The 55691-nt window shown below is 70.6% G+C and carries 58 protein-coding genes, 1 pseudogene and 1 riboswitch (1 of these 60 running past the window's edge); of the genes and pseudogenes, 42 read left to right on the forward strand and 17 right to left on the reverse strand.

The features are described from left to right. Nucleotides 1-109: 109 nt before the first annotated feature. Nucleotides 110-937 (reverse strand): class I SAM-dependent methyltransferase, encoded by an 828-nt coding sequence (locus ACFVWD_RS24585; protein ID WP_389598984.1) that lies wholly within the window; start codon nt 935-937, stop codon nt 110-112. 199 nt (nt 938-1136) lie between these two features. On the opposite strand from ACFVWD_RS24585, the gene proS reads away from it, so the two are divergent. The 18 genes from proS to ACFVWD_RS24675 all read left to right on the forward strand — a co-directional run bounded on the left by proS (nt 1137) and on the right by ACFVWD_RS24675 (nt 15868). Further along, a complete protein-coding gene (gene proS / locus ACFVWD_RS24590) occupies nt 1137-2552 on the forward strand; it encodes a proline--tRNA ligase (RefSeq protein ID WP_389598986.1) in 1416 nt (471 codons plus the stop codon). A gap of 251 nt (nt 2553-2803) precedes the next feature. Beyond that, the gene (locus ACFVWD_RS24595) at nt 2804-3400 is read left to right on the forward strand and encodes a hypothetical protein (protein WP_168530431.1); all 597 of its coding nucleotides are present in this window, start codon (nt 2804-2806) and stop codon (nt 3398-3400) included. Nucleotides 3401-3708: 308 nt separating this feature from the next. Further along, the gene (gene rpsP, locus ACFVWD_RS24600) at nt 3709-4137 is read left to right on the forward strand and encodes a 30S ribosomal protein S16 (protein WP_060901212.1); all 429 of its coding nucleotides are present in this window, start codon (nt 3709-3711) and stop codon (nt 4135-4137) included. A gap of 2 nt (nt 4138-4139) precedes the next feature. Beyond that, nucleotides 4140-4379, forward strand: coding sequence for an RNA-binding protein (locus ACFVWD_RS24605; RefSeq protein WP_005479813.1), 240 nt, complete (start codon nt 4140-4142; stop codon nt 4377-4379). Between the two features lie 107 nt (nt 4380-4486). Continuing rightward, on the forward strand, nt 4487-5074 hold the full coding sequence (gene rimM / locus ACFVWD_RS24610) for a ribosome maturation factor RimM (protein WP_389598988.1): 588 nt from the start codon (nt 4487-4489) through the stop codon (nt 5072-5074). Then, the gene (trmD, locus tag ACFVWD_RS24615; RefSeq protein WP_101400909.1) at nt 5074-5895 is read left to right on the forward strand and encodes a tRNA (guanosine(37)-N1)-methyltransferase TrmD; all 822 of its coding nucleotides are present in this window, start codon (nt 5074-5076) and stop codon (nt 5893-5895) included. The genes rimM and trmD overlap by 1 nt, the downstream gene beginning before the upstream one ends. 131 nt (nt 5896-6026) lie before the next feature. Further along, nucleotides 6027-6377 carry a 50S ribosomal protein L19 gene (gene rplS / locus ACFVWD_RS24620; protein WP_054235359.1) on the forward strand — a complete coding sequence of 117 codons (351 nt, stop codon included), beginning with the start codon at nt 6027-6029 and terminating at the stop codon, nt 6375-6377. 45 nt (nt 6378-6422) lie between these two features. Continuing rightward, on the forward strand, nt 6423-7139 hold the full coding sequence (gene lepB, locus ACFVWD_RS24625; RefSeq protein ID WP_389598989.1) for a signal peptidase I: 717 nt from the start codon (nt 6423-6425) through the stop codon (nt 7137-7139). Further along, complete coding sequence (gene lepB, locus ACFVWD_RS24630) at nt 7132-8214, forward strand: signal peptidase I (RefSeq protein ID WP_389598990.1); 1083 nt, start codon at nt 7132-7134, stop codon at nt 8212-8214. The genes lepB (ACFVWD_RS24625) and lepB (ACFVWD_RS24630) overlap by 8 nt, the downstream gene beginning before the upstream one ends. Beyond that, the gene (lepB, locus tag ACFVWD_RS24635; RefSeq protein ID WP_389598991.1) at nt 8099-9049 is read left to right on the forward strand and encodes a signal peptidase I; all 951 of its coding nucleotides are present in this window, start codon (nt 8099-8101) and stop codon (nt 9047-9049) included. Before lepB (ACFVWD_RS24630) ends, lepB (ACFVWD_RS24635) begins: the two co-directional genes overlap by 116 nt. Nucleotides 9050-9129: 80 nt before the next feature. Further along, nucleotides 9130-9873: a signal peptidase I gene (gene lepB, locus ACFVWD_RS24640; RefSeq protein WP_389598993.1), complete on the forward strand. Its 744-nt coding sequence runs from the start codon at nt 9130-9132 to the stop codon at nt 9871-9873. After that, nucleotides 9863-10393, forward strand: coding sequence for an NUDIX hydrolase (locus ACFVWD_RS24645; protein WP_389598994.1), 531 nt, complete (start codon nt 9863-9865; stop codon nt 10391-10393). Before lepB (ACFVWD_RS24640) ends, ACFVWD_RS24645 begins: the two co-directional genes overlap by 11 nt. A gap of 55 nt (nt 10394-10448) precedes the next feature. After that, nucleotides 10449-10757: a DUF2469 domain-containing protein gene (locus ACFVWD_RS24650; RefSeq protein WP_003965949.1), complete on the forward strand. Its 309-nt coding sequence runs from the start codon at nt 10449-10451 to the stop codon at nt 10755-10757. 159 nt (nt 10758-10916) lie between these two features. Next, nucleotides 10917-11288, forward strand: a complete 372-nt coding sequence (locus ACFVWD_RS24655) for a YraN family protein (protein ID WP_168495969.1) — start codon at nt 10917-10919, stop codon at nt 11286-11288. After that, nucleotides 11288-12907, forward strand: a complete 1620-nt coding sequence (locus tag ACFVWD_RS24660; RefSeq protein ID WP_389598995.1) for a YifB family Mg chelatase-like AAA ATPase — start codon at nt 11288-11290, stop codon at nt 12905-12907. Before ACFVWD_RS24655 ends, ACFVWD_RS24660 begins: the two co-directional genes overlap by 1 nt. Further along, nucleotides 12904-14052, forward strand: a complete 1149-nt coding sequence (gene dprA / locus ACFVWD_RS24665; protein ID WP_389598997.1) for a DNA-processing protein DprA — start codon at nt 12904-12906, stop codon at nt 14050-14052. The genes ACFVWD_RS24660 and dprA overlap by 4 nt, the downstream gene beginning before the upstream one ends. A gap of 272 nt (nt 14053-14324) precedes the next feature. After that, nucleotides 14325-15167 (forward strand): RNA polymerase sigma factor WhiG, encoded by an 843-nt coding sequence (gene whiG / locus ACFVWD_RS24670; protein WP_067371119.1) that lies wholly within the window; start codon nt 14325-14327, stop codon nt 15165-15167. Nucleotides 15168-15310: 143 nt separating this feature from the next. Further along, nucleotides 15311-15868: a TetR/AcrR family transcriptional regulator gene (locus tag ACFVWD_RS24675; protein ID WP_389599088.1), complete on the forward strand. Its 558-nt coding sequence runs from the start codon at nt 15311-15313 to the stop codon at nt 15866-15868. A 223-nt stretch (nt 15869-16091) separates the two neighbouring features. On the opposite strand, the gene ACFVWD_RS24680 is transcribed toward ACFVWD_RS24675, so the two are convergent. Beyond that, nucleotides 16092-16727, reverse strand: a complete 636-nt coding sequence (locus ACFVWD_RS24680) for a murein hydrolase activator EnvC family protein (protein ID WP_389598999.1) — start codon at nt 16725-16727, stop codon at nt 16092-16094. A gap of 270 nt (nt 16728-16997) precedes the next feature. On the opposite strand from ACFVWD_RS24680, the gene rpsB reads away from it, so the two are divergent. From rpsB to ACFVWD_RS24705, 5 genes are all read left to right on the forward strand, one after another. Continuing rightward, on the forward strand, nt 16998-17933 hold the full coding sequence (rpsB, locus tag ACFVWD_RS24685) for a 30S ribosomal protein S2 (protein WP_054235348.1): 936 nt from the start codon (nt 16998-17000) through the stop codon (nt 17931-17933). Nucleotides 17934-18028: 95 nt separating this feature from the next. Then, nucleotides 18029-18865, forward strand: a complete 837-nt coding sequence (gene tsf, locus ACFVWD_RS24690; RefSeq protein ID WP_389599001.1) for a translation elongation factor Ts — start codon at nt 18029-18031, stop codon at nt 18863-18865. Nucleotides 18866-19044: 179 nt separating this feature from the next. Continuing rightward, nucleotides 19045-19815: a UMP kinase gene (gene pyrH / locus ACFVWD_RS24695; protein ID WP_054235346.1), complete on the forward strand. Its 771-nt coding sequence runs from the start codon at nt 19045-19047 to the stop codon at nt 19813-19815. Nucleotides 19816-19985: 170 nt separating this feature from the next. Continuing rightward, a complete protein-coding gene (frr, locus tag ACFVWD_RS24700) occupies nt 19986-20543 on the forward strand; it encodes a ribosome recycling factor (RefSeq protein WP_054235439.1) in 558 nt (185 codons plus the stop codon). Next, entirely contained in the window at nt 20543-21673 is a 1131-nt protein-coding gene (locus tag ACFVWD_RS24705; RefSeq protein ID WP_168496069.1) for a phosphatidate cytidylyltransferase, read from the forward strand. The genes frr and ACFVWD_RS24705 overlap by 1 nt, the downstream gene beginning before the upstream one ends. Before the next feature lie 99 nt (nt 21674-21772). On the opposite strand, the gene ACFVWD_RS24710 is transcribed toward ACFVWD_RS24705, so the two are convergent. Beyond that, nucleotides 21773-22138 carry a DUF6479 family protein gene (locus tag ACFVWD_RS24710; RefSeq protein WP_389599002.1) on the reverse strand — a complete coding sequence of 122 codons (366 nt, stop codon included), beginning with the start codon at nt 22136-22138 and terminating at the stop codon, nt 21773-21775. Nucleotides 22139-22272: 134 nt separating this feature from the next. On the opposite strand from ACFVWD_RS24710, the gene rlmN reads away from it, so the two are divergent. The 5 genes from rlmN (at nt 22273) to ACFVWD_RS24735 (ending at nt 28372) form a co-directional block, all read left to right on the forward strand. Beyond that, a complete protein-coding gene (gene rlmN / locus ACFVWD_RS24715; protein WP_168496075.1) occupies nt 22273-23379 on the forward strand; it encodes a 23S rRNA (adenine(2503)-C(2))-methyltransferase RlmN in 1107 nt (368 codons plus the stop codon). Between the two features lie 95 nt (nt 23380-23474). Next, a riboswitch (TPP riboswitch) is annotated at nt 23475-23593 on the forward strand. A gap of 79 nt (nt 23594-23672) precedes the next feature. Further along, nucleotides 23673-24749 carry a thiamine ABC transporter substrate binding subunit gene (locus ACFVWD_RS24720; RefSeq protein ID WP_389599003.1) on the forward strand — a complete coding sequence of 359 codons (1077 nt, stop codon included), beginning with the start codon at nt 23673-23675 and terminating at the stop codon, nt 24747-24749. Then, nucleotides 24725-26437 (forward strand): ABC transporter permease, encoded by a 1713-nt coding sequence (locus ACFVWD_RS24725; RefSeq protein ID WP_389599005.1) that lies wholly within the window; start codon nt 24725-24727, stop codon nt 26435-26437. The genes ACFVWD_RS24720 and ACFVWD_RS24725 overlap by 25 nt, the downstream gene beginning before the upstream one ends. Further along, nucleotides 26437-27561, forward strand: a complete 1125-nt coding sequence (locus ACFVWD_RS24730; RefSeq protein WP_389599006.1) for an ABC transporter ATP-binding protein — start codon at nt 26437-26439, stop codon at nt 27559-27561. Before ACFVWD_RS24725 ends, ACFVWD_RS24730 begins: the two co-directional genes overlap by 1 nt. Nucleotides 27562-27571: 10 nt before the next feature. Beyond that, on the forward strand, nt 27572-28372 hold the full coding sequence (locus ACFVWD_RS24735) for a maleylpyruvate isomerase family mycothiol-dependent enzyme (RefSeq protein WP_389599008.1): 801 nt from the start codon (nt 27572-27574) through the stop codon (nt 28370-28372). An 82-nt stretch (nt 28373-28454) separates the two neighbouring features. Here the strand turns inward: ACFVWD_RS24735 and ACFVWD_RS24740 are convergent, their stop codons facing one another. The 7 genes from ACFVWD_RS24740 to ACFVWD_RS24770 form a co-directional block, all read right to left on the reverse strand. Further along, the gene (locus ACFVWD_RS24740; protein ID WP_389599009.1) at nt 28455-29120 is read right to left on the reverse strand and encodes an LAETG motif-containing sortase-dependent surface protein; all 666 of its coding nucleotides are present in this window, start codon (nt 29118-29120) and stop codon (nt 28455-28457) included. A 179-nt stretch (nt 29121-29299) separates the two neighbouring features. Then, nucleotides 29300-30415: an LOG family protein gene (locus ACFVWD_RS24745; RefSeq protein ID WP_389599010.1), complete on the reverse strand. Its 1116-nt coding sequence runs from the start codon at nt 30413-30415 to the stop codon at nt 29300-29302. Between the two features lie 95 nt (nt 30416-30510). Further along, nucleotides 30511-30918, reverse strand: coding sequence for a VOC family protein (locus ACFVWD_RS24750; RefSeq protein WP_075031245.1), 408 nt, complete (start codon nt 30916-30918; stop codon nt 30511-30513). Between the two features lie 217 nt (nt 30919-31135). Further along, on the reverse strand, nt 31136-32383 hold the full coding sequence (locus ACFVWD_RS24755; protein ID WP_389599011.1) for a hypothetical protein: 1248 nt from the start codon (nt 32381-32383) through the stop codon (nt 31136-31138). Beyond that, entirely contained in the window at nt 32365-33102 is a 738-nt protein-coding gene (locus ACFVWD_RS24760) for an ABC transporter ATP-binding protein (RefSeq protein WP_389599012.1), read from the reverse strand. The genes ACFVWD_RS24755 and ACFVWD_RS24760 overlap by 19 nt, the downstream gene beginning before the upstream one ends. Before the next feature lie 189 nt (nt 33103-33291). Then, a complete protein-coding gene (locus ACFVWD_RS24765; RefSeq protein ID WP_389599013.1) occupies nt 33292-34674 on the reverse strand; it encodes an aspartate aminotransferase family protein in 1383 nt (460 codons plus the stop codon). Then, nucleotides 34659-35177 (reverse strand): Lrp/AsnC family transcriptional regulator, encoded by a 519-nt coding sequence (locus ACFVWD_RS24770; protein WP_054235338.1) that lies wholly within the window; start codon nt 35175-35177, stop codon nt 34659-34661. The genes ACFVWD_RS24765 and ACFVWD_RS24770 overlap by 16 nt, the downstream gene beginning before the upstream one ends. Before the next feature lie 165 nt (nt 35178-35342). Between ACFVWD_RS24770 and ACFVWD_RS24775 the strand changes: the two genes are divergently transcribed. Together ACFVWD_RS24775 and ACFVWD_RS24780 are read left to right on the forward strand one after the other, a co-directional pair. Next, entirely contained in the window at nt 35343-36782 is a 1440-nt protein-coding gene (locus tag ACFVWD_RS24775) for a gamma-aminobutyraldehyde dehydrogenase (RefSeq protein WP_389599015.1), read from the forward strand. Between the two features lie 376 nt (nt 36783-37158). Further along, nucleotides 37159-38349, forward strand: a complete 1191-nt coding sequence (locus ACFVWD_RS24780) for a spermidine/putrescine ABC transporter substrate-binding protein (RefSeq protein ID WP_389599017.1) — start codon at nt 37159-37161, stop codon at nt 38347-38349. A gap of 117 nt (nt 38350-38466) precedes the next feature. Here ACFVWD_RS24780 and ACFVWD_RS24785 read toward each other — a convergent pair whose 3' ends face one another. Beyond that, nucleotides 38467-39351 carry a helix-turn-helix transcriptional regulator gene (locus ACFVWD_RS24785; RefSeq protein WP_389599018.1) on the reverse strand — a complete coding sequence of 295 codons (885 nt, stop codon included), beginning with the start codon at nt 39349-39351 and terminating at the stop codon, nt 38467-38469. A 275-nt stretch (nt 39352-39626) separates the two neighbouring features. Here ACFVWD_RS24785 and ACFVWD_RS24790 point away from each other — a divergent pair, with 275 nt between their 5' ends. The 8 genes from ACFVWD_RS24790 (at nt 39627) to ACFVWD_RS24825 (ending at nt 44866) form a co-directional block, all read left to right on the forward strand. Next, a complete protein-coding gene (locus ACFVWD_RS24790) occupies nt 39627-39950 on the forward strand; it encodes a carboxymuconolactone decarboxylase family protein (protein WP_389599020.1) in 324 nt (107 codons plus the stop codon). A gap of 78 nt (nt 39951-40028) precedes the next feature. Then, entirely contained in the window at nt 40029-40436 is a 408-nt protein-coding gene (locus tag ACFVWD_RS24795; protein WP_389599021.1) for a cupin domain-containing protein, read from the forward strand. A 286-nt stretch (nt 40437-40722) separates the two neighbouring features. Next, nucleotides 40723-41739: a zinc-dependent alcohol dehydrogenase family protein gene (locus ACFVWD_RS24800; RefSeq protein WP_389599022.1), complete on the forward strand. Its 1017-nt coding sequence runs from the start codon at nt 40723-40725 to the stop codon at nt 41737-41739. 328 nt (nt 41740-42067) lie between these two features. After that, on the forward strand, nt 42068-42487 hold the full coding sequence (locus ACFVWD_RS24805) for a sortase-dependent protein (RefSeq protein WP_389599024.1): 420 nt from the start codon (nt 42068-42070) through the stop codon (nt 42485-42487). Beyond that, entirely contained in the window at nt 42484-43095 is a 612-nt protein-coding gene (locus ACFVWD_RS24810; protein ID WP_389599026.1) for a class F sortase, read from the forward strand. The genes ACFVWD_RS24805 and ACFVWD_RS24810 overlap by 4 nt, the downstream gene beginning before the upstream one ends. A 112-nt stretch (nt 43096-43207) precedes the next feature. Then, nucleotides 43208-43699, forward strand: a complete 492-nt coding sequence (locus ACFVWD_RS24815) for an RNA polymerase sigma factor (protein ID WP_054235333.1) — start codon at nt 43208-43210, stop codon at nt 43697-43699. Beyond that, nucleotides 43683-44195, forward strand: a complete 513-nt coding sequence (locus ACFVWD_RS24820; RefSeq protein ID WP_389599027.1) for a hypothetical protein — start codon at nt 43683-43685, stop codon at nt 44193-44195. The genes ACFVWD_RS24815 and ACFVWD_RS24820 overlap by 17 nt, the downstream gene beginning before the upstream one ends. An 89-nt stretch (nt 44196-44284) precedes the next feature. Beyond that, nucleotides 44285-44866, forward strand: coding sequence for a PadR family transcriptional regulator (locus tag ACFVWD_RS24825; RefSeq protein WP_389599029.1), 582 nt, complete (start codon nt 44285-44287; stop codon nt 44864-44866). Between the two features lie 34 nt (nt 44867-44900). Here the strand turns inward: ACFVWD_RS24825 and ACFVWD_RS24830 are convergent, their stop codons facing one another. Together ACFVWD_RS24830 and ACFVWD_RS24835 are read right to left on the reverse strand one after the other, a co-directional pair. After that, nucleotides 44901-45899, reverse strand: coding sequence for an Lrp/AsnC family transcriptional regulator (locus tag ACFVWD_RS24830; RefSeq protein ID WP_389599031.1), 999 nt, complete (start codon nt 45897-45899; stop codon nt 44901-44903). Nucleotides 45900-46051: 152 nt separating this feature from the next. Next, complete coding sequence (locus ACFVWD_RS24835; protein ID WP_389599032.1) at nt 46052-47671, reverse strand: MFS transporter; 1620 nt, start codon at nt 47669-47671, stop codon at nt 46052-46054. A 204-nt stretch (nt 47672-47875) separates the two neighbouring features. On the opposite strand from ACFVWD_RS24835, the gene ACFVWD_RS24840 reads away from it, so the two are divergent. Beyond that, a complete protein-coding gene (locus ACFVWD_RS24840) occupies nt 47876-48700 on the forward strand; it encodes a class I SAM-dependent methyltransferase (protein WP_389599034.1) in 825 nt (274 codons plus the stop codon). Here the strand turns inward: ACFVWD_RS24840 and ACFVWD_RS24845 are convergent. Then, nucleotides 48693-49862, reverse strand: coding sequence for a serine hydrolase domain-containing protein (locus ACFVWD_RS24845; RefSeq protein WP_389599036.1), 1170 nt, complete (start codon nt 49860-49862; stop codon nt 48693-48695). The genes ACFVWD_RS24840 and ACFVWD_RS24845 overlap by 8 nt on opposite strands. Before the next feature lie 336 nt (nt 49863-50198). Here ACFVWD_RS24845 and ACFVWD_RS24850 point away from each other — a divergent pair, with 336 nt between their 5' ends. Then, entirely contained in the window at nt 50199-51929 is a 1731-nt protein-coding gene (locus tag ACFVWD_RS24850) for an RNA polymerase sigma factor (RefSeq protein WP_389599038.1), read from the forward strand. A 31-nt stretch (nt 51930-51960) separates the two neighbouring features. Here the strand turns inward: ACFVWD_RS24850 and ACFVWD_RS24855 are convergent, their stop codons facing one another. Continuing rightward, nucleotides 51961-52644, reverse strand: a complete 684-nt coding sequence (locus ACFVWD_RS24855) for a glycerophosphodiester phosphodiesterase (RefSeq protein WP_389599040.1) — start codon at nt 52642-52644, stop codon at nt 51961-51963. 20 nt (nt 52645-52664) lie between these two features. Beyond that, nucleotides 52665-53818 (reverse strand): annotated as a pseudogene (locus ACFVWD_RS24860) (adenosine deaminase). A gap of 63 nt (nt 53819-53881) precedes the next feature. Between ACFVWD_RS24860 and ACFVWD_RS24865 the strand changes: the two are divergent. Next, nucleotides 53882-54757 carry a DUF4190 domain-containing protein gene (locus ACFVWD_RS24865; protein ID WP_389599042.1) on the forward strand — a complete coding sequence of 292 codons (876 nt, stop codon included), beginning with the start codon at nt 53882-53884 and terminating at the stop codon, nt 54755-54757. Between the two features lie 25 nt (nt 54758-54782). Here the strand turns inward: ACFVWD_RS24865 and ACFVWD_RS24870 are convergent, their stop codons facing one another. Continuing rightward, entirely contained in the window at nt 54783-55373 is a 591-nt protein-coding gene (locus ACFVWD_RS24870; protein WP_168511649.1) for an NADAR family protein, read from the reverse strand. Nucleotides 55374-55551: 178 nt separating this feature from the next. Here ACFVWD_RS24870 and ACFVWD_RS24875 point away from each other — a divergent pair, with 178 nt between their 5' ends. Further along, nucleotides 55552-55691: the 5' end (the start) of a gamma-aminobutyraldehyde dehydrogenase gene (locus ACFVWD_RS24875; protein WP_389599043.1), read on the forward strand. 1384 nt of this gene lie beyond the right edge of the window; 140 of the gene's 1524 nt are visible here — the first part of the coding sequence; its start codon is at nt 55552-55554; its stop codon lies off the right edge, out of view.

Here is a 55691-nt window from a genome sequence, read left to right on the forward strand (position 1 = left end):
GGGCTGCGGGAATCGGCGAGACGGGTCTTCAGAGTCTGGGCGCCGAGGGCGAGGCAGACCCCGAGCAGCAGGGACCGGTAGGGGCGGCGGGGGCGAAGACCCGGCGACCTCAGCCCGTGCGTGCGATCAGGTACCGGAACACATTCGGCATCCACACCGTGCCGTCCGCGCGCTGATACGGATGCAGCGCCTCCGTCAGCTCCTTGCCGACCTGCACCACATCCGTCGCACCGACCGCCGCGTCGAACAGCCCGGTCGACAACAACCCCCGCACCGCGCTCTCCACGTCCGCGTACCCGAAGGGACACGCCACCCGCCCGGACCCGTCCGGCCGGAGCCCGGCCCGCTCGGCGACCTCCTCCAGGTCGTCCCGGCGAGGAGCCTGCCCGCACCCCTCGCCCGGCAGCACCGCGGACGTGGCACACCGCTCCGGCGGCCCCCATCCGACCAGCACCACGGCCGCCCCCCGCTCGGCGAGCGGAGTGGCCGCCGACAGCAGCTCCCCGAGTTCCTCGGCGTCCCCCGGCGCGCACCCGATCGGCTCGAACGCGGTCACCAGCGTGTACGCGGCCGCCGCCGGGTCGGCGAGGTCCGAGGGAGACCCCTCCACGATCCGGGCGTCGGCACGCGCGCGTGTGCCCCACCCGTCCGGCAGTAACCGTTCCCGCGCGAGTGCCACGCGTTCGGGCGAAGAGGAGTCGACGCCGGTCACCGCCGCTCCCCGGGACGCCGCCATCAGAAGGGCCAGCCCCGTACCGCAGCGCAGGCCGAGGACCCGTGCCCCGGCGCCCACTTCGAGCCGCTCGTAGACGGCTTCGTAGAGCGGCACCAGCATCCGCTCCTGGATCTCGGCCCAGTCACGCGCGCGTGCACACGGATCCACCCGGGGCGGCGCGGCCGCGTGAGGTAGGTGATGCCGCACGAGCGTAGGTGTCATCGAAAGCGCCCCAATCCGCCGAGAGTTGCCGCTGCGCCCCGTTTCCCTTGCCCCCGTGCAGTGCGCTCGCTCTTCCCCCGTATGTCAGGTAACTCCGCACTCGTCGCGCCGTCCAGGGGTTGTGGCGCGCTGCTTGCGCGCTGTCCGCGCGCGGCACAAGAATTCACATGCCGGCAACGTGTGCCCGTACGATCGCGCCATGGCAAAGGCACCCGTTCTCACGCCCCAGGCGGACGACTTCCCGCGCTGGTACCAGGATCTGATCGCCAAGGCCGAGCTGGCCGACAACGGACCGGTGCGCGGCTCCATGGTCATCCGACCGTACGGGTACGGGCTGTGGGAGCGGATGCAGGCGGAGATGGACGCCCGCATCAAGGAGACGGGTACCCAGAACGCGTACTTCCCGTTGCTGATCCCGCAGTCGTACCTCACCAAGGAGGCCGACCACGTCGAGGGCTTCGCACCGGAGCTCGCGGTGGTCACGCACGGCGGCGGCAAGGAGCTCGAGGAGCCCGCGGTCGTCCGCCCCACCTCCGAGATGATCATCAACGACTACTTCTCGAAGTGGGTGCAGAGCTACCGCGACCTGCCGCTGCTGATCAACCAGTGGGCGAACGTGGTCCGTTGGGAGCTGCGGCCCCGCCTCTTCCTGCGCACGTCCGAGTTCCTCTGGCAGGAGGGCCACACCGCGCACGCCACGTACGAGGACGCCCGCGACTTCGCCGCGCACATCCACCGCCAGGTGTACGAGGACTTCATGCTGAACGTTCTCGGCATGGATGTCGTCCCCGGCCGCAAGACCGCCAAGGAGCGCTTCGCGGGTGCCATCAACACCCTCACGCTCGAAGGCATGATGGGCGACGGCAAGGCCCTCCAGATGGCCACCAGCCACGAGCTGGGCCAGAACTTCGCCAAGGCCTTCAACACCCAGTACCTGTCGAAGGAAGGCAAGCAGGAGCTGGTCTGGCAGACCTCCTGGGGCTCGACGACCCGCATGATCGGCGCCCTGGTGATGATGCACGGCGACGACAACGGACTGCGCGTCCCGCCGCGGCTCGCCCAGATCCAGGCCGTCGTCCTCGCGATCAAGGGCGACGAGGCGGTTCTGGCCAAGGTCCGCGAAATCGGCGACCGGTTGAAGGCGGCGGGTGTACGCGTCCACGTGGACGACCGCACCGACGTCCCGTTCGGGCGGCGCGCCGTCGACTGGGAGCTCAAGGGCGTCCCCGTCCGCGTCGAGGTCGGGCCCCGTGACCTGGAGAACGGCACCGCGATGCTGGTGCGCCGTATCCCCGGCGGCAAGGAGCCGGTTGTCATCGACGCTCTGGCGGAACTGCTCCCCACCGTCCTCGAAGAGGACCAGGCGCTGCTTCTGAAGCAGTCGCGTGAGCGTCGGGAGTCCCGCACTTCGGAGGTGTCGACGATCCAGGAGGCCGTCGAGACGGCCGCCGCCGGCGGCTGGGCGCGCATTCCGTGGGCCGACCTCGGGGAAGAGGGCGAGGCCGAGCTCGCCGAGCACTCCGTGACCGTACGGTGTCTGGTCGCCGAGGACGGGTCGGTGCCCGACACCGACGACGCACCCGGTAACGTCGCGGTCGTCGCGCGCGCTTACTGAGTAGGCCGCCAGCGAGGCCGAAACGCCTCTTGCGCATCTGATGACCACAGGGGCCCCGGCGCGCGGACACCGTCTACGCGCCGGGGCGTACGCGTTACTACGTACCAGCTTGGTGTGAGCTGTGAGGCTTCTCCGCAGATCAGCGCACCCGCCCTCGTCCGGACGCATCAGCGGCAACTGACGGGTACGTGCAAATTATTTGGGATGCCCCGGAATAGGAACACAGAGGCCCCCCGGCTCGTTGTCATTACGTGAGCACGACACCACCTGTTCTCGCCGCAGAGCTGGCAGGGGCGTGGGCCGACATTCAGCGGCACCACCCCGAACTGCCCGATCTTGCCGCGCCAGAGTCCCTGATCGGAGAGTCGTCGTCCGCCTGCGGGCACGAACTCTCCTTCGAACGACTGCTGCATGAGGCAGTCCATGGCATCGCAGCCGCCCGCGGAGTCCGCGACACTTCGCGCGCCGGCCGGTACCACAACCGCAGATTCCTCGCCATCGCCGAAGAGCTGGGCCTCGACCACCCGGAGGAGCCGCACCCCAGCAGTGGCTTCTCCCTGGTCACGCTCAACCCCGAGGCGAAGCGGCGCTACCGCCCGACGATCGAGCGGCTGCAGCGCGCCCTGAAGGCACATACCGCCGCGACCGCCGCGGACACGGCCCGCTCGTTCCGGGGCCCGGCCGCCCGGCACGGCTCCTCCGGGGGAGGTGTCCGCGTCAAGGCGGTCTGCGACTGCGGCCGCAACGTACGGGTCGTCCCGTCCGTGCTGGCGCAGGCGCCGATCGTGTGCGGAGGATGCGGGAAGCCGTTCCGCATCCCTGAAGCCGTGGGCGCCGCGGCGAGCTGAGCGGACGGCTGCTCGTGGCAGCCGTACTCACTCGGAGTCAGCCCCGCGCGGCGGCACCCGGTCCGAGCCGGGCGCGCTGCCGACCTCGGCGGTGACCCCCGGTGCCGTGCATCCGGCGCCGGGGGTCACCGCACGCTGCCCCGTGAAGGCGACCCGCCAGGGTGTGGCACAATGGCTAGCTGTACTCGACAGCCGCACAGGACCCCTCTCTCCTCCGGCTGACGCGTCCATCGGGCACTCGGGTACCGCAACCCCACGCGGCCATCTCGCCGTGCCCAACCACGTCAAGACCAGGAGACACCACTTCCGTGGCAGTCAAGATCAAGCTGAAGCGTCTGGGCAAGATCCGTTCGCCTCACTACCGCATCGTCGTCGCCGACTCCCGTACCCGCCGTGATGGTCGGGCCATCGAGGAGATCGGTCTGTACCACCCGGTGCAGAACCCCTCGCGCATCGAGGTCGACTCGGACCGTGCGCAGTACTGGCTGGGTGTCGGCGCGCAGCCGACCGAGCCCGTTCTCGCCATCCTGAAGCTGACCGGCGACTGGCAGAAGTTCAAGGGCGAGCCCGCCCCTGCTCCGCTGCTCGTGGCCGAGCCGAAGGCGACGCGCCCGTCGTTCGACGCCCTGGGCGGCGACGACGAGGGCAAGGGTGAGGCCATCACCCAGAAGAAGAAGGCTGAGAAGAAGGACGAGGCCCCGGCCGCGTCTTCTTCGTCTGAGTCGACCGAGGCCTGAGCATGCTCGAGGAGGCTCTCGAGCACCTCGTCAAGGGCATTGTCGACAACCCCGACGATGTGCAGGTCGCTTCGCGCGACCTGCGCCGTGGGCGCGTTCTCGAGGTCCGGGTGCACCCCGACGACCTCGGCAAGGTGATCGGCCGCAACGGCCGTACCGCCCGCGCTCTGCGGACCGTCGTGGGTGCCATCGGCGGCCGAGGTGTCCGCGTCGACCTCGTCGACGTGGACCACGTCCGCTGACGTAACAGGCAGCACCGGCTCGGGCCGGGGAGGGCTTTCGAGCCGTCCCCGGCCCGTAGTCGTCTACGAACCCATGCCGTAGGCACATCGACAGGAGATCAAGCACAGTGCAGCTGGTAGTCGCTCGCGTCGGCCGCGCCCACGGCATCAAGGGCGAGGTCACCGTGGAGGTCCGTACGGACGAGCCGGAACTCAGGCTCGGGCCCGGCGCCGTCCTGCTCACCGATCCGGCCTCCGCCGGACCGCTGACCATCGAGACCGGCCGGGTGCACAGCGGCCGTCTGCTGCTGCGCTTCGCAGGCGTACGCGACCGGAACGCCGCCGAGGCGCTGCGTAACATCCTCCTGATCGCCGAGGTGGACCCGGACCAGCAGCCCGAGGACCCGGACGAGTACTACGACCACCAGCTGATGGACCTGGACGTGGTCACCAAGGACGGGGTGGAGGTCGGACGGATCACGGAGATCTCCCATCTGCCCTCGCAGGACCTGTTCGTGGTCGAGCGGCCCGACGGGAGTGAGGTCATGATCCCGTTCGTCGAGGAGATCGTCACCGAGATCGACCTGGAGGAGCAGCGGGCCGTCATCGACCCGCCGCCGGGCCTGATCGACGAGCGGGCGGAAATCGTCTCCTCCAGGGACACGGAGAACGCCTCCGCCAAGGACGACGAGGACTCCTCGGGGGCCGACGCCTGATGCGGCTCGACGTCGTCACGATCTTCCCCGAGTACCTGGAACCCCTCAACGTCTCGCTCGTCGGCAAGGCACGCGCGCGTGGGCAGCTGAATGTGCACGTGCATGATCTTCGGGAGTGGACGTACGACCGTCACAACACGGTCGACGACACCCCGTACGGCGGCGGCCCCGGCATGGTGATGAAGACCGAGCCCTGGGGCGACGCCCTGGACTCCGTCCTGGCCGACGGCTACGAGACCGGCTCCCACGGGCCCGTCCTGGTCGTGCCCACGCCGAGTGGGCGCCCCTTCACCCAGGAACTCGCCGTCGAGCTCTCCGAGCGCCCCTGGCTGGTCTTCACTCCCGCCCGCTACGAGGGCATCGACCGTAGGGTCATCGACGAATACGCGACCCGGATGCCCGTCTACGAGGTGTCCATCGGCGACTATGTACTCGCCGGCGGAGAGGCCGCCGTACTCGTCGTCACGGAGGCCGTGGCGCGACTGCTGCCGGGTGTTCTCGGCAACGCCGAGTCCCACCGGGACGACTCGTTCGCCCCCGGCGCCATGGCCAACCTCCTGGAGGGGCCCGTTTACACCAAGCCCCCGGCGTGGCGCGGCCGTGAGATCCCCGGAGTGCTGGTCAGCGGCCACCACGGGAAGATCGCCCGCTGGCGCCGCGACGAGGCCCTGCGCCGTACGGCGGCGAACCGGCCCGACCTCATCGAGCGTTGCGACCCTTCCGTCTTCGACAAGAAGGACCGCGAAATGCTCTCGATCCTGGGCTGGCAGCCGGAACCCGGCGGTCGATTTTGGCGCAGACCAGAGGCCGTGGAAGAATAGGCCGCTGTTGTCTGCGTAGACCGGGCGCCCCTGCCACAGGGGGACACGACGTCCGCCCCGACGCGGCAGCACCCTCTTGGAAAACTAGCTCCCGTTGATGACCTGTGGCATCAGCGAAGAAAGCAGACGAAATGTCTCACCTGCTCGACTCCGTCGACAGCGCGTCGCTGCGCAGCGACATCCCGGCCTTCCGCCCGGGTGACACCGTCAACGTCCACGTCCGCGTCATCGAGGGCAACCGCTCCCGTGTGCAGCAGTTCAAGGGCGTAGTCATCCGCCGTCAGGGCGCCGGTGTCCGCGAGACCTTCACGGTCCGCAAGGTCTCCTTCTCGGTCGGCGTCGAGCGTACCTTCCCGGTGCACACCCCGATCGTCGAGAAGATCGAGCTCGTCACCCGTGGTGACGTGCGTCGCGCGAAGCTGTACTACCTGCGTGACCTGCGCGGCAAGGCCGCGAAGATCAAGGAGAAGCGCGACAACTGAGCTCGCGAAGGGGTTCACATGGACGCCGGATAACATCTGGCTCCGATGGACACCGAAGCACAGCACACGGAGCGCGACCGCTCCTCCCGCCCCACTGAGTCCGAGGACATCTCGGACGCCGAGGGGCCGGAGGGACGGTCGCGTTTCGCGTTGGTGGCCCGGGCCGCGGACTGGATCCCAGGTGGGCGGATCACTCTGACCGCGCTGGTCTGTCTGCTGTTCCTGGTGCTGTTCAGCAACTTCGTGATGCAGCCGTTCGAGATTCCCAGCAGCTCGATGGAGCGCGGATTGAGGATCGGGGACCGCGTTCTCGTAAATAAGTTGGCGTACCGTTTTGGTGCTGAGCCGCGGCGGGGCGATGTCGTCGTGTTCGACGGCACCGGGTATTTCGGGAACGCCGACTACGTCAAACGCGTCGTCGGTGTGGGGGGAGACCACGTGGTCTGCTGCGACAAGGAGGGGAGACTCGAGGTGAACGGCCGGTCGGTCGACGAGTCGACGTTTCTGTACCCGGGGGACAGCCCGTCCGACGTCTCCTTCGACGTCGTGGTGCCCACCGGCAGCCTGTTCCTCCTCGGTGACCACCGCAGCGACTCGAGCGACTCCCGCGACCACCTGGGGTCTCCCGGCGGCGGCATGGTCCCCGTCGGTGACGTGATCGGCCGGGCCGACTGGATCGCCTGGCCCGCGGGCCACTGGACCCGGCTGGAGCGTGCCGCCGCCTACGCGCGTGTGCCCACCGCGGACGGCGCCCATGGGTAACCGTGGCAGGCCGCGTGGGGTCTCCGACCATGCTGCCGACAACCTGCTGCCCACCGGTACCCGGCGCGCCGCCGGCGGCGCCGTCCGGCCCGGCCGTGCCGAGCGCCGCAAGCTCCAGCGCAAGGTCAAGCGGCGCCGACGGCGCTCCGCGATCAAGGAGATACCCCTCCTTGTGGGCGTCGCGGTGCTCATAGCCCTGGTCCTCAAGACGTTCCTCGTCCAGGCCTTCGTGATCCCGTCGGGCTCCATGGAGAACACGATCCAGATCGGCGACCGTGTGCTCGTCGACAAGTTCACGCCATGGTTCGGCTCCAAGCCCCAGCGCGGCGACGTCGTCGTCTTCAAGGACCCCGGCAACTGGCTGGCCGGGGAGAAGACCACCAAGAAGAACGACCCCGTCGTCGTCAAGCAGGTCAAAGAGGGCCTGACGGCCATCGGTCTGCTGCCCTCCGACAACGACAAGGACCTCATCAAGCGGGTCGTCGCGGTCGGAGGCGACACCGTGAAGTGCTGCGACACCCAAGGGCGCGTGACCGTCAACGGCATGCCGCTCAACGAGCCGTACATCCAGGCCGGGAACAAGCCGTCGGACTTCTCCTTCGAAGAGACCGTGCCCAAGGGCCGTCTCTGGGTGATGGGCGACCACCGGGCCAACTCCGCCGACTCCCGCTACCACCGCACCGAGAAATACGGCGGTACCGTCTCCGAGAGCTCGGTCGTCGGCAGAGCCATGGTCATCGCCTGGCCCTTCGGGCACTGGGCCCGTCTGAAGGAACCGGACACGTTCGCGTCCGTACCGAGCGGGTCGGCAACCGCTCTCGGCGCGTCGCATAGGGTGGCGTCCGCGGATCTCAATCGATTGATCCCGCTCCCGAGCCCTGCGGAACTCCCGCTCGTTATGGGAGTGGTGGGCCTGCGCCGGATCCGGCGCAGGCGGCGGCACGGAGTGAGGAGTGGATGTGGGGGATTTGGCGGTCGGCGCACGATCCGGACACGATGGCCCCGAGGAGCAGCCGGAGCGACCCGACGGATCGGCCACCCCGGCCACGAACGACGTCGCTGGTTCCGGGAGTGACTCCGGGGACGGTGGCGGCGGTACGAAGGAGCAGGGCGAGCAGGAGCCGAAGCCCAAGAAGCCGCGTTCCTTCTGGAAGGAGCTTCCGCTCCTCATCGGTATCGCGCTCGTTCTCGCGCTGCTGATCAAGACTTTCCTGGTCCAGGCGTTCTCGATTCCCTCGGACTCGATGCAGAACACCCTTCAGCAGGGCGACCGGGTCCTGGTCGACAAGCTCACCCCGTGGTTCGGTTCGGAGCCCTCGCGCGGCGAGGTGGTCGTCTTCCACGACCCCGACAACTGGCTGGCGGGTGAGCCCACACCGAACCCGAACGCCGTGCAGACGTTCCTCAGCAAGATCGGCCTGATGCCGTCCGCCAACGAGAAGGACCTCATCAAGCGGGTCATCGGTGTCGCCGGTGACACGATCGAGTGCAAGGGCAGCGGCCCGGTGACGGTCAACGGCAAGGCACTGAACGAGGAGTCGTACGTCTACGCCGGGAACACCCCCTGCAGTGTCGACGACCAGGGCGGCCAGTTCAAGGTGACGGTACCCAAGGGCAAAATCTGGGTCATGGGTGACCACCGGCAGAATTCGCTGGACTCGCGCTATCACCAGCAGGACGATCACCAGGGCTTCGTGCCGGTGGGCAATGTCGTCGGCCGCGCCATCGTGATCGCCTGGCCGCCCACCCGCTGGGACACGCTGCCGATTCCCGACACCTTCGACCAGAACCTCAGCGCGGCCGCTCCGGGCGCGCTCGGACTGGCCGGCGCGGTGCCGCTGGTGCTGTGGCGCAGGCGTCGCCTTACCGCCGGAAACCCGAGGGTTTCTGGTCGGGGTACCGCCGGGTAGGGTGCCGTCCCAGATCGCCGATCTTCCGCGGCCCACAGGTCGGGCCGTGGGATCGATTCTCCGAGTTGGGGAGCACTGGGATGAGCAGGACATCAGGTCGTACGGACGAGGGCCGCGGGCGGCTCGGCAGCGTGCTGTCGGGGCTGGCCGTGGCCCTCGGCTGTGTGCTCTTTCTCGGCGGCTTCGCCTGGGGTGCGATCGAATACCAGCCGTACACCGTGCCGACCGAGTCGATGGTGCCGACCATCAAGGCGGGCGATCGCATTCTGGCCCAGCGGATCGATGGCAGTGACATCAAGCGCGGCGATGTCATCGTCTTCAAGCAGAAGAGCTGGGGCGACATGCTCCTCGTCAAGCGGGTCGTCGCGGTCGGCGGTGACACGGTCGCGTGCTGCACGAACGGCAAGCTGACCGTCAACGGCAAGCAGATCGACGAGCCGTATCTCGCCAAGGGCCAGGCCGCAGAGTCGACCCAGATCCCGACCGTCGAGGTACCCAAGGACCGGCTCTTCCTGCTCGGCGACGAGCGCAGTGGCTCACTGGACTCCACGGCCCACCTCACCGAGGCCTTCAACGGCACCGTCGCGCGCAGTGCGGTGAAGGGCCGTGTGGACGCCATCGCCTGGCCGATGAACGGCATGCTGGCGCGCCCCACGGGCTTCGAGAAGCTGGGCGGGATCTCGTCACCAGGGCCGTTGCGGCTGGTCCTGACCGCCATCGTGGTCGGCGCGGTGCTGGTGCTGGGCGGGGCGGCGTACGGGCCGATCGCCAAGCGGCTGAGCCGGCGCGGCCGGACGCGGAGGGAGCTCGCCGGTGCCGCCTGAGGCATCGGACGGGGGTTCGGTCGAGAACTCCAACGGCGGCGGGCCCCGGAAGGTGGCCCGGGTCGTGCTGCTCGACGCGGAGGACCGCATTCTGCTGCTGCACGGTCACGAGCCGGACGATCCGGCGGACGACTGGTGGTTCACGCCCGGCGGGGGCCTCGAGGGCGACGAGACGCGCGAGGAGGCCGCGCTGCGGGAACTCGTGGAGGAGACCGGCATCACCGAGGTCGAGCTCGGCCCGGTGCTGTGGCAGCGGAGCTGCTCGTTCCCGTTCGCGGGGCGGCGCTGGGACCAGGACGAGTGGTACTTCCTGGCCCGTACGACCCAGAAGGGAACCGTCGCCGCCGGGCTGACGGAGCTGGAACGGCGCAGTGTCGCCGGAGCACGCTGGTGGACGTGCCGGGAACTGACCGAGGCACATGAGACGGTGTATCCGACCAGGCTCGCCGGGCTGCTGCGCAGGCTGCTCGACGAGGGTCCTCCGGCCAGGCCCGAGATCCTCGACACCGAAATCGTCTAGAGGCTCGCGGGGCTGGCGCACAATAGGGGGACGCACGGCTGAAGGGGAACATGCCATGAGCGCCGAGGACCTCGAGAAGTACGAGACCGAGATGGAGCTGAAGCTCTATCGGGAGTACCGCGATGTCGTCGGTCTGTTCAAATATGTGATCGAGACCGAACGGCGCTTCTACCTCACCAACGACTACGAGATGCAGGTGCACTCGGTCCAGGGCGAGGTGTTCTTCGAGGTGTCCATGGCGGATGCCTGGGTGTGGGACATGTATCGACCTGCTCGCTTCGTGAAGCAGGTGCGTGTCCTCACGTTCAAGGACGTGAATATCGAGGAGCTGAACAAGAGCGATCTGGAGCTGCCGGGCGGCTGATGACGGGTGGCCGATGGCGGGCGGCTGACGACGGGCGGCTGACGACGGGCCAGGAACCCTCGTGTGGGTGAGGGAGTTGTCCACAGTCGGCCGCTTGTCCACCAAGATCCAATAGTCGGACGAAGTGGCCTCAGTGTTGGCGCCGGAGGTGGTGCCGGCATGAATACACCCGAGGCACGCAACGCACTGGGCAAGTACGGCGAGGATCTGGCCGCACGGCGGTTGACCGAGACCGGGATGACGGTCCTGGCGCGCAACTGGCGCGGCGGCAGGACCGGCGAGATCGACATCGTGGCCCGGGACGGCGACGCGCTCGTCGTCTGCGAGGTCAAGACGCGCAAATCGGGAGCCTTCGAGCACCCGATGGCGGCCGTCACCCCGGCCAAGGCACAGCGCCTGCGCGGCCTGGCCGAACGCTGGCTCCAGGAACACGGCGGGGCCCCACCCGGCGGCGTCCGCATCGATCTGATCGGCGTCGTCCTCCCCGAACGCGGCGCCCCCGTGGTCGAGCACGCGCGGGGGGTGGCCTGATGGGATTCGCGCGTACCTGTGCGGTGGCTCTCGTGGGCGTCGAGGGCGTGGTCGTCGAGGTCCAGGCGGACCTGGAGCCGGGCGTCGCGGCCTTCACCCTGGTCGGCCTGCCCGACAAGAGCCTGACCGAGAGCAAGGACCGGGTCCGGGCGGCGGTGGTGAACTCCGGTTCGGCGTGGCCGCAGAAGAAACTCACCGTCGGCCTGAGCCCGGCATCCGTACCCAAGGGCGGCAGCGGTTTCGACCTGGCCGTCGCCTGCGCGGTGCTGGGAGCCGCCGAGCGCATCGATCCCCGGGCGCTCTCCGACATCGTGATGATCGGCGAGCTGGGCCTCGACGGACGCGTACGGCCGGTGCGGGGAGTGCTGCCTGCGGTCCTGGCCGCCGCGGACGCCGGGTACGAGCAGGTGGTGGTGCCCGAGTGCGCGGCGGCCGAGGCCTCGCTCGTACCGGGGATCTCGGTGCTCGGGGTACGCAGTCTGCGCCAGCTGATCGCGGTGCTCACGGACGAGCCGGTGCCCGAGGAGGATCCGGACGAGCAGGGGCGACCGGATCCGCTGATGGCGGGACTACGGATGCCGGGCACGGGCGCCGCCACCGGCATGTTGGGCGCCGCCCAGCACGACCACGGTCACGACCTCGCCGACGTCGTGGGCCAGCACTCGGCACGGACCGCCGTGGAGGTCGCGGCGGCGGGCGGCCACCACCTTTTCCTGGAAGGTCCCCCGGGAGCGGGCAAGACGATGCTCGCCGAGCGCCTGCCGGCCATCCTGCCGCGCCTCACCAAGGGCGAATCCCTGGAGGTCACCGCCGTCCACTCGGTCGCCGGCCTGCTGCCACCGGGCAAACCCCTGGTCGACATCGCCCCCTACTGCGCTCCGCACCACTCGGCGACCATGCAGGCCCTCGTCGGCGGCGGCCAGGGGATCGCACGGCCGGGCGCGGTGTCCCTGGCTCACCGCGGAGTGCTCTTTCTGGACGAAACGCCCGAATTCAGCAGTCAGGCCCTCGACGCGCTGCGCCAGCCTCTGGAGGCGGGGCATGTGGTGATCGCGCGCAGCGCGGGGGTGGTGCGGTTTCCGGCGCGGTTCCTGATGGTGCTGGCGGCGAACCCCTGTCCCTGCGGCCGTTTCTCGCAGCGGGACGACCTGTGCGAGTGCCCGCCCTCGATGATCCGCCGTTACCAGGCCAGGCTCTCCGGACCGCTGCTCGACCGCGTCGACCTGCGGGTCGAGGTGGACCGCGTCACCCGCTCCGAGCTGACCGGGCGCGGTGCGCGGGGTGAATCCACCGAGACGGTCGCCGACCGGGTGCGGGCGGCCAGGGAGCGAGCCGCCGCGCGGCTGGCGGGCACGCCCTGGCGGACGAACAGCGAAGTGCCGGGACGGGAGCTGCGCAGCCGCTGGTACGCGTCCCTGGGCGCGATGGACGAGGCGGAGCGGAGCCTGGAGCGAGGTGCCGTGACCGCCCGCGGCCTCGACCGGGTGCTGCGTGTCGCCTGGACCGTCGCGGACCTGGTGGGACACGACCGGCCCGGCGCGACGGACGTCGCCCTCGCCCTGCAACTGCGCACCGGCGTCCCCCGTGGGGTGCCGATGGCGATCGGCGCGCTGTCGTGAGCCAGGAGGACGAGAGGCTTCAGCGGGCCTTCCTCGCGCGGGTGATCGAACCGGGTGACGAGGTCTGCGGGCGCTGGCTCCGTGCGGTCGGTGCCGCGGAGGCGGTCCGGCGGCTCGTCTCGGGCGGGGAGCAACCGCGGGGAGTGACGGACAAGCGTTGGGCGGGACTGCGGGCCAGGGCGGAGCGGGCGGATCCGGAGCGGGACCTCGCGGTGGCGCGGGAGGCCGGGACCCGGTTCGTGTGCCCTGGAGACCCCGAGTGGCCGGCGCAACTCGACGACCTCGGCGACACGCGTCCCACCGGCCTGTGGGTACGGGGGCGGCCCAGCCTGCGGATATGGGCGCTGCGCTCGGTCGCCGTGGTCGGCGCGCGGGCCTGTACCGAGTACGGCGCCCACATGGCGGCCATGCTCGGCGCCGGGCTCGCCGAGCGGGGCTGGGTGGTGGTGTCGGGCGGTGCCTACGGGGTGGACGGCGCCACGCATCGGGGCGCCCTCGGGGCGGGCGGCGCCACTGTCGCCGTACTGGCCTGCGGAGTCGACCGGCCCTATCCGCGCGGACACACCGAGTTGATCACCAGGATCGCCGAACAGGGGCTGGTCGTGGGGGAGTTGCCGCCCGGCGACCATCCCACGCCGAGCAGATTCATCCTCAGGAACCGGGTCATCGCCGCGCTCACCCGGGGGACCGTGGTCGTCGAGGCCGCGTACCGCAGTGGCGCGCTGGTCACGGCACGGGCGGCGCAGCGGCTGGGGCGGTTCGCGATGGGGGTTCCGGGCCCCGTCACCAGCGGGCTGTCGGCCGGGGTGCACGAGCTGCTGCGCGGGGAAGCGGTCCTGGTCACGGACGCCGCGGACGTCGCCGAACTGGTGGGCGACATCGGTGAGCTGGCCCCGGACCGGCGCGGGCCCGTGCTGCCGCGCGACCTGCTGGATCCGGGCGCCGGGCGTGTGCTGGCCGCGCTGCCGGCGCGCGGTCTGGCGGGGGCGGAGGACATCGCCCGCGGGGCGGGGACCACCACGGACGACGCGGTCGGGAGGCTGTACGAACTCCGATCACTTGGCTTCGTCGAACGACACGGCGACGGCTGGAAGTTGACACGCCAGGCAATGATCTCGGTCCGCGGCGATCGTCGCGGGTGCTGACCGAGCGTGTTCGGCCGTCCGGGCGAACGCCGACAGCCTTGGCAATTCCCGCAGTTGATGTCTCCCAATGATCACGGAGGGCGACGAACATGCCCCCGAGGGACGCACAGCGGAACGTATCTGCGCACGGTTGATCCGCTCCCCTTCGCGCACTGCGACGCTCCAGTCACGCTACGCTCACGTGAATTCCGACGCAGGACAGGCAACTCGACATCAGCGCGACAGCTCACCCAGGTACCCCCAGTTCACGGCAGAACGGCACAAGGCGACGAATGCCCCAGCACACCTCCGGGTCCGATCGGGCGGCGATCCCCCCAGCCGCCCGCGACGGCGGTAGCGTGCGGCCGCCCGCTCCCTCGACGCTCGACGAGCTGTGGCGGTCGTACAAGGCGACGGGGGACGAGCGGCTGCGTGAGCAGTTGATCCTGCACTACTCGCCGCTGGTGAAGTACGTCGCGGGGCGGGTGAGCGTGGGTCTGCCGGCCAATGTGGAGCAGGCCGACTTCGTCTCGTCGGGGGTGTTCGGGCTGATCGACGCGATCGAGAAGTTCGACATCGAGCGGGAGATCAAGTTCGAGACGTACGCGATCACGCGCATCCGGGGCGCGATGATCGACGAGTTGCGGGCGCTGGACTGGATCCCCCGGTCCGTGCGGCAGAAGGCGCGCAATGTGGAGCGGGCGTACGCGACGCTCGAGGCGCGGCTGCGGCGGACGCCGTCGGAGGGAGAGGTGGCCTCCGAGATGGGGATCGGGGTGGAGGAACTCCACGCGGTCTTCAGCCAGTTGTCGCTGGCCAATGTGGTGGCGTTGGAGGAGCTGCTGCACGTCGGCGGTGAGGGCGGTGGCCGGCTGAGTCTGATGGACACGCTGGAGGACACCGCGGCGGACAATCCGGTGGAGGTCGCCGAGGACCGGGAGCTGCGGAGGTTTCTGGCACGGGCGATCAACACGCTGCCGGAGCGGGAGAAGACCGTGGTCACGCTCTACTACTACGAGGGCCTGACGCTCGCGGAGATCGGGAACGTGCTGGGAGTCACGGAGAGCCGGGTGAGCCAGATCCACACCAAGTCGGTGCTGCAGTTGCGCGCCAAGCTGGCGAGTTTCGGGCGCTGACTTCGAGCGGGGCAAGCTGCTGAATCGTCCCTGCCTGGTCGCTCGCCCTCGCTGGCGCGTTCCTTTCGGGTGGTGGGAGTGACTGCCGTCCCGGGCGGTCCGTCCGTAAAGTGGAGGGCGTGCCAAGGATTCGAGCGGCCTCCGTGGCCGAGCACCGGTCGATGCAGCGAGCCGCCCTGCTGGACGCGGCCCGGTCCCTGCTGTCCGAGGGTGGGACGGAGGCGCTGACCTTCCCGGCCCTCGCCGAACGCACGGGGCTCGCGCGGTCCTCCGTGTACGAGTACTTCCGGTCCAGGGCGGCCGTGGTCGAAGAGCTGTGCGAGGTGGACTTTCCGGTCTGGGCCGCGGAGGTCTCGGCGGCGATGGCCGCGGCGGACGGGCCCGAGGACAAGGTCGAGGCGTATGTCCGGCAGCAGTTGGCGCTGGTCGGGGACCGGCGGCACCGGGCTGTCGTGGCCATCTCCGCGAGTGAGCTCGATGCCGGGGCCCGGGAGAAGATCCGCGCGGCGCACGGCGGGCTGGTAGCGATGATCGGCGACGCGCTGCGGGAGATGGGCCACGCCGAGCCTCGGCTGGCCGCGATGCTCCTGCAGGGCGTGGTCGACGCGGCGGTCCGGAGGATCGAGTTGGGAGCCGCGGAAGAGCCCGGCGCGATCACGGACGCCGCGGTGGGCATGGCACTACGGGGCGTACGGGGCTGAGCCCCTGCACGCCGGGTGCCCGGCGACGGGGCGGACGGCACGGCCCGGCCGTGTGCGAAGCGCCGCTCCCTCTTGCGGAGGGAGACGCCTCTCCTGGCCCGGCCCATGTCGACCGGCGGGCAGCGCTTCGGGCGCTCCTCGCCCATGCCCACGCCGGGCTGACTCTGCGCGAGCCGGGCGCCCGGGCCTGAAGCGTGGCCGCGGGAGGTGGTTTCCTCGATTCTCACGGCAGGAGGGTCAGGGACCCGGACGGCTGTCGCTGCGCGCTCGTCACCGGGAGCAGGCGGGACGGGCCCCTGTGCAGGAGCCAGGGCGGGAGCAGGGACAGGGGGTTCAAGTAGGTTCTGTCTCTTCGCAGGCCCCAGTGCAGACATGACGTTCCGCAGTGGGCGTCGCCCGGTTCGAGCGTGCCCAGTACCTCGCCCGCGGCCACCTCGTCGCCCTGGTGCACCGTCGCCCGTACGGGGGTGAAGGTCGTGCGCAGGGGCGGAGCGCCCGTGCCCGTCAGTTCGACGGCGACCACTCCACGGCCCGCGACCCGCCCCGCGAAGGAGACGCGGCCCGGCGCGACGGAGCGCACCGAGGCGCCCGGGGGCGCCGCGAGGTCCACCCCGCGATGGCCGCGGGCGTACGGCGTCGCAGGCGGGTCCCAGCCCCGCAGGACCGAGGGGTGCAGACCCACCGGCCAGAGGCGGGCAAGCTGCGGAACCGTCGCGTCGGGGGCCGGTGGACTGGCGGGAGGCGGCGGCGCCGGACCGTTCGCCCGGGCCAGGGCTGAGGGGGCCAGCGCACCCAGCACGGTCACCGTCATTCCCAACAGCAACCCCAGCCACGTGCACACACATCGTTTCGCTCGCATGCGAGAACGGTCCCGCATCTGACGGATCATGGCCGGGATCTGTGGACCACCGGCCGGTTGTGGACAGCGGCGTCACCCTGCACCTTCCGGGTCCCGTACACTTCTCGTGGCGATCCGGGTCACCGGGTCGACTTCGCACGCCCCGACACCCGGCCATCAAAAGCCGGTGTCAGCGCCCCTCGGTCCCTCGTGGCAAGGCGCATCGCGGGCGTCAGGCGCGAGTGCCGTCCGGCACACGCGGCACAACCGAGAACACCAAGGAGAACGGCCATGGCCGTCGTCACGATGCGGGAGCTGCTGGAAAGCGGCGTCCACTTCGGTCACCAGACCCGCCGCTGGAACCCGAAGATGAAGCGCTTCATCTTCACGGAGCGCAACGGCATCTACATCATCGACCTGCTCCAGTCGCTGTCGTACATCGACCGCGCCTACGAGTTCGTCAAGGAGACCGTCGCCCACGGCGGCACGGTCATGTTCGTCGGCACGAAGAAGCAGGCGCAGGAGGCCATCGCCGAGCAGGCCACCCGCGTCGGCATGCCCTACGTCAACCAGCGCTGGCTGGGCGGCATGCTCACCAACTTCTCCACCGTCTACAAGCGTCTGCAGCGCCTCAAGGAGCTCGAGCAGATCGACTTCGAGGACGTCGCCGCTTCCGGTCTCACCAAGAAGGAGCTTCTCGTGCTCTCGCGCGAGAAGGCCAAGCTGGAGAAGACCCTCGGTGGTATCCGCGAGATGCAGAAGGTGCCCAGCGCCGTCTGGATCGTGGACACCAAGAAGGAGCACATCGCGGTCGGTGAGGCCCGGAAGCTCAACATTCCGGTCGTCGCCATCCTCGACACCAACTGCGACCCCGACGAGGTCGACTACAAGATCCCGGGCAACGACGACGCGATCCGCTCCGTCACCCTGCTCACCCGCGTGATCGCCGACGCCGTCGCCGAGGGCCTCATCTCCCGCTCCGGTGCCGGCAAGGCCGAGGGTGACAAGGCCGCGGGCGAGCCGCTCGCCGCGTGGGAGCGCGACCTGCTCGAGGGCGAGAAGAAGGCCGACGACGCCGAGGTCCAGACCTCCGCCGAGACGGAGAAGGTTGCCGACGCCGAGCAGGCCGAGGTTGTCGCCGAGGCCGAGGCCGAGGCTGTTGTCGAGGCCCCGGCCGCCGAGGCCCCCGTCGCCGAGGCCCCGGCCGCGGACGCCGAGCAGGCCTGACCCCTCACCCCTTCGGGTCACGAACGGCGGGGGCACACCGAGCCCCCGCCGTTCGGCCCGTAGATCTTCAGACTTCGAGAGAGATTCCAGGAATCATGGCGAACTACACCGCCGCCGACGTCAAGAAGCTCCGTGAGCTCACCGGCGCAGGCATGATGGACTGCAAGAAGGCGCTGGACGAGGCCGACGGCAACGTCGACAAGGCCGTCGAGGAACTGCGCATCAAGGGCCAGAAGGGCGTCGCCAAGCGCGAAGGCCGCTCCGCCGAGAACGGCGCCGTGGTCTCCATCATCGCTGACGACAACACCTCCGGTGTCCTGGTCGAGCTGAAGTGCGAGACGGACTTCGTCGCCAAGGGCGAGAAGTTCCAGACCGTCGCCAACGAGATCGCCCAGCACGTCGTCAAGACGTCGCCGGCCGACATCGAGGCGCTGCTCGGCTCCGAGATCGAGCCCGGCAAGACGGTTCAGGCGTTCGTCGACGAGGCCAACGCCAACCTGGGCGAGAAGATCGTCCTGGACCGCTTCGCCCAGTTCTCCGGTGCCTACGTGGCCGCGTACATGCACCGCACCATGCCCGACCTGCCCCCGCAGATCGGTGTCCTGGTCGAGCTGGACAAGGCCGATGCCGACCTCGCCAAGGGTGTCGCGCAGCACATCGCCGCCTTCGCGCCGAAGTACCTCTCCAAGGAGGACGTCCCGGCCGAGGTCGTCGAGTCCGAGCGCCGCGTCGCCGAGGAGACCACCCGCGCCGAGGGCAAGCCCGAGGCCGCCCTCCCGAAGATCGTCGAGGGTCGCGTCAACGGCTTCTTCAAGGAGGCCACCCTCCTTGGTCAGCCGTACGCGCTCGACAACAAGAAGTCCGTCCAGAAGGTCCTGGACGAGGCCGGTGTCACCCTGAAGCGCTTCGTGCGCATCAAGGTCGGCATCTGAGTCCGTACCGCGATCGACGCGCGACCCCTATAGGGTCGGCAGCAGTCGTCCGCGTACGCCGACACGCGCGCGTGCGTGACGGACGACAGCAGATCTGACGAGGAGGCCATTGCCGCGTATGGGAGACAACACCCCACCGGCAATGGCCTTCTTCGTATGTGCACCATGAGGAGATCTCCATGACCACCACCCAGGCCGACAAGGGCGAGAAGACCGACGACGGCAAAGGCGCGGGCCGCTTTCTGCTGAAGCTTTCCGGCGAGGCGTTCGCCGGAGGCGGCGGACTGGGCGTCGACCCCGACGTGGTGCACAAGATCGCCCGCGAGATCGCGGCCGTCGTGCGCGGCGGCGCCCAGATCGCCGTCGTCATCGGCGGCGGCAACTTCTTCCGCGGCGCCGAGCTCCAGCAGCGTGGCATGGACCGGGCCCGCTCCGACTACATGGGGATGCTCGGCACGGTCATGAACTGCCTCGCCCTCCAGGACTTCCTGGAGAAGGAGGGCATCGACAGCCGCGTGCAGACCGCCATCACCATGGGGCAGGTCGCCGAGCCGTACATCCCGCTGCGCGCCGTACGGCACCTGGAGAAGGGCCGTGTGGTCATCTTCGGCGCCGGTATGGGCATGCCGTACTTCTCCACCGACACCACCGCCGCCCAGCGTGCCCTGGAGATCGACGCCGAGGCCCTTCTGATGGGCAAGAACGGCGTGGACGGGGTCTACGACTCCGACCCCAAGACCAACCCCGAGGCCGTCAAGTTCGACTCGCTCGGCTACGGCGAGGTCATCACGCGCGACCTCAAGGTCGCCGACATGACCGCCATCACGCTGTGCCGCGACAACAAGCTGCCGATCCTGGTCTTCGAGCTCCTGGCGGAGGGCAATATCGCGCGGGCCGTCAAGGGTGAGAAGATCGGCACACTCGTGGGTGACCAAAGCGGCCGGGCCTGACCGGGACCGACCTCGGCCGGGGACAAGCCCGGGCCGAGGATGGACCCTGACCGGGGGATGGACAATGTCCTGCCGGTCCGGAACCGTGCAGGAATAAGACGCGACGCAGCCGGCCGCCACCCCGACGAGGAGCAGCTGCCGGGCCTACTCAAGACACGCAGGAGCAAGTGGTGATCGAAGAGACCCTCCTCGAGGCCGAGGAGAAGATGGAGAAGGCCGTCGTGGTCGCCAAGGAGGACTTCGCCGCGATCCGCACCGGCCGTGCGCACCCGGCGATGTTCAACAAGATCGTGGCCGACTACTACGGCGCGCTGACGCCGATCAACCAGCTGGCCTCGTTCTCGGTGCCGGAGCCGCGCATGGCCGTGGTGACCCCGTTCGACAAGAGCGCGATGCGCAACATCGAGCAGGCGATCCGCGACTCCGACCTGGGCGTCAACCCGAGCAACGACGGCAACATCATCCGGGTGGTGTTCCCCGAGCTGACCGAGGAGCGCCGCAAGGACTACATCAAGGTCGCCAAGACCAAGGGCGAGGACGCCAAGGTGTCCATCCGCTCGGTCCGTCGCAAGGCCAAGGACGCCATCGACAAGCTGATCAAGGACGGCGAGGTCGGCGAGGACGAGGGCCGCCGCGCGGAGAAGGAGCTCGACGACACCACCGCGAAGTACGTCGCACAGGTGGACGAGCTCCTGAAGCACAAGGAAGCGGAGCTGCTCGAGGTCTGATGAACGACTCTTCCTGGGGGGCGCCGCCACAAGCCGGGTACTGGGGGCCGTCCGAGCAGGGGCCTGTCCAGGGGGCAGCCCCGGCGGGTCCCGCATACGATGCGCATAACGCGCAGCAGACTCGCCCCATGCCCATCGTGCCCGACGTACCCGCACACGGCGGAGACCAGGATGACGACCGGGGGGCCGCTCGGCTGAGTGGCCCCCTGTTCCGCGACGACACCCCGTCGGCGGGATCCCTCGGGACCCCGTCGCAGAAGCCGCAGGAGCCCATGCCCAGCCCCGTCCCACAGCCCGCCCCCGCGCCGCAGAAGAAGAGTGCGGGACGCGATCTGGGTGCCGCGATAGGGGTCGGCGTCGGGCTCGGTGCGGTGATCGTCGCGTCGTTGTTCGTCGTCAAGGCCGTGTTCGTCGGGGTCATAGCGGTCGCCGTGGTGGTGGGCCTGTGGGAGCTCACGTCACGGCTCGAGGAACGCAAGGGCATCAAGGCGCCGCTCGTCCCGCTGGCGGTGGGCGGTGCGGCGATGGTCGTCTCCGGCTACGTCCGGGGTGCCGAGGGCGCGTGGGTGGCGATGGCGCTCACCGCGCTGGCGGTCCTGGTCTGGCGGATGACGGAACCGCCCGAGGGCTATCTCAAGGACGTCACGGCGGGCGTCTTCGCGGCCTTCTACGTGCCGTTCCTGGCGACGTTCGTGGCCATGATGCTGACCGCCGACGACGGTCCGCGCCGCGTCCTGACGTTCCTGCTGCTGACGGTCGTCAGCGACACGGGCGCGTACGCGATCGGCTGGCGCTTCGGCAAGCACAAGCTGGCGCCGCGCATCAGCCCCGGCAAGACCCGCGAGGGCCTGTTCGGAGCGGTCACCTTCGCGATGGTCGGGGGCGCGCTGTGCATGCAGTACCTGATCGAGGACGGCACGTGGTGGCAGGGGCTGATCCTGGGCTTCGCGGTCGCGGCCACCGCCACGCTCGGCGACCTCGGCGAGTCCATGATCAAGCGGGACCTGGGCATCAAGGACATGGGCACCCTGCTGCCGGGTCACGGCGGCATCATGGACCGGCTGGACTCGCTGCTGCCGACCGCGCCGGTGGTCTGGCTGCTGCTGGTGCTCTTCGTGGGATCCGCCTGACCTGTCATGGGATCCGGCTGACCTGCGCACATGTCGGTGAGGGGCTCGTCGTCCACAGGGCGGCGGGCCCCTTTTCGCAGCGTGGTCGACGGATCGGCGTCAGTGGTGGCCCAGTCCACCGCTGCCGAACGAGCCGCTCCCGCCGTCGTGCCAGCGCTCTCGCTTCTGCGACGGGCTCGTGCGGGTCGACATGTGGGTCAGCTCGTACGGGGTGAGAGCGTGCTGACCCTTGGTCACCTTGGGTATCTCGGCGGGCTCCCGGATCTCCCGCATCTCGCGGACCGGGCCACCCTGCGGCACGTGCGGCTGTTCCTCGGCGCGCGGCAGACGCGGTGCGCGGGTCCGCATACGGCAGCTCAGCCAGAAGCTGCCGGCCAGGAGCGTGATGAGTGCCACGGCGATCAGGAACAGCGCGAGGCTGATCAGACCGCTGGGCTCCGCCAAATACATCGATGCAGTACTCATATCATGCAAATACCCGCAAATTACCCATCGAACCGGCCGCTCCGACCGCACCGAACGCCGGCGGCACCATCGACGATCACCCCGGAAACTCGGGCCGCGGGTCACTCCGATCCATCTGCGACACTGGTATGGCCATGCCTAAGCCCGGAGAACTCACATTCGTCGCCCCCCGCGGAGCCAAGAAGCCGCCGCGGCACCTCGCCGACCTCACGCCCGCCGAGCGCAAAGAGGCGGTTGCCGCGATCGGTGAGAAGCCGTTTCGCGCCAAGCAGCTCTCGCAGCACTACTTCGCGCGGTTCGCGCACGACCCCGCGGAGTGGACGGACATCCCGGCCGCCGCGCGCGGAAAGCTCCAGGAGGCGCTGCTTCCCGAGCTGATGACGGTCGTGCGGCATCTGTCGACCGACCAGGACACCACCCGCAAGACCCTGTGGCGCCTGTTCGACGGCACGCTCGTCGAGTCCGTCCTGATGCGCTACCCGGACCGGGTGACCATGTGCATCAGTTCGCAGGCGGGCTGCGGGATGAACTGCCCGTTCTGCGCCACCGGACAGGCCGGGCTGGACCGGAACCTGTCCACGGGCGAGATCGTGCACCAGATCGTGGACGGGATGCGGGCCCTGCGAGACGGTGAGATCCCGGGCGGCCCGGCGCGGCTGAGCAACATCGTCTTCATGGGCATGGGCGAGCCGCTCGCCAACTACAAGCGGGTCGTGGGCGCCATCCGCGCGCTCACCGACCCCGAGCCGGACGGGCTCGGGCTCTCGCAGCGCGGGATCACCGTGTCGACGGTCGGGCTGGTGCCCGCCATCCACCGGTTCTCCGACGAGGGCTTCAAGTGCCGTCTCGCCATCTCGCTGCACGCCCCTGACGACGAGCTGCGCGACACCCTCGTCCCCGTCAACACGCGGTGGAAGGTGCGCGAGGTGCTCGACGCAGGCTGGGAGTACGCGGCCAAGTCCGGGCGCCGGCTGTCCATCGAGTACGCCCTCATCCGGGACATCAACGACCAGGCATGGCGTGGTGACCGGCTCGGGCGGCTGCTCAAGGGCAAGCCCGTGCACGTCAACCTCATCCCGCTGAACCCGACGCCGGGTTCGAAGTGGACCGCCTCGCGGCCCGAGGACGAGAAGGCGTTCGTCGAGGCGATCGCGGCTCACGGGGTGCCGGTGACCGTCCGGGACACCCGGGGCCAGGAGATCGACGGGGCATGCGGACAGCTGGCCGCGACCGAGCGATAGTCTGATCGGCGGCAGTGCCCGGCAGCGCCTTTTCAGTCGATGGCGGCTGGTGCCGGCCACTGTCAGTCAGTGCAATTTCAATTTCCGACATCTTCATATTCCGACAGGGGAGCGCCACAGCGCTGAGAGTGCGGTAGCCGGAGCACCGGTGGGCCGCAGACCCTCTGAACCTTGCCCAGGTCATTCTGGGTAGGAAGTTCGGGCATCACTCAAGCTGTTGCGCCCTGCCCGGGAACCTTCCGAGGATCCCGGGCAGGGCCGCGTCTCTTCCTGGTCATCCCAGGAGGAATTCAGTGAGCATCAAGAGGACGACCACGGCCGCGGCCATCGGGCTGGGCCTCGTCACGCTGTCCGCGTGCGGGTCCTCCGACAGCGGCGGCGCCGGGGACTCCAAGACCGTCACGCTCGTCAGCCACGACTCATGGGCTGTGTCGAAGAGCGTGCTGCAGGACTTCGAGAAGCAGTCCGGGTACAAGGTCAAGGTCCTCAAGGACGGCGACGCCGGGCAGGCCGTCAACAAGGCCATCCTCACCAAGGACAACCCGCAGGGCGACGTCTTCTTCGGCGTCGACAACACCCTGCTGTCCCGTGCGCTCGACAACGGGCTGTTCCAGCCGTACGAGGCCAAGGGCTCCGACCAGATCGTCCAGCAGTACCGGATCGACCAGGACAAGCACCGGGTCACGCCCATCGACTCCGGTGACATCTGCGTCAACTACGACAAGGCCTACTTCAGCAAGCACAAGCTGGCCCCGCCCGCCTCGTTCGACGACCTGATCAAGCCCGCGTACAAGAACCTCCTCGTCACCGAGAACGCGGCCACGTCCTCGCCCGGCCTCGGCTTCCTGCTCGGGACCGCGGCGAAGTACGGCGACGACGGGTGGCAGGACTACTGGAAGAAGCTCAGGGCCAACGGCGTGAAGGTGGTCGACGGCTGGGAGCAGGCCTACAACGACGAGTTCTCCGGGTCCGCGGGAGGCAAGAAGGCCAAGGCCGACCGGCCGCTGGTCGTCTCGTACGCCTCCTCCCCGCCCGCCGAGGTGATCTACGCCGACCCGAAGCCGAAGACCGCGCCGACCGGGGTCGCGAGCGGCACCTGCTTCCGCCAGGTCGAGTACGCGGGGCTGCTGAGCAACGCGAAGAACACCAAGGGCGGCAAGGCGCTTCTCGACTTCCTCATCAGCGTCGAGTTCCAGGACGACATGCCGCTGAACATGTTCGTGTACCCGGTCCGCGAGACCGCCCAGGTGCCCGAGGAGTTCGTGAAGTTCGGCCCGCAGGCCAAGGATCCCGAGACCCTGGCGCCCGCCAAGATCGCCGACAACCGTGACCAGTGGGTCAAGTCGTGGACCTCGCTCGTACTGAAGTAGCGCCTCGGAGGAGACGCAAGGAGAGCGCGACGCGGATCGGGCTGATGGCCCTGCCCGTCGCGTTCTTCGCCGTCTTCTTCGCCTACCCCGTCGCCGCGATCGTCGCCCGCGGCCTCAAGATCGACGGGGTCTGGCGGTTCGGGCGGATCGGTGAGGTGCTCGCGCAGTCCGACATCCGGCACGTCCTGTGGTTCACCACCTGGCAGGCGCTCGCCTCCACGGCGCTCACGCTGCTGATCGCGCTCCCCGGCGCGTATGTATTCGCGCGCTTCGACTTCAGGGGCAAGCAGGTGCTGCGAGCGGTGGTGACGGTCCCGTTCGTGCTGCCGACGGTCGTGGTCGGTACGGCGTTCCTGGCCCTGGTGGGCCGGGGCGGACTCCTCGATCAGCTGTGGGGCGTACGGCTGGACACCACCGTCTGGGCGATTCTGCTCGCGCACGTCTTCTTCAACTACGCGGTGGTCGTACGGACCGTCGGCGGGCTCTGGTCGCAGCTCGACCCGCGTCAGGAGGAGGCCGCGCGGATGCTGGGTGCCTCCCGGTTCGCGGCCTGGCGCAAGGTGACGCTGCCGGCGCTGAGCCCGGCCGTGGCCGCCGCCGCGCTGATGGTCTTCCTCTTCACCTTCACCTCGTTCGGTGTGGTGCAGATCCTCGGCGGGCCGACCTTCTCCACCCTGGAGGTCGAGATCTACCGGCAGACCTCGGAGATCTTCGACCTCGCGACCGCGGCGGTGCTGACGATCGTCCAGTTCGTGGCGGTCGGCGCGATCCTCGCCGTGCACGCCTGGACCGTACGCCGCCGGGAGACCGCACTGCGTCTGGTGGCTCCGGAGGTGACCGTGCGCCGACCCCGCGGGGCCGGTCAGTGGGCGCTGCTGGGCGGGGTCCTGGCGAGCATCCTCGTTCTCCTCGTCCTGCCGCTCGGGGTACTGGTCCAGCGGTCCCTGGACGCACCCGGCGGCTACGGATTCGCGTACTACAAGGCGTTGACCTCGGCCGACAGCGGCATCTTCCTGGTGGCACCGATCGCGGCGATCGGCAACTCGCTGGAGTACGCGCTCGCCGCCACCGCCGTCGCCGTCGTGATCGGCGGTATGGCGGCCGCGGCGCTCACCCTCCCCCAGTCTCGGCTTCGCTCGACCGGGGGGACTCCCATGACCGGGCGTCTCGTACGGGGCTTCGACGCGCTGCTGATGCTGCCGCTCGGCGTGTCCGCCGTAACCGTCGGGTTCGGCTTCCTGATCGCGCTCGACGAACCGCCGCTGGATCTGCGTTCCTCCTGGATCCTGGTGCCGCTCGCGCAGGCACTGGTGGGCGTCCCCTTCGTCGTACGCACCATGTTGCCGGTGCTGCGGGCGGTGGACGGAAGGCTCCGGGAGGCCGCCGCCGTCCTCGGAGCGTCGCCCTGGCGGGTGTGGCGGGAGGTCGACCTGCCGATGGTGCGGCGGGCGCTGCTGATCGCGGCGGGGTTCGCCTTCGCCGTGTCGCTGGGCGAGTTCGGGGCGACGGTCTTCATCGCGCGGCCCGACAACCCCACCCTGCCGGTTGCCGTGGCCCGGCTGCTGGGGCGTGCGGGTGACCTCAACTACGGCCAGGCGATGGCCCTTTCGACGATCTTGATGGTGGTGTGCGCGGTGGCCCTGTTGCTGTTGGAGCGCATCCGCACCGACCGGACGGGGGAGTTCTGATGGCGCGACTGGCGAAGCAAGCGACGGAGGAGGCGCAGGAGGGAACGACGGAGCATCCCCGGACCCGGACCTGGACCCGGACGGGCGACGCCCTGCTGAGGGTCGAGGCCGCGTCCGTACGCTTCGGCGGTCGGCCGGTACTCGACGCCGTCGGCCTCGACGTCGCCGAGCACGAGATCGTGTGTGTGCTCGGACCGAGCGGCAGCGGCAAGTCCACGCTGCTGCGGGCGGTGGCCGGACTGCAGCCGCTCGACGCGGGCCGCGTGCTCCTGGCGGGGCGCGACCAGGCCGGGGTGTCCGCGCACAAGCGGGGTGTCGGGCTGATGTTCCAGGATCACCAGCTCTTCCCGCAGCGGGACGTGGGCGGCAATGTCGCCTTCGGGCTGCGCATGCACGGCGCGTCGAAGGACCAACAGGCCGCACGGGTCCAGGAGCTGCTGGAGCTGGTCGGGCTGCCCGGGGCCCAGGCGCGCGCTGTCGCCGCCCTCTCCGGTGGTGAGCAGCAGCGGGTCGCGCTGGCCCGTGCGCTCGCCCCGCGCCCCCGGCTGCTGATGCTCGACGAGCCGCTCGGCCAGCTGGACCGCTCGCTGCGGGAACGGCTCGTCGTGGAACTCCGGCAGCTCTTCGGCGAGTTGGGCACGACCGTGCTCGCCGTCACCCACGACCAGGGCGAGGCCTTCGCGCTCGCCGACCGGGTCGTGGTGATGCGCGAGGGACGGATCGCCCAGTCCGGCACGCCACTTGAGGTCTGGCAGTACCCGGCGGACGAGTTCGTGGCCCGTTTCCTCGGCTTCGACAACGTGGTCGCGGCGACGGTGCGCGATCGGCTCGCGGACACCCCGTGGGGGAAGGTCCCGGTGCCGGAGGGCACCGCGCAGGGTCCCGGCACGCTCCTCGTACGGCCCGCGGGCGTGCGGCTGGTCGACCCCGCGGACGGGCTGCGCTGCACCGTGGCCGCACGCACCTTCCGGGGCAACCACGTCGCCGTACAGCTGAAGCCGGAAGACGCGCCGCCCATCGAAGCGGCGTGCGCGCTGCGGGAGGCGCCCGCGCCCGGTGACGAGGTCGGCGTGGTGTTCGAGGCAGCCGAAATCGTCGTGCTCGGGGAGCCGTCGGCGCCGTAGGGTGCGGATCATGACGCCACTCGCACATGACCGCTACTGCGACGCGATCGAGCTGGAGGTGCGGCTGCTGAGGGACGTGGTGACGTCCGGGGCCGACCTGTCCGCGACCGTGCCGACCTGCCCGGACTGGTCGCTGGAGCGGCTCGTGCGGCACACGGGCGGCGCGCTGCGCTGGGTCGAGCTCATCGTCCGCACGAGGGCGCGGGAGAACGTCCACGACGAGCAGGTGCCGCTCCTTGAGGGACCCGCCGCCGAGGGCGACCCCGCCGCGCTGGACGCCTGGCTCGCCGAGACCGGCGAGATGCTCGTGGCCGCGCTGCGCGAGGCGGGGCCCGACACCGAGGTGTGGGCCTGGGCAGGGGACCTCAGCTCCGGCTTCTGGGCCCGCCGGATGACGCACGAGCTGGTGATCCACCGAGCCGACGCGACGCTGGCGGCCGGGCTGCCGTACGAGGTGGCGTCCGATGTGGCCGCGGACGCGATCGACGAGTGGCTGGGGATCATCGAGTTCGTGCAGCGGACGCGACCGCACGACGCCGCCGCGGCCGAACTGCGCGGCCCGGGCCGCAGCATCCATCTGCACGCCACCGACACCCCGCCCGAACTCGACGCCGAGTGGGTCGTCGAGCTCACCGAGGAGGGCGTCACCTGGCGCCGGGACCACGAGAAGGCAACCGTCGCGCTGCGCGGCCCGCTCACCGACGTCCTGCTCGCCTTCTACCGCCGACTGCCGCTGGACGACGGACGGTTGGAGGTGCTGGGGGAGCGGGAGCTGCTGGACTTCTGGCTGGAGCGGGCGACCTTCGGCTAGCCGGCGGACCCGGACAGGCGTGTGGCCCGCCCCCTTCGAGAGGGACGGGCCACACGTTTCACGCGGACGTACGGTGTGCGGTTCAGCTCGACTTCGAGGCGCCGCGGCGACGCATGCCGAAGAACACCGCTCCGCCGCCGACCAGCACGAGGGCACCGGCGATACCGGCGATCATCGGCGTGTTGGAGTTCGCACCGGTCTCGGCGAGGTTGGAGCTACCGGCCGCGGGGGACGGGGCGTTGTCGCCCGGCGTCGCGGGCGCGGCGCTGCTCTCCGACTCCGACGGGTTCTCGGAAGGCGTCCCCGAGGAGGCGGGCGAGGAGGGGGTCTCGGAGGGCTTCGGGGTCTCCGAGGCCGACGGCGAGGGCGACTCGGTGGTCTTGCACGCGTCGGACGGTGTCGTCAGCTGCGGCGAGATGTCCTCGTTGACGATCTTCCCGGCCTCGATGCGCACGCGGTACGTGGCGTTGGGGGCCCAGTCCTCGGAGAAGGTGACGACGGCACCCTTCTTGGTGCCCTTGACCGTCTCGGAGCCCACCATGCGGGCGTCCGCTCCGTTGGACTCCAGGTACACGCTGACCGTGGCCTCGACGCCCGAGGCGTCGGTGTCGGTCACGGTGATGATGCCCTTCCCGTTGTCGTCGCAGGACGCGACGGCCGAGAAGTCACGGATGTTGCAAGCAAGGGCGTTGCCGGCGACGCCGAGCGCGAGCGCGGCCGTGGCGGAGGCAACACCGAGGATTCGCACGGAACGTGCGGTACGGCGAGATATGGACACGATTGCCCTTCACAGAATGCGCAACTGCGGGGGGTTTAAGGGGGGTTCTGCTGTGTCAACAGGGCCCCCTCGGGCCTCACAGGTTTATAAGTGCCACCTAAGGGCTGTCAATGCATATGCCCTGCCGTGCCGTCGGCTTTGCCTTGTCGTTAACCGCCGAGGCGTTTGAGCGCCTCCGGTGCCTCCTCGATCCGGTCCACCAGTGCGATCCGGGACTCCATGGACCGTTCGCGGGCAAGGGACTGGAGAAGGGGCCAAGTGGGGTGTTTTTCGGTCCAATGCGCACGGTTCACGAGAACCATGGGGGTGGGCTCACCGCGTGACTCGTAGTAGTTCGGGGTCGCGTTGTCGAAGATCTCCTGTACGGTCCCGGCGGCGCCCGGCAGGAAGACGACACCCGCGTTCGAGCGGGCCAACAGCCCGTCCTCCCGGGTCGCGTTGGCGAAGTACTTGGCGATGTGGGCGGCGAAGGCGTTCGGCGGTTCGTGGCCGTAGAACCAGGTCGGGATGCCGACGGAGGGGCCGCCGTCCGGCCAGCGCTCGCGCACGGCGAAGGCGGCGCGCGCCCAGTCGCCGATGGAGGGGGTGAACGAGGGTGCCTCGGCGAGGAACCGGAGCGCCTCGGTGAGCATCTCGTCGTCGAACGGGGCGGCGTACGCGCCGAGGTTCGCTGCCTCCATCGCGCCGGGGCCGCCGCCGGTGGCGACCGTGAGCCCGGCACGCGCCAGTTCGCGCCCCAGGCGTGCGGCGCCCTCGTAGGCCTCCGTGCCGCGTGCCATCGCGTGGCCGCCCATCACGCCCACGACTCGGGTGCCGACGAGGAGTTCGTCGAGCGCGTCCGACACCGAGTCGTCGTGGATCGCGCGCAGCATCGACGCGAAGATGTCGCCGTCGGCCTTGGTCTGCTGGAACCAGGCGTACGCGCGGGCGTCCGGGGTCACCCCGTAATCCGTGTCGAGCGACGCGAAGAGCTCGTCCGGGGAGTAGAGCGACCCGCGGTAGGGGTCGAAGGGCAGTCCGGGTATGGGCGGGAAGACGAGCGCGCCGGTGGCCCGTACCCGTGCCGCCGCCGTGGGGTCCATCGGGCAGCCGAGGAAGACGGCGCCCGCGGTGTCCACGGCTAGCAGAGCGTCCGTACGGTCCGTCAGATCCACCGCCTGGACGCGGAACCGGGCGAGCGAGCCGTGCTCCGAGACGACCTTGTCGAACTCGGCGAGAGACTCGATCTCGCGGTCATGGGCGGCGTGAAGGGGGGTTGGCTGCACGCGGCCATGCTAGGGGTGGGTCCTTCGGCTGCGGGCGGCGGTCTCCCCTCTTTGAGAGGGACACGCGCGTGAGTGTCCCCCCCCCGGAGGGGTGCTCAGCTCTGGACCGCGGCCGGGTCCATCCACATGACTTCCCAGGTGTGGCCGTCCAGGTCGTCGAAGGTGCGGCCGTACATGAAGCCGTGGTCCTGGGCCTCCCGGGTCCCCGAGCCGCCCGCCGCGAGGGCCTTGTCACAGAGCTCGTCGACCTTCTCGCGGCTCTCGGCGCTCAGACACAGCAGCACCTCGCTGGTCTTCGTCGGGTCCGCGATCTCCTTCTTCGTGAAGTCCGCGTAGCGCTGCTTGCTCAGCAGCATCGCGATGATCGTGTCGCTGATGACGACACAGGCGCAGTCGTCCGTCGTGAACTGCGGGTTGATCGTGTAGCCGAGCTCGGTGAAGAACTTCTTCGAGGTGTCGACGTCGTTCACGGCGAGGTTCACGAAGATCATCTGCTGGTACATGAGGGGTCTCTCCCGGTGAGGGTGAAGTGATGCGGTGCCGTTCGCAGAGGTAGACCGTCACTCCGCGCGGAACTCATCGCCCGGCGGGAAAGTAAGGGGAAAGAAGCGGGAGGGACCCGGGACGGAAGCGGGAGGGACCCGGGACGGAAGCGGTAGGGACCCTGGAGGGAAGCGGTAGGGACCCTGGAGGGAAGCGGGCGAGAAATAGTGCGCGTGCTCAGCGCACCAGCGGCACCGCCGCCAGTTCCGCGACCACCCAGGTCAGCGGGCCGAACGCGGCGAGCAGCGCGCCCGCGCGGAGCAGCGCGGCGCCCCGCAGCACCGTGGTCGGTGCCCCCATGCGCAGCAGCGCCGCCGTGGTGTCGGCGCGCGCGTGCTTGGCTTCGACCGCAGACGTCAGCAGGGTCGCGACGGTGCACCCGGCCACGAGCAGCGCTCCGAGCGTGCTGAGGGGACCGAACGAGGGGCGCGCCCCCGAGTACACCGTCGCCATGGCGTACGCGCCGGACGCGACCGCGCACACCACGCCGAGCGGGCGCCCGATGCGCCGGGCCTCCTCCTGCAGGACGCGCCCGGCGAGCAGCCGCAGCACGCCGGGGCGTACGGCCTGGAGCAGCCGCCCGCACAGGTGCGTGACCGCGGGGGCGGCCAGCATCAGCCCGAGCGCGGTCAGGGACCAGCCGCCGAACACCCGGGCGGGGCCGCCCGTGAAACGGCCAGGCAGCGCCAGGCCGGGTCCCGAACGGCTCGCGTACGCCTCCACGGCAAGGCCCGCCGCGATGACGGCGGTGCCCCAAGGCAGTCCCCCGGGGGTGGGCAGCGGAGGGGCGGGCTGCTGCGGATCCATCGGGCGCCCCGGCTGGTCGGCGTACGGGCCGGACTTGGCGCGTGTACGGGACGGCTCACGGGGGGAGTCCCCGTCGGCGCCCGGCCGTCGGGGACGGGTCGGCCGGGGACTCCGCGGTCGCAGCGCCACCGCGCTCGCCAGGGAGGCGGCCAGCGGGACCAGCAGCAGCAGGGTCACGGCCGCGGGCAGCGGCAGCGGGTGGTCGGAGGCGAGGAAGGCCGCCGCGTCGCCGTCGAAGGGCATGCCGGGGAGGTCGCCGCGCAGGTGCAGGAAGACGAGCAGCGCGAGCACCGAGCCGAGCGTGGTCGACAGGGCGGTGGTGACCGCCGAGATCGCCATCAGCTGGCCGGGGCCGAGCCCGATCGCCGAGAGCCCCGGGCGCGGCCGGGTCCCCGGGTCCGTACGGGCGACCGCGACCGCGAGGTGCACGGTGGCGGCGGCGGGCGCGAGGCACCACAGGAGCCGGAGCAGCGCGCCGGCCGAGGGGTCCGGGTGCGCCAGCGCGTACCCCAGCGTGCACAGCAGCAGAAAGCCGGTGCCCGCCGAGGCGGCGGCGACCAGGAGTCTGCGCAGCTGGACGAGGGAGTGGGCCCCGCGGGCTAGACGGAGAGCGAGCACGCGGCCCGGCCTTCCGTCTCGACGACCGGGGGCAGGTGGAGGGTGTTCACGCGCCGTCCGTCGAGCAGCGACACTGTGCGGTCGGCGAGGGCCGCGGTGTCCGCGTAGTGCGTGGCGAGGACGACCGTGATGCCGTGGGAGCGGGCCGCCGAGGTGAGGGTGCGCAGGACGTGGGCGCCGTCCTCGCGGTGCAGCGGGGCGGACGGTTCGTCGGCGAAGAGCACCTTGGGGGAGAGGGCGAGCGCCCGGGCGATGGCGACGCGCTGCCGCTCGGTCTGGAGCAGGGCGTGCGGGCGTTTGCGAGCGCAGTCGCGGATGTCGAGGCGTTCCAGCCATTCGAGGGCGGCGGTCTTGGCGGCCCGGCGGCCGCAGCCGCGCAGCATCAGGGGCAGCGCCGCGTTCTCCCAGGCGTTCAGTTCCGGTACGAGGACGGGCGTGGGGTCGATCCAGCCGAAGCGGTCGCGGCGCAGCCGTTCGCGGGTGAGGGGGTCCATGGTGTGCACCGGCGTGCTGTTGAACCAGACCTCGCCCCGCTGGGGCAGCAGCTGCCCCGACAGACACTGGAGCAGGGTCGTCTTGCCGCTGCCGCGCGGGCCGCCGACGGCGAGGATCTCGCCGTCGCGGATGCCGAGCGAGACACCGCTGAGTGCGGGCGAGCCGTTGTGCTTGACGTGCAGGGCGCGTGCCCAGAGCACGTCGTTGTCCGGCGGGGCCACCATCGCGTACACCTCGTTCAGATCAGATTTGCGCTGCCAATCCCCCGGACGGGGGAACGAAGGCAGGGCCGATCGGTCACTGGGCACGCTAGGGAGTCGGGGGCGGGAGGCCGGACAGCACGCGGCCCCGGGGCGCCCATTCTCACTCGAACGGGCGCCACCGGGGCCGTTGTTGATCATCCCGGAGGAAGATCAGAGCTTCGTCCACGCCTCCGTCAGCACCTGACGGACGATCCCCTCGATCTCGTCGAAGGTCGACTGGTCGGAGATCAGCGGCGGCGACAGCTGGATGACCGGGTCACCGCGGTCGTCGGCGCGGCAGTAGAGGCCGTACTCGAAGAGCTTCTTGGAGACGAAGCCGTAGAGCACGCGCTCCGACTCCTCGTCCGTGAAGGTCTCCTTGGTGGCCTTGTCCTTCACCAGCTCGATGCCGTAGAAGAAGCCGTTGCCGCGGACGTCGCCGACGATCGGCAGGTCGTGCAGCTTCTGCAGGGTCTGCAGGAAGTTGGCCTCGTTGTCGAGCACGTGCTGGTTGAGGCCCTCACGCTCGAAGATGTCGAGGTTGGTGAGCGCCACGGCCGCGGAGACCGGGTGGCCGCCGAAGGTGTAGCCGTGCAGGAAGGTGTTGTCGCCCTTGTAGAACGGCTCGGCGATCCGGTCCGAGACGATGGCGGCACCGATGGGGGAGTAGCCCGAGGTCATGCCCTTGGCGCAGGTGATGATGTCCGGGATGTAGTCGAACTTGTCACAGGCGAACATCGTGCCGAGGCGGCCGAAGGCGCAGATGACCTCGTCGGAGACGAGCAGCACGTCGTACTTGTCGCAGATCTCGCGCACGCGCTGGAAGTAGCCGGGCGGCGGCGGGAAGCAGCCGCCGGCGTTCTGCACCGGCTCCAGGAAGACCGCCGCGACGGTCTCCGGGCCCTCGAAGAGGATCTCCTGCTCGATCTGGTCGGCGGCCCAGCGGCCGAAGGCCTCCGGGTCGTCGCCGTGGATCGGGGCGCGGTAGATGTTCGTGTTCGGCACCTTGTGCGCGCCCGGGACGAGCGGCTCGAAGGGGGCCTTCAGAGCCGGCAGGCCCGTGATGGACAGGGCGCCCTGCGGGGTGCCGTGGTAGGCGACCGCACGCGAGATGACCTTGTACTTCGTGTAGTTGCCGGTGAGCTTGTGGTACTGCTTGGCGAGCTTCCACGCGGTCTCGACGGCCTCGCCGCCGCCCGTGGTGAAGAAGACCTTGTTCAGGTCGCCCGGAGCGTAGTGCGCGAGGCGCTCGGCGAGCTCGACGGCCTTGGGGTGGGCGTAGGACCACACCGGGAAGAAGGCCAGCTCCTGCGCCTGCTTGAACGCCGTCTCCGCCAGCTCGGTGCGGCCGTGGCCCGCCTGGACCACGAACAGGCCCGCGAGACCGTCGAGGTAGCGCTTGCCCTTGTCGTCGTAGATGTAGGTGCCCTCACCACGGACGATGGTGGGAACGGGCGCGTTCTCGTACGAGGACATGCGGGTGAAGTGCATCCACAAGTGGTCGTACGCGGTCTTGCTCAGGTCCTGTGTGCTCACGGCTATCGGGTTCCCCACATGTAGGTCTGCTTCTTGAGCTTCAGATAGACGAAGCTCTCGGTGGAGCGCACCCCGGGCAGGGCCCGGATGCGTTTGTTGATGACGTCCAGCAGGTGGTCGTCGTCCTCGCAGACGATCTCGGCGAGGATGTCGAACGAGCCCGCGGTCATCACCACGTACTCGACTTCCGACATGGCGGTCAGCGCGTCGGCCACCGGATCGAGGTCGCCCTCGACATTGACGCCGACCATCGCCTGCCTGCGGAAGCCCACGGTGAGCGGGTCCGTGACGGCGACGATCTGCATCACGCCCTGGTCGAGCAGCTTCTGGACGCGCTGGCGCACGGCCGCCTCGGACAGGCCGACGGCCTTGCCGATCGCGGCGTACGGACGGCGTCCGTCCTGCTGGAGCTGCTCGATGATGGCGAGGGATACGGAGTCCAGCTGGGGACTGCCGTTCCTGGACTCGCGGGTGGAGTCCCTGGGGTCTGCGCTTCGACTGGCCACGAGCTCACTGTGCACGACGTCTCGACGGTTCCGCAAGGCTGTAGCGATGAAATTCGTTGTTTACAAGGTCGTAGTTTGCGGATTTCGCAGTCAAGGGGTGACTGGGGGTGTTGAAAACGTGGGCTCACGGATTAGGGTGGGTGTCTCAGCGATTGGACACCTGAACTTGGAGGGCCGGCAGTGAGCACCGAGCTGCGTCGTCTGCGCAATTACATCGACGGTGAGTTCCGGGACGCCGCCGACGGGCGGACCACCGAGGTCGTCAATCCCGCGACCGGCGAGGCGTACGCGAGCGCGCCGCTGTCCGGTCAGGCCGACGTGGACGCCGCCATGGCGGCCGCCGCCGCGGCCTTCCCGGCCTGGCGCGACCAGACCCCGGCCGAGCGCCAGAAGGCCCTCCTGAAGATCGCGGACGCGTTCGAGGAGCGGGCCGAGGAACTGATCGCCGCCGAGGTCGAGAACACCGGCAAGCCGATCGGGCTGACCCGGTCCGAGGAAATCCCGCCCATGGTCGACCAGATCCGCTTCTTCGCGGGCGCGGCGCGGATGCTCGAGGGCCGCTCGGCAGGCGAGTACATGGAGGGGATGACCTCCATCATCCGCCGCGAGCCGATCGGTGTCTGCGCGCAGGTCGCGCCGTGGAACTACCCGATGATGATGGCGGTGTGGAAGTTCGCCCCGGCGCTCGCGGCGGGTAACACGGTCGTCCTGAAGCCCTCGGACACCACCCCCGCCTCCACCGTCCTGATCGCCGACATCATCGGCGGCATCCTGCCCAGGGGCGTCTTCAACGTCATCTGCGGTGACCGCGAGACCGGCCGTGCGATGGTCGAGCACCCGACCCCGGCGATGGCCTCCATCACCGGCTCCGTACGCGCGGGCATGTCCGTCGCCGAGTCGGCGTCCAAGGACCTCAAGCGGGTCCACCTGGAGCTGGGCGGCAAGGCCCCGGTCGTGGTCTTCGAGGACACCGACATCGCCAAGGCCGTCGAGGACATCTCGGTCGCGGGCTTCTTCAACGCGGGCCAGGACTGTACGGCCGCCACCCGCGTCCTCGTCCAGGAGTCCATCCACGACGAGTTCGTCGCCGCGCTCGCCAAGGCCGCCGCCGAGACGAAGACCGGTCAGCCGGACGACGAGGACGTGCTCTACGGCCCGCTCAACAACCCGAACCAGCTCAAGCAGGTCGCCGGGTTCATCGAGCGGCTGCCCGCGCACGCCAAGGTCGAGGCGGGCGGCCAGCAGGTCGGCGACAAGGGCTACTTCTACGCCGCGACCGTCGTCTCCGGCCTCAAGCAGGACGACGAGATCATCCAGAACGAGGTCTTCGGGCCGGTCATCACCGTCCAGTCCTTCACGGACGAGGCCCAGGCCATCGAGTGGGCCAACGGCGTCGACTACGCCCTCGCCTCCTCGGTCTGGACGAAGGACCACGGCCGCGCGATGCGGCTGTCGAAGTCCCTCGACTTCGGCTGCGTGTGGATCAACACCCACATCCCGCTGGTCGCCGAGATGCCGCACGGCGGCTTCAAGAAGTCCGGCTACGGCAAGGACCTGTCGGCGTACGGCTTCGACGACTACACGCGGATCAAGCACGTGATGACGTCGCTGGACGCGTAGTTCGTACGGTGTGAACCGCGCGGCCCCGGACGGGAGTTGATCCCGTCCGGGGCCGCGGTGTTCCCCCCTCGCGGTGGTCGGGCGTGCCGGCCGCCGCTGGTCGTGAGAGACGGGAGGCCCGGGTCACCGGGGGTTCCGGGCTCGATACGCAGGGACTTGCCCGGGCCCGTGCCCGCTCCCTTGCCGGGTTCGGGCAGCGGCGGCAGGCCGGAGGGCGCCGACTCCGTACGAGGTGGCCGTGCGAGGCAGCCTTACGAGGTGACCGCACGAGGTAACCGCCCGGAAACCAGGCGATTGACAGGGTGTCGGGTCGGCGCGCGACCGCTCGACGCAGCGTCCATTGTTCGTGCGGAGTCGCAGCAGGCATGCTGCCGGGGTGCCAGAGATTCGGAAGACCTCGCCCCGCTCCCGCCGGTCCCTGCTGCGCGCCCTGGGCGGGGGTGCGGCGCTCGGGGCCCTCGCGGGCTGCGGGGTGCCCGCCGCGTACGTGTCACCCGGTGACCGCGCCGGAGCCGACCTCTCAGCCCGCGACAAGCGGCTGACCTGGGCGAACTGGCCGCTCTACATAGACACCGACGACAAGGACCACACAAAGCGGCCCACGCTGGACGCCTTCCGCAAGCGCACCGGGATCTCCGTCGACTACATCGAGGAGATCAACGACAACGACGAGTTCTTCGGCAAGATCAGCCCGTCCCTGATGAACCACCAGCAGACCGGCCGCGACCTGATCGTCATCAGCGACTGGATGTGCGCGCGCTTCGTCCGGCTCGGCTGGGTGCAGGAGATGGACCGCGCCAGGCAGCCGAACGTAGCCAAGTACCTCGACCCGCTGCTGAGCCGGCCCGCGTTCGACCCCGGCCGCAAGTCCACCGTGCCGTGGCAGTCCGGTATCACCGGCATCGCGTACAACCGCCGCAAGCTCGGCCGCGAGATCAACCACGTCTCGGACCTGTGGGCCTCCGACCTCAAGGGCAGGGTCACCCTGCTCTCCGGCCTCGACGAGGCGTTCGCGCTGCTCATGCAGGGCAACGGCGTCGACATCACCCGGTGGAAGGCCGACGACTTCCACAAGATCTGCGACCAGGTCGAGAAGTATGTGCACAGCGGCCAGATCCGCCGCTTCACGGGCAACGACTACACCAAGGACCTGGTGAGCGGTGACGTACTGGCCTGTCAGGCGTACTCGGGCGACGTGATCCAACTCCAGGCGGACAACCCGGACATCCGCTTCGTCGTCCCCGAGGAGGGCGCCGAGCTGTGGTCCGACTCGCTGATGATCCCCAACCTGGCCCGCCACAAGGCCAACGCCGAGAAGCTCGTCGATTACTACTACGAGCCCGAGGTCGCCGCCGAACTGGCGTCCTGGGTCAACTACGTCTGCCCGGTCCCGGCCGCCCAGCACGTCCTCGCCTCCTCCAAGGACGAGGACACCGCGGCCCTCGCCGAGAACCCGCTGATCTTCCCGAACGCCACCATGCGGAAGCGGCTGGCGATCGCGCGCGACATCACGTCCACGGAACGCACGGAGTTCGCCAAGCGCTGGAACACGATCGCGGGACTCTGACGGCCCCGCGACGGACGACGCTTCGATCCGGAGCCGTGCCTGGTGGAACGCCATGCGCGCCGACAGGCCGTTCACCTCGTCCGAGGTGGCGTCACGCAGCTCCGCTGTGCGCTCTGCTCACCGGCTGGTGGTTGCGGTGTCCGGCTGGTCGTCGTAGTCGAGGGTGGCGGCCCAGCTGGCGAGGAGTTTGAGGCTGTCGTGGGACGGCGTGCCGGGCTCGGCGCTGAGGGCGGTGAGGGTGAGGCCGGGGTCGGTCGGGATGGGCATGGCCTCGAAGGGGAGGGAGAGTTCGCCGACCGCGGGGTGGTGGAAGTGCTTGACGCCGGTCTGGTGCAGTCGCACGTCGTGGGCGGCCCACAGGGTGCGGAACTTCTCGCTGCGGGTGGAGAGTTCACCGACGAGGTCGGTCAGGTCCCGGTTGTACGGGTCGCGTCCCGCCTCGGTGCGCAGCAGCGCCACCGCTCCGGCCGCCTGGGCCTCCAGCTGGGGCAGGAAGTCGGCCGCGCCGGGGTTGAGGAACTCGTACCGGGCGAGGTTCACGGGCCGGGCCGGGTCGGCGAACACCGGGTCGTACAGTGCGCGGCCCAGCCGGTTGGTGGCCAGGATGTCCAGGCGGCCGTTGCGGATGAAGGCGGGTGCCTCGGTCATCGCGTCGAGCAGGTGCTGCAGGGTGGGCCGGATCGGCTGCGGGGCCCGGCGGCGGGGTGCGCGGCGGGTGGTGTTGGCGGTGCGGGCCAGGTCGTCGAGGTGGGCGCGCTCGGCTTCGTCGAGCTGGAGGGCGCGGGCGAGGGAGTCGAGGACGGTCTCGGAGACGCCGGAGAGGTTGCCGCGCTCCAGGCGGGCGTAGTACTCGGCGCTGACGCCGGCGAGCAGCGCGACTTCTTCCCTGCGCAGCCCCTTGACGCGCCGGTTGCCGCTGTAGGCGGGCAGCCCCGCCTGCTGGGGCGTGATCTTGGCGCGACGGCTGGTCAGGAACTCGCGTACCTCGCTTCGGTTGTCCATGGCTTCGAGGCTACGGCGGCTTCCTCGGCGGTGTCTGCGGCGGTGGGGTGTACTGCCAGTACACGTATCAACGAGTTCTTCCACGCGCGCGTGACCTGCGGTTCCATCGGTTGTGGCGCGATCGGCGCCAGGCCGACCGGCCCGGTCGGCCGGAGCGTCGTCCGGGTGGCGGCGGCCGTGGCCTGCGGGCGGAATGAAACCCCGGCGCGGTGTCGCCCACCCGTCTGACGGCGGGCCGATCAGCGCCGTCGCGCAACGTGGAAAGGACACGAACGATGACGGAGAAGACCTCACCGGGCCCGCGGGAGCTGTTCGGGGACGTCGCTCCCGCGCTGGCCGCCTACAGCGAGGACGTGCTGTTCGGGCAGGCGTGGAAGAGCCCGGAGCTGTCGCCGAGGGACCGCAGCCTGGTGACCGTGGCCAGCCTCATCACCAGCGGCAGCAGCGAGCAGCTCACCTTCCACCTCCCCTTGGCCAAGCGGAACGGCGTGACCGAGGCGGAACTCATCGAGACGATCACCCACATGGCGTTCTACGCCGGATGGCCCAAGGCGATGTCCGCCCTGACGGTGGCCCGGGAGCAGTTCCGCTCGGCCTGACCCCGTCCCACCAGCGGGACCTCGTTCTCGTCACCCCCTCACGGCCGCCCTGCGGCGGCCGACGCAAGGAGTACCACCATGGAGATCCTCAAGCAGCCGACGACCATGAAGCTGCCCGCCCAGATGGTCACCGGCGACGCCTGGGCGGACGTGATCCACCGGGGCGAGGAGCCCTCCCGGGCGCGGGCCAACATGGTCCGCTTCGCCCCCGGTGCCCGCACCGCCTGGCACAGTCACGGCCTCGGCCAGACCCTGCGCGTCGTGTCCGGAGTCGCCCTGATCGGCACCCGGGACGGCGTGATCATCGAGGCCCACCCGGGCGACACCATCGGTTGCCCGCCCGGCGAGGAGCACTGGCACGGCGCGACCCCGGACCACTTCATGGAGCACATCGCGCTGTGGGAGGGCGACGAGGTCAACTGGCTGGAGCACGTCACCGGCGCCGAGTACGACGGCCCGCGCACCAGCACCCGTACCTCGCACTGACCACAGCCGACAGGAGCGCAGGCGTCAGCAGCGACCGGGGACGGCACACCCCACACGGTGGCGGTGATCACGCTCGCGGGAGATCGCCGAGCGGAACCGCCACCTGGCTCCTCGACATCGCCGTGGCAGCCGAACCGATGCTGACGCCGCCGACCGGATGACCTCGACACGCCGCCGCCCGCAGAGCCGGGCGAGCGGTACGGAACGGCCGACTCCTTCCCCCTCGCACGGCCCCGGCAGCTGACGCCCCACCCCGTTCGACCTTCCCCTCACTCTGGAATGAGTCATGCGCGCAACCGTGATCCACGCCCCCGGTGACATCCGGGTGGAGAACCTCCCCGACCCGAAGATCCTCGCCCCCGCCGACGCGGTGATCCGGACGGTCGCCGCCTGTGTGTGCGGCTCCGACCTGTGGGACTACCGCGGCATCAACGAGGTCGCCCAGCCCACACCGATCGGACACGAGTACGTCGGCGTGGTCGAGGAGACCGGCTCGGAGGTGCGGGACATCAAGCCGGGGCAGTTCGTCATCGGCTCCTTCTTCGCCTCCGACAACACCTGCCCCGTGTGCCGCGCCGGCTACCAGTCCTCGTGCCCGCACAAGGAGTTCGTGGGCGGCTGCCAGGCCGAGTACATCCGTATCCCGCTCGCCGACGGCACCCTGGTCGCCCTCGACGGACAGCCCGACGACACGTTCGTCCCGAGCCTGCTCACCCTTTCCGACGTCATGGGCACCGGCTGGTACGCGGCCGCCGCCGCCGAGGTGAAGCCGGGCTCCACGGTGGTCGTGGTCGGCGACGGCGCCGTCGGCCTGTCCGGTGTCCTCGCCGCCAGGGAACTCGGCGCGGAGCGGATCATCGCCATGAGCCGCCACGCCTCCCGGCAGCGACTGGCGGCCGAGTTCGGCGCCACCGACATCGTCGCCGAGCGCGGTGACGAGGGCGTCGCCCGTATCAAGGAGCTCACCGGCGGCATCGGCGCCGACTGCGTCCTGGAGTGCGTCGGCACGCAGGAGTCGATGCGGCAGGCCGTTCAGTCCACCCGCCCCGGCGGCAACGTCGGCTTCGTCGGCGTCCCGCACGACGTGGCCATCGACGGCCAGGAACTGTTCTTCTCCCACGTCGGCCTGCGCGGCGGCCCCGCCCCGGTACGCCGCTTCCTGCCCGACCTGATCAACCGTGTCCTGTCCGGCCGTATCGACCCGGGCAAGGTCTTCGACCTGGTCCTGCCGCTGGACGAGGCCGCCGAGGGCTACCGGGCCATGGACGAGCGCCGCGCCATCAAGACGCTGCTGCGCCCCTGACACGCCGGCAGGCCGTTCGCCGTCCCCGCCCACCGCAGCGGCGAATTCCCGCCGAGCCCAGCCCTGTCGGCACCCACGCCGACCCGCGATTGGAACCACACCCCATGGACAGGGGAAGGAGATTTCCCCGGCTCTGTGAGCCCCGCTCGCGTGACGTCCGCGCACGTCGGCGGAGGCGCCTGTCAACGCCGTCGGTGGCGCCGGAACGGGCTCCGACGGCTTTGCCAGCTCTTTACAACCCACTCTCCCGCTGCCTCGTCTCTTCGCACGATCCGTAACTCAGCCCGCCGGGTCACCGGGCGGGCGGACCGACGAAAGAGAGCGATTCATGCGCCGAACTGTCCTCAGCACCATGGCACTCGCGTGCACCGCCGTGCTGGCGAGCACGGTGCCCGCGTTCGCCAGTGGGGCGAGCCCGGTCCCGACGGTCCGTCCGACCGCCACCGCCGCCCCCTCCCAGGCGCCGACCGGCAGCGCCGCCCCGAGCGCCGCCCCGAGCGCGGTGCCGACCACCCGCCCTGCCTCCGGCACCCCGTCCCCGGTTCCGAGCGTCGGCACGCCGACCCGGGCGCCGTCCCCGGGCCAGGTCGCCGTCGTGCCGAAGGGAGCGCCCGACACCGGTGTGGCGCCGACGGCGTCGAAGTCCGGAGGCCAGGGCGGGCTGATCGGCGGGGGTGCCGCCGCGGCGTTCGTCATGGGTGGCGCGGCGGTCTTCGTCGTACGTCGCCGGCGGGCGACCGGGGAATGACCTCGCTCTCCAGGCGCGCCTTCGTCACCGCGGCGGCGGCCTCGCTGCTCGTGAGCTGCGGCGGCCACGGAACCGACTCGACCGCACCCGAACAGCCCGGCAGCACGCCGGTCCCCTCGCGGACCTCCGCCAAGGCCGCGCAGGACCTCGGGCGTTCGGTCCCGGTCGGGTTGCGGATCCCGGCCATCGGGGTCGACACCCCGGTCATGCAGCTGGGGCTGGCCGCGGACGGCAGCGTCCAGGTGCCCCCGATCACGGCGCACGACCGGGCGGGCTGGTACCGGAACTCGCCGACGCCGGGGCAGACCGGTCCGTCGGTGATCCTCGGCCATGTCACGGTCGGCGCCTACGGGGACGGGGTCTTCCGCCGTCTCGCGCAGTTGCGCAAGGGCGACCGGATCGCGGCGCGTCTGGAGAACGGCACGACGGCGGCGTTCACCGTCACCACCGTACGGACGGTCGCCAAGGCCGACTTCCCGTCGGACGAGGTGTACGGGGACGTGGACCGTCCCGAGCTGCGGCTCATCACGTGCGGAGGGGCCCGTACCGGTACGGGCTACCTCGACAACGTGATCGTCTTCGCCGCGCTGAGTTCAGCGGCGCCCTGACCCGCCGGGACCCAGCCCGGGCCGATGGAACGTACGCCGCCGGCCCGGGCTCTTCCCCCACGGGTGCCCGCACGACACGGGTGCCCGCACGACGTCACGACCATGGAGAGCTTTGAAACGGTCCCGCGAGAAGGCCGCGTCCGAGCTGTTCGCCGCCCTCTATCCGCGCCTCGCCGGCTGGTGCCGCCGTCTCGTCGACGACGACGAGACGGCCCACGAGATCGCCTCGGAGGCGTTCACCCGGCTCTGGGCCCGCTGGACCTCCGTGGCGGAGCCCCGGGGCTTCCTCTACGTCACCGCGGCCAACCTCGTCCGGGACCACTGGCGCAAGCTGGAGCGCGAACGCAGGGCCGTACACCGTGCCACCGCCGAGGCCGCCGTCCGCCCGCACACCGAACAGTCCGACCCGTCCGTACGCCTGCTCGTGCAGTCGCTGCCGGAACGACTGCGCGTCCCGATCCTCCTGCACTACTACGCTGACATGCCGATCCGGGAGGTGTCCGTGCTGACCGGACGCAAGGAAGGAACCATCAAGGCCGACCTCCACGCGGCCCGCGAACTGCTCCGCGCCCACCTGAGGAGAAGCCTTGATCACACACTCTGACGAGGGTCCGGACCTCGAACCCGACGACCCGCTCGCCGTCATCCTGCGGCCCGCGTCCGACTACCTCGGCCCACCTCCCGGCCGCTACGAGGCGATCCGCCGCGGCGCGGCCCGCCGCCGGCTGCGGCGTGCCGCGGTCGGGGTCGGGTCGGTGTGCGCCGTCGCCGCCCTCGTCGCGCTGCCGGTCCGCCTGTCGACGTCCCAGGCACCCGCGTCCCCGACGGTCCCGCTCGCCCCGCCGCCCGCCGAGGGCCGTCCTTCGTCCGTGCCCCCCAGCCCGTCGGCGTCCCCCGTGCCCGTCAGCCCCAGTCGCACCCCGGAGAGCCGGACGGTCAGTCCCACCCCCGGGAGCCGGACGGCCGGCCCCACCCAGACGGCCCGGACGACCGGCCGCGTCACGACCCAACCGGCCGTCCCCACCCCGGCACCGTCGTCGACACCGACCACGCCCGTCGCCCAGCCGTCGATCGCGCCGAGCGGCTCTCCCCGCCATTGAGCCGAGCGGCTCTCCCCGCCGTTGACCGGACGCCCCTCACTCCGTTGACTAATCAATGGAGTGTCAATACAGGGTGTTAATTTGGGGAAATGGCTCTGCGCAACGCGGTGATGGCCGCGCTTCTGGAGGGCGAGGCGTCCGGATACGACCTCGCGAAGGGGTTCGAGGCCTCGGTCGCCAACTTCTGGATGGCCACCCCCCAGCAGATCTACCGCGAGCTGGAGCGGATGGAGGGCGAAGGGCTCATCTCCGCCCGCGTCGTGCAGCAGGAACGTCGGCCTAACAAGCGGCTCTTCTCGCTCACCGAGGCCGGACTCGACGCGATGCGCGCCTACACGGCCGAAGTCCCCAGCAAGCCGACGGCGATCCGGGACGAACTGATGGTCAAGGTGAGTTGCATCGACATCGGAGACGCCGAAGCCGTACGGGCCGGGGTCGTCGAGCGTGTGGAGCGGGCCGGCGCCAAGCTGGCCCGCTACCGGCGCGCGCAGGAACGCATGCTGGCCGGCCGCAGCGAGGAGGAGTACCTCGCCACCGTCGAACGCGTGGGCCCCTACCTCACCCTGCTCGGCGGCATGGCCCTGGAGCAGGCGAACCTCCAGTGGGGCGAGACGGTCCTGAGGAGACTCGACCAGCGGGCCGAGGCCCTCGGCGCCGCGGCTCGCGGCTGACGCTCCGGGTGCCCCGTGCCCGTTCTGGGCGGGGTCAGCGGCCCGGATCGTAGGCGAGTTGCTTGACCAGGCGCAGGACCAGGGCGGTCTCGACGGCCTGGACGCCGTCCAGGGCGCCGATCTTCTCGCTCAGATACGTGTACAGCTCCCCGCTGTTGCGGTAGACGGTCGAGGCGACGATGTTGGCCTGCCCCGTGGTCGCCGCGGCGAAGCGCACCTCGGGGTGCGCGGCGAGCGCCCGTCCGACATCTGCGAGTGCGGCCGGCGCCACGGTGAGCCACAGCATGGCCTCCACCTCGTGGCCGAGGGGTTCCTGGTCGAACTGGACGTCGAAGTAGAGCACCCCGGTGGCCCGCATGCGCTCCAGACGCCGCTTGACCACGGACTCCGACTGGCCGGTGGCCGCCTGGAGTTCGGTGAGCGTGGCGCGCCCGTCCCGGACGAGTACCGCCAGCAGCGCCTCGTCGGCCGCCTCCAGCGGGAGGGCATCGGTGACCGGCTCGACCGGCGGTGGGCGCAGGGCCGCCTGCTGGTCGGGGGCCAGTCCGTTGGCCTTGTTGAGCCAGTCCAGCTGTCCGCCGTAGAACGAGTGCAGCATGCAGTGGGCGCTGACCGAGACCACACGGGGAGTGCGCTGCAACCGGTCGAAGAGCAGTTCGTCCCGGGCCTGCCGGCTGCGTGGCTTCATCGCGCACATCACCTCGGTGCCGCCGGAGATCAGCGAGACGTACGAGGTGTCGGGGCGCCGGGCGAGTGCGCCCGCCAACTGTTCGGCCACGTCCGGGGTGCAGCGCAGCCGGACGATCCAGTTGGTGCGGCCGAGCCGGCTCTCGTCGATCACGCCGAGCACCCGCAGGCGTGCCGTGGTGCGCAACCGCCGCATGCGTCGGGCGACGGTCTGGTCGGAGACCCCGAGCACCTCCGCGATCCGGGAGAGCGGCGCCCGTCCGTCGATCTGGAGGCACTGGAGCAGTCTCAGGTCGAGTGCGTCGAGCGCGCGGGACGCCATCGGCTCCGCCTCCTCTCGCTCCATGCGGACTCCCGGAGTCAATGATCGAGCATGACGGTGAGGCCCGGGACCAGTGTGGTCCCGGGCCTCGTACGAGCGCCCGTTCCGTCCCCACGAAAGGGCACCCCCAGGGCCTGTTCGGCGGACCGTGCCGCGGACGCGCCCTGGCGCCGGGGTCAGCCGCGCTGCCCCAGCCGGGGCTCCGCCGCCCCGGTCTCCTGCGGCGCCGCCGGGGCGGCGCCGGATCCGGCCACCGGCCTGGTGGCCGGCTGCCGCGGGCTGCGCAGCAGGACGGCGCCGACCGCCGCGGCGACCAGGGTCAGCACCGCGGCGATGACCAGGCACAGGTGGAGGCCGTCGAGGAAGGCCTCGGACAGGGCGCCCAGGGCACGGCCCCGGTCGGCGCCCAGGTTCATGCTCGCGACCGCGCCCAGGCCGTTCGCGTCCACCGCGGAGGTGACGCTCCGTACCGTCGTCGCGGGCAGGCCGACGTCGGTGAGGTGGCCCGGCAGGGTGTGCAGGGCCTTGGTGGACAGCACGGCGCCGAGGACGGCCGGGCCGAGCGCGCCGCCGACCTGCCGGAACGCGCTGTTCCCGGCGGCCGCCATACCGGCCTGGCGCAGCGGTACGGAGGCGACGGCCGCTGCCGTCATGGGCGTGATGACGAAGCCCAGGCCGAGGCCCAGCAGGGCCAGCCGCCAGGCCAGCGAACCGAACGAGGTACCGGCGTCTATGGACGTCAGCGACAGCAGCGAGGCCGCGGTCACCAGCAGCCCGCCGGTGATCAGGACGCGGGGCGACACCTTGTGCATCAGCCGTCCGGCCGGTGCCCCGACGAGGATGCACATCAGCGTGACCATCAGCATCCGGGCCGCCGCCTCCAGGGTGCTGAGCTGCTGCACCATGCCGAAGTAGAGGCTGAGGGCGAAGAAGAAGCCGATGAGGCCCAGGAAGCTGATCATGGCGACGAGCGTCGTGGCGGTGAAGGCGGGGCTGCGGAAGAGCGTCAGGTCCAGCATCGGGCTGTCACTGCGCCGCTCCACCAGGACGAACGCGACGGCCGCGACCGCCGCCGCCACCAGGGCCACGATCACCTTCACGTCGGTGAAGGAGCCGGCGCCGCCCTCGATGACGCCGTAGACCAGCGCGGTGATCGCCACCGCGGCGGTGATCTGGCCGGGCCAGTCCAGACGTCGAGAGCCGGGGGCGCGCGAGTCGGTCACCAGCCGGGCCGCGAAGGCCATCGCGAGGAGCGAGGCGGGGACGGGCAGCAGATAGATCCAGCGCCAGGAGTAGTGCTCCAGTATCAGTCCCGCGATCACCGGGCCGACGGCCAGCGCCGCCATCAGGGCCGTGGCCCACAACCCGACGAACTTGCCGCGCTCGCGGTGGTCGGGCACCGCGTGGCTGATCAGCGCCAGCGTCGTGGGCAGCAGCGCGGCGGCGCCCAGACCGGCGAAGGCCTGGCCCACCCAGAGGACCTCGACCGACCGCGCGCACAGCGCGATCGCCGCACCCACCGCGCTGAACGCGAGACCCGCCTGGAAGACCTTCTTGCGGCCGTGGACGTCGCCGAAGACGCCGGCGGTCAGAATCAGCGCGGCCATGGGCAGCACGAACGCGTCCGAGACCCAGGACAGTTGGGCGGTCGACGTGTGCAGCGCCCGCTGGATGGTCGGCAGGCTCACCGAGACGGTGGTCACCGGAAGATACGCGACGAACACGCCCACGCAGGCCATGACGAGCGTGGCCGCCCGCCGTTCCCGCGGCTCGTTCGCCGTTGTCGTGACGTTCACGGAACTCTCTCTCCCTTGCGGCGCACCGCACCGCGATCGCTTGATACGGCGCTCACCTTCGGGGCCGCCTGCGGGCCGGGGCCAGCCACGGCAGGGGAAATCCAGGAAATTCGACATTCCGGACCCGGTTTCCCGGGATTTCCGTGATTGCCGTCAGGGGACGCCGCTGACCTGGCGCCCTGCTCGGCGGATAGGTTCGCGGGTATGACGACGACATCGCAAGAAGCGTTTCTGCGGGCCTTCCACGCCGAGCGGCCGGCGGTGACGGCGGACGCGTTCGCCGGTGGACGCGCTGCGGACGGCCGGTCCAGCTACGAGATGCTGTGCGACCGGGTCGCCGGACACGGTCGGGTGCTGGATCTCGGTTGCGGCGACGGTCTGTTGCTCGAACTGCTCGCCCGGACCGAGGGACGGCGGCCGGCCGGGGTGGACCTCTCCCCGGAAGCCCTGGCGCTGGCGCGACGCCGACCGCTGCCCGCCGGGACGACGCTGTCGGAGAGCCGGGCCCAGCACCTTCCCTTCGCCGACGACACCTTCGATGCCTGTGTCTCCCACATGGCGCTGATGCTGATGGGCGAGGTGGAACAGGTGGCCGCGGAATTGGCCCGGGTGCTGCGCCCCGGGGGCATGCTGGCGTGCGTGATCGGCGGCGGCGCCGTGGGCGGTGAGGCGTACGAGCTGTTCATCGGGCTGTTGCGGTCCGCGATCGAGACGGCTCCCGCCGGGCAGCGCATCCCCGCTCTCGGGGACCGCAGGACCCGCAGCCGTGCGGGGCTCGACAGCGTCCTCGCACCGGTCGGATTCGCCCCGGTCGACTGGGAGACCGTCCCCATCGACCTGAGCGGTCCGGTGGAACAGGTGTGGGACGCCCTGGCGGGTGTCTATGACGTCGGCCCGCTCGACGCGGCCACCGTGGAGTCCCTGCGTGCGGCCTTCCTCACCGGGGCGAAGAAGCTCACGGCGCCGAACGGGGTCGTCCCGTGCGGGATGAACGTGCATCTGGTGACGACGAACCTGACGACTACTTGAGCGCCGCCATCGCGATGCGCAGGGCGACCGGGTTCATCTCCTCGCCCTTCGCGTCCGTGGCGTTGACCGAGTAGACGAGCGTGCGGGAGAGATCGCGGGTGGCCGCCATGACCGCCGTGTATCCGTACCGCCCGCCCGACTTGAGCCAGTAGACCCGCCCGCCGTACTCGAAGCGCTCGAGTCCGGCGCTCATGGTGGCCCCGTCGATGTGCGACGGAACCGTGAACATCTCCTTCAGCTGCGGCTCCGGGACCAGGTCGCCACGGAAGAGGTGGGTGGTCAGCCGCTCCAGGTCCGCCGTCGTGGAGATCATGTCGCCCGCCGCCCAGCGGTCCGCCTGGTTCCAGTCGGTGACGTCGACGAACTCCGTCGTGCCGTCCGCCCGCTTCACTGCCTGGTAGCCGAGGTTGTGCGGCCCCCGGATGCGCGGATCGGTACCGGGGAAGTACGTGTGCGGCATCCCGGCGGGCCGCAGCACGCGCCGGGTGGCCTCGGAGGCGTACGAGTGACCCGTGACCTTCTCGATCAGCATGCCGAGGATCGTGTAGTTGATGTTCAGGTAGTGCTGCCGCTCGCCGGGGCAGAACTCCGGCCCCTTCGCCACCGCGGAGGCGACGACCTGCCTGGGCGTGAGCGTGTCGAAGCGGTGTGCGTACGCGTCCGCGAAAGAGTCGCCGAAGCCGTCACCCGCCTGGATCCCGCTGGTGTGGTTCAGCAACTGGCGTACGGAGACGGGCTTGAAGGCGGGCGACAGCAGCCCGGGGAGATAGCGCTGTACGGGCGCGCCCAGATCGACCTTGCCCTCGGCCGCGAGTTGCAGCACGACCGCCGCCGTGACCACCTTCGTCGTCGAACCGGCCCGGAAGAGCGCGTTCGGGTCCGCCGCGCGGCCGCTCGCCAGATCGTGCACTCCGCCGCTCCCGAGCCAGCGGCCGTCGGTGCCCCCGACGCGTACGAGCGCGGCCGTCGCGTCGGCGTCCGGCAGCCCCACGAGCGCGGCGCGCAGGGCGGCGGCGTCCGGTCCGGTCGTGACCGTGGCCGCCGTGGCCGTCCGTGGCGCGGCGGAGGATGCGGCCACGGCGGGCACGGCCAGCGGGCCGGCCGCCAGGCCCAGCACGAGGGTGGTGGCGACGGCGGTGACGGTTCGGGTACGGGCGGGCATCTGCGGCTCCTGGTGTGGACGGGACGGTGAGATCATCCTGCGGTCGCCCACCCGTTCCCGGATCCTCCCCGAGGACGGCCCGGCCCCGGGCGCCGACCCGGATCAACTGCCCTGCTGCATAAGGGTGTTGTGGGGGATCGCACCTAGGTGGGGCGCGGTGAAAGTTTTGTGGGCCGGGAAGGGCAAAAACTGTTATCGCGGAGGGCGGCCCTCCGTCTCCTGTGTGTCAGGACCCGACGAACGGCTGTGATCTGCGGCATAGCGCGCGGACAGGCTTGCCGGGGTGGGGGATCCTGCACTCCCGCCCGTGTGTGCCAAGTGGCAGGGGCGGTCACCGTGACACCGGAGGGGACGTACGTGGACGGGCGGCAGTGGCGCTCCATCATCGCGGCCGCGCAGGCCGGCGACCGGCGCGCACTCGACGAACTCGTCGCGGGCTGGCTCCCGCTCGTCTACAACATCGTCGGCCGCGCCCTGAACGGTCACGCGGACGTCGACGACGTCGTGCAGGAGACCATGCTGCGCGCCGTCGACAACCTCGGCTCGCTGCGCGACCCGGACAGCTTCCGGTCCTGGCTGGTCGCCATCACGATGCGGCAGATACGGGAGCGCTCGCGCCGCCGGACGGCCGAGCCGCTGGCCGACGGCGCCGGCGAACAGGCCGCCGACTTCGCCGAACTGACCGTGCTGCGGCTCCAGTTGGAGGGGCAGCGGCGCGAGGTCGCGGAGGCGGTGCGCTGGCTCGACGACGAGGACCGCCAGTTGCTCTCGCTGTGGTGGCTGGAGGTCGCGGGCGAACTCACCCGGCGCGAGCTGGCGGCGGCGGTCGGGATCAGCAGGCAGCACGCGGCGGTGCGGGTGCAGCGGATGAAGCAGCGGCTGGAGACCGCGCGGGACATCGTGCGGGCGCTCGACGGCCACCACCCCGGTGCGGGCAACTCCCCCTGCTCCGACCTGCGGTTGGTGACCGCTCGCTGGGACGGACGGCCCGACTCGGTGTGGCGCAAGCGGGTGGCCCGGCACATCCGGGGCTGCGCGTACTGCTCCGGCGCCCGCGAGGCCGTCGTACCGGCCGAACGCCTCCTCGTCGGGATCGCCCTCGTCCCGCTGCCGGTCGGCTTCACACTGTCGCTCGCGTTCGGCGGCAAGACGGCGGTCGCCGCCACCTCCGTCGGCTGGTCCGCCAAGCTCCTCGGCCTGCTCACCAAGCCCGCCGTCGCCGTCGCGGCCGGCGCCACCCTCGCGGCGGGCGGCCTGTACGTCGTCACGCGGACGCCCGACGACCCGCCCCCGGCCCTCGCCGCGCCCACGGCGGCGAGCACCGCACGCCCACCGTCGGGACGTACGGGCGAGCCGTCCGCCTCCCCGGCCCCCTCACCGTCCCCCTCCGCCTCCCCGTCACCGTCTCCGTCGCCCTCGAAGACCCGCGTCCAGCTCTACGGCACCGTCGTCGACGCCGTCGACAGCGCGCCCGCCGCGAGCGCGCTCCCGGCGGCGCTGCCCCGGCGCGCCGAGAAGGGCGTCACCGCCACCGGCGCGCCCGCCACGGGCCTCACCCACCGCGGGGAGACGGTCACCCTCAGCGGGCAGGGCTACTTCCGGGTCCGCTGGCAGGTCCTGCTCCAGCAGCGCGGCGGCGCGCTGCTCATGCCGACCTGGACCGGGCTGAGCGGCAAGCTCTTCCACGTCGCCTCGGGCGGCGGTCACCGCATGGACGACGTGCAGTCGGGCTCGACCGACGGCACGACCTGGATGGGCGGCCCGTCCGTGGGCTACGCCGTCCTGCCCTCCGGCACCCAACAGATGTGGCAGAACGAGTACTTCTGGATCGACGGCACCGTCACCCTCCACCAGAACGAGGGCCCCGCCGACTACAACCTCTTCGTCCAGACCTCGACCTGGGACAAGGTGACCGAGGACGTCCGCACCGGCCCCGCCCAGGGCGTGATCCGCTACGGCCTCGTCCGCGACAACGGCAAGGACACCGCCCCGGTGCCGCAGTACCTGACCCGCTCGACCCCCGCCGACCCGGCGACGGTGAGCCGGCGCTCGCAGGTCACTTCCTGACTCCCCCGGGGGCTCACCGCGGCACGCCGACTCAGGTCTTGCGCAGCGCGCACAGCGCGTCGATGCGGTTCGTGGTGATCGAATCCACCCCCATGTCCAGCAGCCGGCGCATGGAACGGCGGGTGTCGGGTGTCCAGACGGAGAGCAGATGGCCGCCGCGGTGGACGCGGGCCGTGAGGGCGCGGTCGACCAGGCTGAATCGGTAGTTGAGCCAGCGCGGCCGTACGGCTTCGAGGAGCGCCGGGCGCGGCGGTGCGAGACTCGTCCAGGTCAGCGCGATCTCGGCGGCGGGGTCGGCGGCGCGCACCGCCAGCATGGCCGGGGCGCCCGCGCAGTAGTACACCCGGTCCTGGGCCCCGCACTCACGGATGACGTCGACGATCCTGTGTACGGCCGCGCCGTCGGGCTCTCCCGGCAGATCGACCAGGACCCGGCTGTCCTTGGTCGTCTCCAGGGCCTCCGCGAGCGTCGGCACCCCGCCGCCCGTGAGCCCTCGCACCTCGTCCGAGGAGAGCGACCTGAGCGGCCGCTCCAGCTCCCACAGCCGCTTCAGCGTCTCGTCGTGCAGCAGCACGGGCACCTTGTCGCGGGTCAGCCGTACGTCGATCTCGACCGCGTCCGCGCCCAGTTGGAGCGCGGAACGCAGCGAGTCGAGGGTGTTCTCGCGGACGCGATAGGGGTCGCCGCGGTGGGCCACGGCAGTCACGGTGCGCATGGGCCCATTGTGCTGGTCGCTCAGGGTGTGAGCCACGCCGAGGCGTAGGTGTCGATCTCCTCCGCGAGGCGCGTCCTGCCGGCCGGGTCGAGGAAGGACGCCTCCACCGCGTTCTTGGCGAGGGCGGCGAGGCCGAGTTCGTCGAGGTCGAGGAGACGGGCGGCGACCGCGTACTCGTTGTTGAGGTCGGTGCCGAACATCGGCGGGTCGTCGGAGTTGATGGTGACGAGGACCCCGGCCCGGGTGAACTCCTTTATGGGGTGCTCGTCGAGGGTGCGGACCGCGCGGGTGGCGATGTTGGAGGTCGGGCAGACCTCCAGCGCGATGCGGTGCTCGGCGAGGTGGGCGAGCAGCTTCGGGTCCTGCGCGGAGCTGGTGCCGTGCCCGATGCGCTCGGCGCGCAGCTCGTTCAGCGCGTCCCAGACGGTCTCCGGCCCGGTCGTCTCACCCGCGTGCGGCACCGAGCGCAGTCCGGCCGCGATCGCCTGGTCGAAGTACGGCTTGAACTGCGGGCGCGGTACGCCGATTTCGGGGCCACCGAGTCCGAAGGAGACCAGCCCCTCCGGCCGTAGCCGGTCGTCGGTCGCGAGCCGCAGGGTCTCCTCGGCCGCCTCGAGCCCCGCCTCGCCGGGAATGTCGAAGCACCAGCGCAGGACGACCCCGAACTCGGCCTCCGCCGCCTTGCGGGCGTCCTCGATGGCGTCCATGAAGGCGCGCTCGTCGATGCCGCGGCGGGTGGAGGACCACGGGGTGATGGTCAGCTCGGCGTAACGGACCTGCTGCCGGGCCATGTCCCGGGCGACCTCGTACGTCAGCAGCCGTACGTCCTCGGGGGTGCGGATCAGGTCGACGACGGACAGGTACACCTGGATGAAGTGGGCGAAGTCCGTGAACGTGAAGTAGTCCGCGAGGGCCTCGGGGTCCGTCGGCACCTGGGAGTCGGGGTGGCGGGCGGCGAGGGTGGAGACGATGCGGGGGGAGGCGGATCCGACGTGGTGCACGTGCAGTTCGGCCTTGGGCAGTCCGGCGATGAAGGTGTGCAGGTCGCGGACGCCCTCGCGGGTGCTGAGCTGGTCGGTCAAGGATTCCTCCCCGGAACGGCGCCCCCGGACCGTGGTCGGGGGGCGCGGGTGATCGGCTGATCGGTGATTCGGGGATCATCGTAGGCCGCCACGCACGGGGTGAAGCCCCGGGCCGTAGCATGACGGCAGGTACGACAGAGGAGGGGACCTCACGCATGTCCGAGGACGCGCAGGCACCACAGGTGCCGCAGAACGCCGCCGCGACCCCGTGGGCGTCCCCGGACCAGTCGGCTCCGCCGCCGACGCAGATCGACGTGCCGTTGGCCGTCGGTTCCGAGGACGCGATACCCGGCGGGAACCCCCAGCCGGGTTCCCCGCCCGGCGGCCCCCCGGACAACGGCGCCGCCGGCCCGCGACCCGAGCCGAACCCCTGGGCCGCGCCCGCGGACCAGGCACCCTCCCGCGCGCCCGGTGCTCCCACACCCCCCTCGGTGCACAACCAGCCGACGGTCGTCGCCCTCCCCGGGCCGGGCACCCCGGGCCACCCCCAGTCCCCGCCCCAGTCCTGGGACAACCCCTTCGCGTCCCCCGCCGCCGCGCCTTCGCCCCACCCCCAGCCCGCCCCGGGAGAACCGGTTCCCCCGCCGCCCATCGCTCCCGAGGGCCCGGGTCAGGTCCCGTACGGCTACGGATACGGCTACCCGGCCTACCCCGCGCCGGGAGCCGGCTACCCGGGCGCCCCCGGCTACGGCTGGCCGATGATGCACCCGGTGCCGAGCAACGGCATGGGCACCGCCGGGCTGGTGCTCGGCATCATCTCGGCCGTCGTCTTCTGTCTGTGGCCGGTCGCGATCATCCTGGGGATCCTCGCGGTGACCTTCGGCGTGCTGGGGCGACGCAAGGCGCGCCGCGGCGAGGCGAACAACCCCGGTCAGGCGCTGGCCGGGATCATCTGCGGAGCGGTCGGCATCGCGCTCGGCATCGCGATGATCGTGGTCTTCTTCGTCCTCCCGGACGACAGCGGCGACAGCGACCCGTTCAGCGGAGACGACGGCTACTCCACTTCACTAGTCGTGCCGCACCTCGGCTAGCTCACCAACCGCTCCCGCGCCTGACCTAGTTCTCCCTGAGGAGCCGCTCCCGCGCCTCCATCAAGGCGAATCCCAGCAGGTTCGGCCCCCGCCACCGCTCGGGATCCGCCGCCCGCTCGTCGTCCGCCGCGAGTCCTATGCCCCAGACCCGGTCCATGGGGCTGGCCTCGACCAGCACCCGTGCGCCGGTGCCCAGCAGGAACGCGCGCAGCTCGGGGTGGGCGGCGAACTTGTGCACGCTGCCCTCGACGACGATCCCGAAGCGCTCCCGCTCCCATATCGCTTCGTCGAAGCCGCGCACGAGCCGCCCCGTCTTCTTGGCGAGCGCGGGGCTGGACGCCTCGATCGCGCGCCGCTCCGCCTCCGCGTCGCCGAAGAGCCGTGCCTTGCCCGCCATCATCCAGTGCTCGGCGGTCGCGTAGGAGACACCGTCCACCTCGAACGGTGACGGCCACCACTGGCTCAGGCAGCTCGCACTCACCCGACCGTCCGGTCGCGGGCGGTGGCCCCAGAAGTGCAGGTACTTGACTCCCGCCCCCGAGCGGACCGCGCTGACCAGCGCTTCCCAAGAATCGATCTTCGCCATGCATGCCACTTTGGCACGCACCACTGACATTCCGTCCCGCCTTTTCCATGGGGACTCGACACCTGGTCGACAGATTCCGTCGCGTAACCAAAAGGCAACAACGGAATCACTTGTTGGAGTCCCTCAGCTCTGTCAGGATCGGCACTCAAATCGAGCTGGAGCTACGCCCACCCCCGCGGCAGTGGGGAGAACGGCGGAGGAGAGCGACATGCACAATCCGGGCCATCGCTTCCAGGCGCAGGACCGTTTCGCGGAAGGCGCGCAGTACATCGCGGGCCGGCTGACCAAGGGCACTTCGGGCCGTACACACGCGGTCGTCGACCCCGCCACCGGCGACGAGGTCTACAC

Source organism: Streptomyces sp. NPDC058086, assembly GCF_042885015.1.
In the GTDB taxonomy this organism is placed as follows: Bacteria; Actinomycetota; Actinomycetes; order Streptomycetales; family Streptomycetaceae; genus Streptomyces.

Bases quoted from the DNA above. Each gene is read 5' to 3' on its own strand.
- rplS (WP_054235359.1), top strand. From the start codon at position 6,027: ATGTCTCACCTGCTCGACTCCGTCGACAGCGCGTCGCTGCGCAGCGAC.
- ACFVWD_RS24795 (WP_389599021.1), top strand. From the start codon at position 40,029: ATGGAGATCCTCAAGCAGCCGACGACCATGAAGCTGCCCGCCCAGATG.
- ACFVWD_RS24870 (WP_168511649.1), bottom strand. From the start codon at position 55,373: ATGTCAGTGGTGCGTGCCAAAGTGGCATGCATGGCGAAGATCGATTCT.
- ACFVWD_RS24750 (WP_075031245.1), bottom strand. From the start codon at position 30,918: ATGTACCAGCAGATGATCTTCGTGAACCTCGCCGTGAACGACGTCGAC.
- ACFVWD_RS24660 (WP_389598995.1), top strand. From the start codon at position 11,288: ATGGGATTCGCGCGTACCTGTGCGGTGGCTCTCGTGGGCGTCGAGGGC.
- ACFVWD_RS24855 (WP_389599040.1), bottom strand. From the start codon at position 52,644: ATGCGCACCGTGACTGCCGTGGCCCACCGCGGCGACCCCTATCGCGTC.
- pyrH (WP_054235346.1), top strand. From the start codon at position 19,045: ATGACCACCACCCAGGCCGACAAGGGCGAGAAGACCGACGACGGCAAA.
- ACFVWD_RS24605 (WP_005479813.1), top strand. From the start codon at position 4,140: ATGCTCGAGGAGGCTCTCGAGCACCTCGTCAAGGGCATTGTCGACAAC.
- ACFVWD_RS24845 (WP_389599036.1), bottom strand. From the start codon at position 49,862: ATGCCCGCCCGTACCCGAACCGTCACCGCCGTCGCCACCACCCTCGTG.
- rlmN (WP_168496075.1), top strand. From the start codon at position 22,273: ATGCCTAAGCCCGGAGAACTCACATTCGTCGCCCCCCGCGGAGCCAAG.
- lepB (WP_389598989.1), top strand. From the start codon at position 6,423: ATGGACACCGAAGCACAGCACACGGAGCGCGACCGCTCCTCCCGCCCC.
- ACFVWD_RS24585 (WP_389598984.1), bottom strand. From the start codon at position 937: ATGACACCTACGCTCGTGCGGCATCACCTACCTCACGCGGCCGCGCCG.
- ACFVWD_RS24825 (WP_389599029.1), top strand. From the start codon at position 44,285: ATGGCTCTGCGCAACGCGGTGATGGCCGCGCTTCTGGAGGGCGAGGCG.
- rpsB (WP_054235348.1), top strand. From the start codon at position 16,998: ATGGCCGTCGTCACGATGCGGGAGCTGCTGGAAAGCGGCGTCCACTTC.
- ACFVWD_RS24730 (WP_389599006.1), top strand. From the start codon at position 26,437: ATGGCGCGACTGGCGAAGCAAGCGACGGAGGAGGCGCAGGAGGGAACG.
- trmD (WP_101400909.1), top strand. From the start codon at position 5,074: ATGCGGCTCGACGTCGTCACGATCTTCCCCGAGTACCTGGAACCCCTC.
- whiG (WP_067371119.1), top strand. From the start codon at position 14,325: ATGCCCCAGCACACCTCCGGGTCCGATCGGGCGGCGATCCCCCCAGCC.
- ACFVWD_RS24785 (WP_389599018.1), bottom strand. From the start codon at position 39,351: ATGGACAACCGAAGCGAGGTACGCGAGTTCCTGACCAGCCGTCGCGCC.
- ACFVWD_RS24650 (WP_003965949.1), top strand. From the start codon at position 10,449: ATGAGCGCCGAGGACCTCGAGAAGTACGAGACCGAGATGGAGCTGAAG.
- ACFVWD_RS24655 (WP_168495969.1), top strand. From the start codon at position 10,917: ATGAATACACCCGAGGCACGCAACGCACTGGGCAAGTACGGCGAGGAT.
- tsf (WP_389599001.1), top strand. From the start codon at position 18,029: ATGGCGAACTACACCGCCGCCGACGTCAAGAAGCTCCGTGAGCTCACC.
- ACFVWD_RS24735 (WP_389599008.1), top strand. From the start codon at position 27,572: ATGACGCCACTCGCACATGACCGCTACTGCGACGCGATCGAGCTGGAG.
- lepB (WP_389598993.1), top strand. From the start codon at position 9,130: ATGAGCAGGACATCAGGTCGTACGGACGAGGGCCGCGGGCGGCTCGGC.
- ACFVWD_RS24790 (WP_389599020.1), top strand. From the start codon at position 39,627: ATGACGGAGAAGACCTCACCGGGCCCGCGGGAGCTGTTCGGGGACGTC.
- ACFVWD_RS24810 (WP_389599026.1), top strand. From the start codon at position 42,484: ATGACCTCGCTCTCCAGGCGCGCCTTCGTCACCGCGGCGGCGGCCTCG.
- ACFVWD_RS24760 (WP_389599012.1), bottom strand. From the start codon at position 33,102: ATGGTGGCCCCGCCGGACAACGACGTGCTCTGGGCACGCGCCCTGCAC.
- ACFVWD_RS24680 (WP_389598999.1), bottom strand. From the start codon at position 16,727: ATGCGAGCGAAACGATGTGTGTGCACGTGGCTGGGGTTGCTGTTGGGA.
- ACFVWD_RS24710 (WP_389599002.1), bottom strand. From the start codon at position 22,138: ATGAGTACTGCATCGATGTATTTGGCGGAGCCCAGCGGTCTGATCAGC.
- proS (WP_389598986.1), top strand. From the start codon at position 1,137: ATGGCAAAGGCACCCGTTCTCACGCCCCAGGCGGACGACTTCCCGCGC.
- lepB (WP_389598990.1), top strand. From the start codon at position 7,132: ATGGGTAACCGTGGCAGGCCGCGTGGGGTCTCCGACCATGCTGCCGAC.
- ACFVWD_RS24865 (WP_389599042.1), top strand. From the start codon at position 53,882: ATGTCCGAGGACGCGCAGGCACCACAGGTGCCGCAGAACGCCGCCGCG.
- ACFVWD_RS24840 (WP_389599034.1), top strand. From the start codon at position 47,876: ATGACGACGACATCGCAAGAAGCGTTTCTGCGGGCCTTCCACGCCGAG.
- ACFVWD_RS24705 (WP_168496069.1), top strand. From the start codon at position 20,543: ATGAACGACTCTTCCTGGGGGGCGCCGCCACAAGCCGGGTACTGGGGG.
- ACFVWD_RS24800 (WP_389599022.1), top strand. From the start codon at position 40,723: ATGCGCGCAACCGTGATCCACGCCCCCGGTGACATCCGGGTGGAGAAC.
- ACFVWD_RS24805 (WP_389599024.1), top strand. From the start codon at position 42,068: ATGCGCCGAACTGTCCTCAGCACCATGGCACTCGCGTGCACCGCCGTG.
- ACFVWD_RS24830 (WP_389599031.1), bottom strand. From the start codon at position 45,899: ATGGAGCGAGAGGAGGCGGAGCCGATGGCGTCCCGCGCGCTCGACGCA.